At 71.2% G+C, this 53,768-nt stretch carries 58 protein-coding genes and 2 pseudogenes; 37 read left to right on the top strand and 23 right to left on the bottom strand.

Annotated features, from left to right (window positions below; genetic code table 11):
- Nucleotides 1–134 precede the first annotated feature (134 nt).
- The 3 genes from ACIRD8_RS31200 (at nt 135) to ACIRD8_RS31190 (ending at nt 3,485) form a co-directional block, all read left to right on the top strand.
- Nucleotides 135–794 carry a class II aldolase/adducin family protein gene (locus ACIRD8_RS31200; protein WP_403998933.1) on the top strand — a complete coding sequence of 220 codons (660 nt, stop codon included), beginning with the start codon at nt 135–137 and terminating at the stop codon, nt 792–794.
- A gap of 67 nt (nt 795–861) precedes the next feature.
- Nucleotides 862–2,001 carry an alpha/beta hydrolase gene (locus ACIRD8_RS31195; protein ID WP_403998930.1) on the top strand — a complete coding sequence of 380 codons (1,140 nt, stop codon included), beginning with the start codon at nt 862–864 and terminating at the stop codon, nt 1,999–2,001.
- 185 nt (nt 2,002–2,186) lie between these two features.
- On the top strand, nt 2,187–3,485 hold the full coding sequence (locus ACIRD8_RS31190; RefSeq protein ID WP_403999138.1) for a hypothetical protein: 1,299 nt from the start codon (nt 2,187–2,189) through the stop codon (nt 3,483–3,485).
- Between the two features lie 43 nt (nt 3,486–3,528).
- On the opposite strand, the gene ACIRD8_RS31185 is transcribed toward ACIRD8_RS31190, so the two are convergent.
- Nucleotides 3,529–3,936: a VOC family protein gene (locus ACIRD8_RS31185; protein WP_403998927.1), complete on the bottom strand. Its 408-nt coding sequence runs from the start codon at nt 3,934–3,936 to the stop codon at nt 3,529–3,531.
- Between the two features lie 99 nt (nt 3,937–4,035).
- Nucleotides 4,036–4,923, bottom strand: coding sequence for a neutral zinc metallopeptidase (locus ACIRD8_RS31180; RefSeq protein ID WP_403998924.1), 888 nt, complete (start codon nt 4,921–4,923; stop codon nt 4,036–4,038).
- A 251-nt stretch (nt 4,924–5,174) separates the two neighbouring features.
- On the opposite strand from ACIRD8_RS31180, the gene abc-f reads away from it, so the two are divergent.
- The 3 genes from abc-f to ACIRD8_RS31165 all read left to right on the top strand — a co-directional run bounded on the left by abc-f (nt 5,175) and on the right by ACIRD8_RS31165 (nt 8,301).
- Complete coding sequence (abc-f, locus tag ACIRD8_RS31175; protein ID WP_403998921.1) at nt 5,175–6,773, top strand: ribosomal protection-like ABC-F family protein; 1,599 nt, start codon at nt 5,175–5,177, stop codon at nt 6,771–6,773.
- A gap of 358 nt (nt 6,774–7,131) precedes the next feature.
- Nucleotides 7,132–7,353 (top strand): helix-turn-helix domain-containing protein, encoded by a 222-nt coding sequence (locus ACIRD8_RS31170; RefSeq protein ID WP_006123601.1) that lies wholly within the window; start codon nt 7,132–7,134, stop codon nt 7,351–7,353.
- Nucleotides 7,354–7,509: 156 nt separating this feature from the next.
- A complete protein-coding gene (locus ACIRD8_RS31165) occupies nt 7,510–8,301 on the top strand; it encodes an enoyl-CoA hydratase/isomerase family protein (RefSeq protein WP_403998918.1) in 792 nt (263 codons plus the stop codon).
- 55 nt (nt 8,302–8,356) lie between these two features.
- Here ACIRD8_RS31165 and ACIRD8_RS31160 read toward each other — a convergent pair whose 3' ends face one another.
- The gene (locus tag ACIRD8_RS31160; RefSeq protein ID WP_403998915.1) at nt 8,357–9,061 is read right to left on the bottom strand and encodes a hypothetical protein; all 705 of its coding nucleotides are present in this window, start codon (nt 9,059–9,061) and stop codon (nt 8,357–8,359) included.
- A 93-nt stretch (nt 9,062–9,154) separates the two neighbouring features.
- On the opposite strand from ACIRD8_RS31160, the gene ACIRD8_RS31155 reads away from it, so the two are divergent.
- The 5 genes from ACIRD8_RS31155 to amaP are packed head-to-tail and all read left to right on the top strand — an operon-like array spanning nt 9,155 to nt 11,495.
- Complete coding sequence (locus tag ACIRD8_RS31155) at nt 9,155–9,649, top strand: Asp23/Gls24 family envelope stress response protein (protein WP_403998912.1); 495 nt, start codon at nt 9,155–9,157, stop codon at nt 9,647–9,649.
- 32 nt (nt 9,650–9,681) lie between these two features.
- Nucleotides 9,682–9,873 (top strand): hypothetical protein, encoded by a 192-nt coding sequence (locus tag ACIRD8_RS31150; RefSeq protein ID WP_030920082.1) that lies wholly within the window; start codon nt 9,682–9,684, stop codon nt 9,871–9,873.
- Nucleotides 9,870–10,226: a hypothetical protein gene (locus tag ACIRD8_RS31145; protein WP_403998908.1), complete on the top strand. Its 357-nt coding sequence runs from the start codon at nt 9,870–9,872 to the stop codon at nt 10,224–10,226. The genes ACIRD8_RS31150 and ACIRD8_RS31145 overlap by 4 nt, the downstream gene beginning before the upstream one ends.
- Nucleotides 10,223–10,912, top strand: coding sequence for a DUF6286 domain-containing protein (locus ACIRD8_RS31140; RefSeq protein ID WP_403998905.1), 690 nt, complete (start codon nt 10,223–10,225; stop codon nt 10,910–10,912). Before ACIRD8_RS31145 ends, ACIRD8_RS31140 begins: the two co-directional genes overlap by 4 nt.
- A gap of 4 nt (nt 10,913–10,916) precedes the next feature.
- Entirely contained in the window at nt 10,917–11,495 is a 579-nt protein-coding gene (amaP, locus tag ACIRD8_RS31135; protein WP_403998902.1) for an alkaline shock response membrane anchor protein AmaP, read from the top strand.
- A gap of 30 nt (nt 11,496–11,525) precedes the next feature.
- On the opposite strand, the gene ACIRD8_RS31130 is transcribed toward amaP, so the two are convergent.
- The 5 genes from ACIRD8_RS31130 to ACIRD8_RS31110 all read right to left on the bottom strand — a co-directional run bounded on the left by ACIRD8_RS31130 (nt 11,526) and on the right by ACIRD8_RS31110 (nt 16,339).
- Complete coding sequence (locus tag ACIRD8_RS31130) at nt 11,526–12,281, bottom strand: SDR family oxidoreductase (protein ID WP_403998899.1); 756 nt, start codon at nt 12,279–12,281, stop codon at nt 11,526–11,528.
- Between the two features lie 5 nt (nt 12,282–12,286).
- Nucleotides 12,287–14,080, bottom strand: coding sequence for a glycoside hydrolase family 15 protein (locus tag ACIRD8_RS31125; protein ID WP_403998896.1), 1,794 nt, complete (start codon nt 14,078–14,080; stop codon nt 12,287–12,289).
- A gap of 73 nt (nt 14,081–14,153) precedes the next feature.
- Nucleotides 14,154–14,966 (bottom strand): SURF1 family protein, encoded by an 813-nt coding sequence (locus tag ACIRD8_RS31120; RefSeq protein ID WP_403998893.1) that lies wholly within the window; start codon nt 14,964–14,966, stop codon nt 14,154–14,156.
- Between the two features lie 68 nt (nt 14,967–15,034).
- Nucleotides 15,035–15,268: a hypothetical protein gene (locus tag ACIRD8_RS31115; protein WP_078492597.1), complete on the bottom strand. Its 234-nt coding sequence runs from the start codon at nt 15,266–15,268 to the stop codon at nt 15,035–15,037.
- A gap of 63 nt (nt 15,269–15,331) precedes the next feature.
- On the bottom strand, nt 15,332–16,339 hold the full coding sequence (locus tag ACIRD8_RS31110; RefSeq protein ID WP_403998890.1) for a DEDDh family exonuclease: 1,008 nt from the start codon (nt 16,337–16,339) through the stop codon (nt 15,332–15,334).
- A gap of 141 nt (nt 16,340–16,480) precedes the next feature.
- Here ACIRD8_RS31110 and ACIRD8_RS31105 point away from each other — a divergent pair, with 141 nt between their 5' ends.
- The 4 genes from ACIRD8_RS31105 (at nt 16,481) to ACIRD8_RS31090 (ending at nt 20,026) form a co-directional block, all read left to right on the top strand.
- Nucleotides 16,481–17,200, top strand: coding sequence for a VIT family protein (locus tag ACIRD8_RS31105; protein WP_403998887.1), 720 nt, complete (start codon nt 16,481–16,483; stop codon nt 17,198–17,200).
- Nucleotides 17,201–17,387: 187 nt separating this feature from the next.
- Nucleotides 17,388–18,284: a sterol desaturase family protein gene (locus tag ACIRD8_RS31100; protein WP_403998884.1), complete on the top strand. Its 897-nt coding sequence runs from the start codon at nt 17,388–17,390 to the stop codon at nt 18,282–18,284.
- Nucleotides 18,281–18,961, top strand: a complete 681-nt coding sequence (locus ACIRD8_RS31095; protein ID WP_403998881.1) for a lysoplasmalogenase — start codon at nt 18,281–18,283, stop codon at nt 18,959–18,961. Before ACIRD8_RS31100 ends, ACIRD8_RS31095 begins: the two co-directional genes overlap by 4 nt.
- A 21-nt stretch (nt 18,962–18,982) precedes the next feature.
- The gene (locus ACIRD8_RS31090; RefSeq protein WP_403998878.1) at nt 18,983–20,026 is read left to right on the top strand and encodes a zinc-dependent alcohol dehydrogenase family protein; all 1,044 of its coding nucleotides are present in this window, start codon (nt 18,983–18,985) and stop codon (nt 20,024–20,026) included.
- Nucleotides 20,027–20,095: 69 nt separating this feature from the next.
- On the opposite strand, the gene ACIRD8_RS31085 is transcribed toward ACIRD8_RS31090, so the two are convergent.
- The gene (locus tag ACIRD8_RS31085) at nt 20,096–21,628 is read right to left on the bottom strand and encodes a S8 family peptidase (protein ID WP_403998875.1); all 1,533 of its coding nucleotides are present in this window, start codon (nt 21,626–21,628) and stop codon (nt 20,096–20,098) included.
- Between the two features lie 311 nt (nt 21,629–21,939).
- Here ACIRD8_RS31085 and ACIRD8_RS31080 point away from each other — a divergent pair, with 311 nt between their 5' ends.
- The 3 genes from ACIRD8_RS31080 (at nt 21,940) to moaA (ending at nt 25,096) form a co-directional block, all read left to right on the top strand.
- Nucleotides 21,940–22,305: a DUF485 domain-containing protein gene (locus ACIRD8_RS31080; RefSeq protein WP_403998872.1), complete on the top strand. Its 366-nt coding sequence runs from the start codon at nt 21,940–21,942 to the stop codon at nt 22,303–22,305.
- On the top strand, nt 22,302–23,945 hold the full coding sequence (locus ACIRD8_RS31075; protein ID WP_403998869.1) for a cation acetate symporter: 1,644 nt from the start codon (nt 22,302–22,304) through the stop codon (nt 23,943–23,945). Before ACIRD8_RS31080 ends, ACIRD8_RS31075 begins: the two co-directional genes overlap by 4 nt.
- 161 nt (nt 23,946–24,106) lie before the next feature.
- The gene (gene moaA, locus ACIRD8_RS31070) at nt 24,107–25,096 is read left to right on the top strand and encodes a GTP 3',8-cyclase MoaA (protein WP_403998866.1); all 990 of its coding nucleotides are present in this window, start codon (nt 24,107–24,109) and stop codon (nt 25,094–25,096) included.
- On the opposite strand, the gene ACIRD8_RS31065 is transcribed toward moaA, so the two are convergent.
- Entirely contained in the window at nt 25,079–25,327 is a 249-nt protein-coding gene (locus ACIRD8_RS31065; RefSeq protein WP_203185408.1) for a hypothetical protein, read from the bottom strand. The two genes, moaA and ACIRD8_RS31065, sit on opposite strands and share 18 nt — an antisense overlap.
- 219 nt (nt 25,328–25,546) lie before the next feature.
- On the bottom strand, nt 25,547–25,933 hold the full coding sequence (locus ACIRD8_RS31060) for a DUF3099 domain-containing protein (protein WP_403998862.1): 387 nt from the start codon (nt 25,931–25,933) through the stop codon (nt 25,547–25,549).
- A gap of 214 nt (nt 25,934–26,147) precedes the next feature.
- Between ACIRD8_RS31060 and ACIRD8_RS31055 the strand changes: the two genes are divergently transcribed.
- Nucleotides 26,148–26,432, top strand: coding sequence for a GlsB/YeaQ/YmgE family stress response membrane protein (locus ACIRD8_RS31055; protein ID WP_403998859.1), 285 nt, complete (start codon nt 26,148–26,150; stop codon nt 26,430–26,432).
- A 70-nt stretch (nt 26,433–26,502) separates the two neighbouring features.
- Here ACIRD8_RS31055 and tyrS read toward each other — a convergent pair whose 3' ends face one another.
- The 3 genes from tyrS to ACIRD8_RS31040 are packed head-to-tail and all read right to left on the bottom strand — an operon-like array spanning nt 26,503 to nt 30,738.
- The gene (tyrS, locus tag ACIRD8_RS31050; protein WP_403998856.1) at nt 26,503–27,771 is read right to left on the bottom strand and encodes a tyrosine--tRNA ligase; all 1,269 of its coding nucleotides are present in this window, start codon (nt 27,769–27,771) and stop codon (nt 26,503–26,505) included.
- Between the two features lie 52 nt (nt 27,772–27,823).
- Nucleotides 27,824–29,218: a metallopeptidase TldD-related protein gene (locus tag ACIRD8_RS31045; protein WP_403998853.1), complete on the bottom strand. Its 1,395-nt coding sequence runs from the start codon at nt 29,216–29,218 to the stop codon at nt 27,824–27,826.
- Nucleotides 29,215–30,738, bottom strand: a complete 1,524-nt coding sequence (locus ACIRD8_RS31040) for a TldD/PmbA family protein (protein ID WP_403998851.1) — start codon at nt 30,736–30,738, stop codon at nt 29,215–29,217. Before ACIRD8_RS31040 ends, ACIRD8_RS31045 begins: the two co-directional genes overlap by 4 nt.
- Nucleotides 30,739–30,959: 221 nt before the next feature.
- On the opposite strand from ACIRD8_RS31040, the gene fabG reads away from it, so the two are divergent.
- The 3 genes from fabG to ACIRD8_RS31025 all read left to right on the top strand — a co-directional run bounded on the left by fabG (nt 30,960) and on the right by ACIRD8_RS31025 (nt 32,982).
- On the top strand, nt 30,960–31,679 hold the full coding sequence (gene fabG, locus ACIRD8_RS31035; protein WP_403998848.1) for a 3-oxoacyl-[acyl-carrier-protein] reductase: 720 nt from the start codon (nt 30,960–30,962) through the stop codon (nt 31,677–31,679).
- Between the two features lie 5 nt (nt 31,680–31,684).
- The gene (gene fabI, locus ACIRD8_RS31030; RefSeq protein WP_403998845.1) at nt 31,685–32,452 is read left to right on the top strand and encodes an enoyl-ACP reductase FabI; all 768 of its coding nucleotides are present in this window, start codon (nt 31,685–31,687) and stop codon (nt 32,450–32,452) included.
- Nucleotides 32,453–32,613: 161 nt separating this feature from the next.
- Nucleotides 32,614–32,982: a hypothetical protein gene (locus tag ACIRD8_RS31025; RefSeq protein ID WP_403998842.1), complete on the top strand. Its 369-nt coding sequence runs from the start codon at nt 32,614–32,616 to the stop codon at nt 32,980–32,982.
- A 34-nt stretch (nt 32,983–33,016) separates the two neighbouring features.
- Here the strand turns inward: ACIRD8_RS31025 and ACIRD8_RS31020 are convergent, their stop codons facing one another.
- The gene (locus ACIRD8_RS31020) at nt 33,017–33,691 is read right to left on the bottom strand and encodes a FadR/GntR family transcriptional regulator (protein ID WP_403998839.1); all 675 of its coding nucleotides are present in this window, start codon (nt 33,689–33,691) and stop codon (nt 33,017–33,019) included.
- 126 nt (nt 33,692–33,817) lie between these two features.
- Here ACIRD8_RS31020 and ACIRD8_RS31015 point away from each other — a divergent pair, with 126 nt between their 5' ends.
- The 4 genes from ACIRD8_RS31015 (at nt 33,818) to ACIRD8_RS31000 (ending at nt 36,194) form a co-directional block, all read left to right on the top strand.
- Nucleotides 33,818–35,071 carry a CynX/NimT family MFS transporter gene (locus ACIRD8_RS31015; RefSeq protein ID WP_403998836.1) on the top strand — a complete coding sequence of 418 codons (1,254 nt, stop codon included), beginning with the start codon at nt 33,818–33,820 and terminating at the stop codon, nt 35,069–35,071.
- Nucleotides 35,072–35,088: 17 nt separating this feature from the next.
- Complete coding sequence (locus ACIRD8_RS31010; protein ID WP_403998833.1) at nt 35,089–35,205, top strand: SGM_5486 family transporter-associated protein; 117 nt, start codon at nt 35,089–35,091, stop codon at nt 35,203–35,205.
- Between the two features lie 164 nt (nt 35,206–35,369).
- Nucleotides 35,370–35,576: a hypothetical protein gene (locus tag ACIRD8_RS31005; protein ID WP_403998830.1), complete on the top strand. Its 207-nt coding sequence runs from the start codon at nt 35,370–35,372 to the stop codon at nt 35,574–35,576.
- A 99-nt stretch (nt 35,577–35,675) separates the two neighbouring features.
- The gene (locus ACIRD8_RS31000; RefSeq protein WP_403998827.1) at nt 35,676–36,194 is read left to right on the top strand and encodes a SixA phosphatase family protein; all 519 of its coding nucleotides are present in this window, start codon (nt 35,676–35,678) and stop codon (nt 36,192–36,194) included.
- A 149-nt stretch (nt 36,195–36,343) separates the two neighbouring features.
- On the opposite strand, the gene serB is transcribed toward ACIRD8_RS31000, so the two are convergent.
- Nucleotides 36,344–37,603 (bottom strand): phosphoserine phosphatase SerB, encoded by a 1,260-nt coding sequence (gene serB / locus ACIRD8_RS30995; protein WP_403998824.1) that lies wholly within the window; start codon nt 37,601–37,603, stop codon nt 36,344–36,346.
- Between the two features lie 279 nt (nt 37,604–37,882).
- Here serB and ACIRD8_RS30990 point away from each other — a divergent pair, with 279 nt between their 5' ends.
- Complete coding sequence (locus ACIRD8_RS30990) at nt 37,883–40,483, top strand: FHA domain-containing protein (RefSeq protein WP_403998821.1); 2,601 nt, start codon at nt 37,883–37,885, stop codon at nt 40,481–40,483.
- A 139-nt stretch (nt 40,484–40,622) separates the two neighbouring features.
- Here ACIRD8_RS30990 and ACIRD8_RS30985 read toward each other — a convergent pair whose 3' ends face one another.
- The 3 genes from ACIRD8_RS30985 to ACIRD8_RS30975 all read right to left on the bottom strand — a co-directional run bounded on the left by ACIRD8_RS30985 (nt 40,623) and on the right by ACIRD8_RS30975 (nt 43,450).
- Nucleotides 40,623–41,378 (bottom strand): transglycosylase SLT domain-containing protein, encoded by a 756-nt coding sequence (locus ACIRD8_RS30985; protein WP_403998819.1) that lies wholly within the window; start codon nt 41,376–41,378, stop codon nt 40,623–40,625.
- Nucleotides 41,379–41,687: 309 nt separating this feature from the next.
- Complete coding sequence (locus tag ACIRD8_RS30980; protein ID WP_403998816.1) at nt 41,688–42,740, bottom strand: S-adenosylmethionine:tRNA ribosyltransferase-isomerase; 1,053 nt, start codon at nt 42,738–42,740, stop codon at nt 41,688–41,690.
- Nucleotides 42,737–43,450 (bottom strand): SDR family NAD(P)-dependent oxidoreductase, encoded by a 714-nt coding sequence (locus ACIRD8_RS30975; RefSeq protein WP_403998813.1) that lies wholly within the window; start codon nt 43,448–43,450, stop codon nt 42,737–42,739. Before ACIRD8_RS30975 ends, ACIRD8_RS30980 begins: the two co-directional genes overlap by 4 nt.
- A gap of 180 nt (nt 43,451–43,630) precedes the next feature.
- Between ACIRD8_RS30975 and ACIRD8_RS30970 the strand changes: the two genes are divergently transcribed.
- From ACIRD8_RS30970 to ACIRD8_RS30960, 3 genes are all read left to right on the top strand, one after another.
- Nucleotides 43,631–44,776 (top strand): GAF domain-containing protein, encoded by a 1,146-nt coding sequence (locus tag ACIRD8_RS30970; protein ID WP_403998810.1) that lies wholly within the window; start codon nt 43,631–43,633, stop codon nt 44,774–44,776.
- Entirely contained in the window at nt 44,769–45,413 is a 645-nt protein-coding gene (locus ACIRD8_RS30965) for a response regulator transcription factor (RefSeq protein WP_099175983.1), read from the top strand. Before ACIRD8_RS30970 ends, ACIRD8_RS30965 begins: the two co-directional genes overlap by 8 nt.
- A 195-nt stretch (nt 45,414–45,608) precedes the next feature.
- A complete protein-coding gene (locus tag ACIRD8_RS30960; RefSeq protein WP_403998807.1) occupies nt 45,609–45,860 on the top strand; it encodes a chaplin family protein in 252 nt (83 codons plus the stop codon).
- A 79-nt stretch (nt 45,861–45,939) separates the two neighbouring features.
- Here the strand turns inward: ACIRD8_RS30960 and ACIRD8_RS30955 are convergent, their stop codons facing one another.
- Nucleotides 45,940–46,719, bottom strand: coding sequence for a hypothetical protein (locus ACIRD8_RS30955; protein ID WP_403998804.1), 780 nt, complete (start codon nt 46,717–46,719; stop codon nt 45,940–45,942).
- 120 nt (nt 46,720–46,839) lie between these two features.
- On the opposite strand from ACIRD8_RS30955, the gene ACIRD8_RS30950 reads away from it, so the two are divergent.
- The 4 genes from ACIRD8_RS30950 to ACIRD8_RS30935 all read left to right on the top strand — a co-directional run bounded on the left by ACIRD8_RS30950 (nt 46,840) and on the right by ACIRD8_RS30935 (nt 50,053).
- Nucleotides 46,840–47,640: an ABC transporter ATP-binding protein gene (locus tag ACIRD8_RS30950; protein ID WP_099175980.1), complete on the top strand. Its 801-nt coding sequence runs from the start codon at nt 46,840–46,842 to the stop codon at nt 47,638–47,640.
- Nucleotides 47,641–47,705: 65 nt separating this feature from the next.
- A complete protein-coding gene (locus tag ACIRD8_RS30945; RefSeq protein WP_099175979.1) occupies nt 47,706–48,134 on the top strand; it encodes an NfeD family protein in 429 nt (142 codons plus the stop codon).
- A 137-nt stretch (nt 48,135–48,271) separates the two neighbouring features.
- Nucleotides 48,272–49,201: an SPFH domain-containing protein gene (locus ACIRD8_RS30940; RefSeq protein WP_014157029.1), complete on the top strand. Its 930-nt coding sequence runs from the start codon at nt 48,272–48,274 to the stop codon at nt 49,199–49,201.
- A gap of 84 nt (nt 49,202–49,285) precedes the next feature.
- The gene (locus ACIRD8_RS30935; protein ID WP_403998801.1) at nt 49,286–50,053 is read left to right on the top strand and encodes a sulfite exporter TauE/SafE family protein; all 768 of its coding nucleotides are present in this window, start codon (nt 49,286–49,288) and stop codon (nt 50,051–50,053) included.
- A 70-nt stretch (nt 50,054–50,123) separates the two neighbouring features.
- Here ACIRD8_RS30935 and ACIRD8_RS30930 read toward each other — a convergent pair whose 3' ends face one another.
- The 3 genes from ACIRD8_RS30930 to ACIRD8_RS30920 form a co-directional block, all read right to left on the bottom strand.
- Nucleotides 50,124–50,630, bottom strand: coding sequence for an HNH endonuclease (locus tag ACIRD8_RS30930; RefSeq protein ID WP_099176396.1), 507 nt, complete (start codon nt 50,628–50,630; stop codon nt 50,124–50,126).
- Between the two features lie 141 nt (nt 50,631–50,771).
- Nucleotides 50,772–51,305: a YbhB/YbcL family Raf kinase inhibitor-like protein gene (locus ACIRD8_RS30925; RefSeq protein ID WP_403998798.1), complete on the bottom strand. Its 534-nt coding sequence runs from the start codon at nt 51,303–51,305 to the stop codon at nt 50,772–50,774.
- A 53-nt stretch (nt 51,306–51,358) separates the two neighbouring features.
- A complete protein-coding gene (locus ACIRD8_RS30920) occupies nt 51,359–52,141 on the bottom strand; it encodes a sporulation protein (RefSeq protein WP_403998795.1) in 783 nt (260 codons plus the stop codon).
- Between the two features lie 88 nt (nt 52,142–52,229).
- Here ACIRD8_RS30920 and ACIRD8_RS30915 point away from each other — a divergent pair.
- From ACIRD8_RS30915 to ACIRD8_RS30905, 3 genes and pseudogenes are all read left to right on the top strand, one after another.
- A pseudogene (locus ACIRD8_RS30915) lies at nt 52,230–52,331 on the top strand (3-methyladenine DNA glycosylase); the annotation flags it as partial.
- A 95-nt stretch (nt 52,332–52,426) separates the two neighbouring features.
- Nucleotides 52,427–53,038, top strand: a complete 612-nt coding sequence (locus ACIRD8_RS30910; RefSeq protein ID WP_403998792.1) for a DNA-3-methyladenine glycosylase — start codon at nt 52,427–52,429, stop codon at nt 53,036–53,038.
- Between the two features lie 30 nt (nt 53,039–53,068).
- Nucleotides 53,069–53,407, top strand: a pseudogene (locus tag ACIRD8_RS30905) (DNA-3-methyladenine glycosylase); the annotation flags it as partial.
- Between the last annotated feature and the right edge of the window lie 361 nt (nt 53,408–53,768).

The raw sequence follows: 53,768 nt of genomic DNA, 5'->3' as shown, positions 1-53,768 counted from the left end.
GCGTGGCCGGGCGTCCCCCGCGCCGGGCTGGGCCCGGCCCCCGCCCCGCGACGCCCCTCGAACTCGTGCCCGGCGCACCCTCCGAGGAGACATCGGTCACCCGGCCCGTCGGTCCCTGACCCTAGGATCCCCGCATGAGTGACGTGCGTACGGACGCGATCGAACGGGCCTGGGGCGGTGTCGTCGCGACCGCCCGGCGGACGGCGGCGGACGGCCTGGTCGTCGGCACCTCGGGCAACGTCTCGGCCCGGGTCGGAGGGACCGTCCTGGTCACCCCCAGCGGGGTGCCCTACGACCGGCTGGGCCCCGGGGACGCGGTCGGCGTCGACCTCGAAGGCCGACAGGTCCTCGGCGACCTGGTCCCCACCAGCGAACTCCCGCTCCACCTGGCCGTCTACCGGGGCAGCGACGCCGGGGCCGTCGTCCACACCCACGCCGTGCACGCCACGGCCGTCTCCACCCTCGTCGACGAGGTCCCGCTCGTCCACTACGCCGCCGCCCTGCTCGGCGGCCCCGTCCGCACCGCCGCCTACGCCCGCTACGGGACGCAGGAGCTCGCCGACACCATGCTGGACGCCCTGCGCGACCGCACCGGCTGCCTGCTGAGGAACCACGGCACCGTCACCTACGGGGACACCCTCGACGAGGCCTACGACCGCACCGCCCAGCTCGAATGGATGTGCAGACTCTGGCTCACCGCGAGCTCCGTACCCGGCCTCCGGCCGAGCCTCCTCACCCCCGCCCAGCTCGATGACGTGCAGGACGCCCTGAAGGGGTACGGCCAGCCCGGCTGAGCCGGGCGCCGCATCGTACGGCCGCTGCCCACTGGCATCCGGAGCCCCCGCCCAGGACACTGGAGCCGTGCGCCCGGCAACAGCGGCGGCAGTGGCCGCCACATCGATCCTCGGCGTCGGCGCGGCAGCGGTCGCCGCCGGCCGCTACGCCAGCGATGCCGCCCTCGGGGCGCCCTCGCCACGGCCCTTCCCGGCCGACCGCCGTCTCACCGTGCACGCCACCGCGGCCGGACAGATCACCCTGACCCGCTCCTTCTCCGCGCTGCGCCCCGGCACGTACGGACTGGCCGGCCGGGGCGTCCACGCGGTGGCCGGCCCGGTGATCGAACAGGTGCCCGGCCATTCCGTGATCTCCCCCGACACCGTCGTACGCCGGCTGGAGCGCGTGACCCTCGGAAGCCTGAAGCCGGGCACCCGGGTCCGCCTCACCCCGGAGCTCCACCGCGGCGACCCGCTCGCCGCCCTGGGCCTCGCGTACAAGGAGGTCGGGGTCCCCGGGGAACTCGGCATCCTGCCGGCCTGGTTCGTGCCCGCCGCCCGGGACACCTGGGTGATCACGGTGCACGGCCTCGGCACCACCCGGGACCACCCCCTGAACGTGATGGGATTTCTCCACGCCCAGCAGTTCCCCGTGCTCGACCTGGCCTACCGCGGCGACCCGGGCGCCCCGCGCTCCCCGGACGGACTCGCCCACCTCGGCGAGTCCGAATGGCGCGACCTCGACGCGGCCATCCGCTACGCCGTGCGCTACGGCGCCGAGAACGTCATCCTGTACGGCTGGTCGTCCGGCGCCTCGATGGCCCTGCACGCGGCCGTCAACTCAGCCCTCCGCGACCGCATCAGCGGTCTCGTCCTCGACTCCCCGGTCCTGGACTGGAAGACCACCCTGCGCGCCCTCGCCTCCGCCCGCGGCGTCCCCTCCGCGCTGCTGCCCCTCACCGTCCGGGCCGCCCAGGGCCAGACCGGGCTGCACGGCGCCCCGCTCCTGGACACCTCGGTGCCGACCGCCCTGCACGCCCCCACGCTCGTCGTCCACGGCCCCGACGACACCCTGGCCCCCTGGCAGCCGTCCCAGGAGCTTGCCGCCCGCCGTCCCGACCTGGTGACACTGCACCCGGTACCGGAGGCTCCGCATGCGGCGATGTGGAATGCCGACCCGGCGGGTTACGAGGAAGTGCTCAGGCGCTTCCTCACGCCCCTGATGTGAGCTGATGGCCCGGAACCACCCGGTTGGTGCCCCGGTCCGAAAGCCCCGCGAACCCCGGTGACACGGCTTCCGTTTGGGCTTTCGGCCCGTCAGAGGCAAGACTGCTCCTCGTGACGTCCCGTACCCCGCGCGACTCCAGGCTGCGACTTGTCCGCCCTCGACCCCAGGCGACCGCCCGCAAGGCCGTGACGACCCGGCGCACCAGGCCGGCCCCCCGCCCACCCGAGGGCACACCACCCCCGGCGGAACTGGCACGCCAGGCCAGGGCCGTACTGGCCGACGCCGTACGGATCGCCCACTGGGCCGCGGACGGCACCCGCACGGGCTCCGCCCCGCTCGCAGCCCAGGCCCTGGAACGGGCCGCCGCCGCGCTGGAGCTGTCCCCGGCCCAGGTCCGCACCGGCTGGGACCGGGCCAGGCTGGCCGGGCTCATCGAGCTGCACGGGGACACCGCCCGCCCCGGCTGGCGGCTGCGGGCCTGGGACCGCGACGACTCCGCCGTGCTCCGCGGCTGGGTGGCGCTCTTCGACGCCTGGTCGCTGGTCCACGCCTCACCCGAAGGCATCGAGGCCACCGCCGTGGCCGAAGCCGTCGAGGCCGTGCCCCAGGTGCTCTCCCTCCTCCAGCTCTCCGCGGGCGCCGTCACCGTGCCCGCCCTCCTCGACCTCCTGGGCCAGCGCGTCGCGGAACTCCACGAGGAGCGGTGCGAGGTGCCGTACGGGCCGCAGGAGCAGCCCGTGCCCGCGGGCAAAGGGTCCGCCGAGCTGAACGCGCTGCTGCTCGACTGGGCCCTGGAGGGCCTCGCCTCCGTCGGCGCCCTCACCCTTGGCGCCGGTCACGCCACCCTCACCCCCCTGGGCAACTGGGCGGTCTGGGTCAAGCTGGAGCAGATCTGCGTCGCCGCCCAGAGCCCGGCCGGCAACATCGAGCAGTCCGCTGCCGACATGCTGCTCGGCTGCGCCCGGCTCACCCCGGGGCCGGCCCGCGCCGAATACCGGGCCTGGCTCGCCGCCCGGCCCGTCGGCAGCGCCGTCGCCGAACTCCTGGCCGTCGCCCGGGGCGAGGACGCCCTGCTGCGCGGTCTCGCCTTCGAGGCGCTGCGCGTCGTCGGCGCCCCCGCCGAGCCCGTCGTCCGCTCCGTCGTCACCGAGGCGCCGCTGCGCCCCTACGCACTGCTCTGGCTCGCCGAGTACGAGGGCACCGACCCTGACGACGCCCAGGACGTCCTCAGCCGTGAGGAAGCCACCTGGCTCTGGGTCGACACGGCCGCGGCCGTCGCCGACCACGGAGAGACCGGGCTGCTGGTCCGCCATCTCGACTCCGCCGTCCAGGGCACGGTCCCCGCGCTCCTGGACGAGGTGCGGGCCGTCGGACACCCCAGGACCGTCCAGGTGCTGGTCGCCCTGGCCGCCGCACACCCCGACCCGGCCCTCGCCAAAGCCGTACGCCGCGCCGCCTTCCAGGTGCACACCGGCGGGCTGTGACCGCGGCGGGCGCGTGCGTCCCCCGGGGGAGCCGGTCCGTGGATCAGGAGGCCCCCGGGGCGTACGTCCCGAAGCTCCAGACGTTGCCCTCCGCGTCCCGCGCCATGTAGTCGCGCGAGCCGTAGTCCTGGTCGGTCGGCGGCATCAGGATCTCCACTCCCTGCTCCACGGCCCGCGCGTGGTGGGCGTCCACGTCGTCCACGACCACGTACACCCCGGCGGGCCCGGCGCCGGCCATCGCCTTGGCGAAGACGCCCCCGCCCCCCTTGGAGCCGAGCATCACCCGGCCGTTGCCGCAGGACAGCTCGGCATGGAGCACACTGCCGTCCTCGCCCTCGTACACCGCCTCCTGCGTGAACCCCAGGGCCTGGGTCAGCACTCCGATCGCGGCCTTCGCGTCGTCGTACAGAAGCGTCGGGAAGATCGTGGGAACACCGGCCGTGCCTGCCATCAAGCTCACCTCTCCAGCTCTCCGATGTGATCTGTGTCTCAGTCTCGCACCGGCCACTGACAACGCCACCGACGACGCCACAGGCCGCCACCGACGACGTCAGCCGAAGGTGTTGCAGCGGCTCGGGTCCCCGGTGCGGAATCCCGTGGTGAACCACTGGCGGCGCTGTGCGGAGGAGCCGTGCGTCCAGGACTCCGGATTCACGCTCCCCTGGAACTTCTCCTGGATCCGGTCGTCGCCCACCGCGGCCGCCGCGTCGAGGCCGTCCTGGATGTCCGCCTCGGTCAGCTCCGTGATCAGGGGGCGCCCCGACTCGGCCGGAGTGGTCGTCGCGTGGTTCGCCCAGACCCCGGCGAAGCAGTCCGCCTGCAGCTCGACCTTCACCGAATTGCTGTCCGCGCCCTGCCGGCCGTCCTGCGCCCTGCTCAGGGTGCCCAGCTGGTTCTGCACATGGTGGCCGTACTCGTGCGCCACCACGTACGCCTCGGCGAACGGTCCGCCGCTCGACCCGTACGTCGTCCGCAGCTCGTCGAAGAACCCCAGGTCCAGATAGACCTGCTGGTCACCGGGGCAGTAGAAGGGGCCCACCGCCGAGGTGGCCGTGCCGCAGGCGGTGCCGATCCGGTCGCTGAACAGGACCGTCCGCGCCGGTGTGTACGTCTGACCGCCGCGCGCGAACTCCTGGCCCCAGTAGTCCTGCACGCTGTTGACCACCGCCACCGTGCGGCAGTCGTCCTTCGTGTTCGCGTCGTCGCCGGTACGGCAGCTCTGCTCGACCTGGGCGGCCGACGACGCCGTGGCCGCGGGCTCCGGATCGCCCGAGGAGAGGCCGAGCTGCTCCGGACCCACACCGAAGAAGAGGCCGAGGACCAGCGCGATGAGACCGACGATGCCGCCGCCCATGGTGGCCCGGCCGCCGGGGATCCGGCTGCCACGCACGTCCTGGACCTCGGACGTGTCCAGACCGGCGTCGTCGTCGAACTGCATGCGCCACCACCCTCTGCTCCGGCCGCCTCACGGCCCGTGTGCCGTCCTGCGCCGAGTATCGGACAGTTCGGTGCGGTACGCCCGCGTATGTGACGTACCGCAGTGACCCGGTGACGGGCCGGGAGCATGCGGAAAAGCAGGTGGACACCGCCAGTAGACTGAGTCCCATGGCAATTCTCCTTGTGCATTAGACGGCGTCGAGTCGTGAGCCCGCTGTCCCTCCGCCGTCCATACCGCCCTGGAGTATTTCCGTGATCACCGCCTCCGGCATCGAGCTGCGCGCCGGCGCCCGCATCCTCATCGAGTCCGCCTCCTTCCGCATCGCCAAGGGCGACCGCATCGGCCTGGTCGGCCGCAACGGCGCGGGCAAGACCACCCTCACCAAGTGCCTGGCGGGTGAGGGGACGCCGGCCGGCGGCACCATCACCAACAGCGGCGAGGTCGGCTACCTCCCGCAGGACCCGCGCACCGGCGACCTCGACGTCCTGGCCCGCGACCGCATCCTCTCGGCCCGCGGGCTCGACGAGATCCTGCGCAAGATGCGGGAGAACGAGCAGCGGATGGCGACCGGCCAGGGCGCCACCCGCGAGAAGGCGATGAAGAAGTACGAGCGCCTGGAGACGGAGTTCCTCACCAAGGGCGGATACGCCGCCGAGGCCGAGGCCGCCACCATCGCCGCCGCGCTCAGCCTGCCCGACCGGGTGCTCGGCCAGCCCCTGCACACCCTCTCCGGCGGTCAGCGCCGCCGTGTCGAGCTCGCCCGCATCCTGTTCTCGGACGCCGACACCCTGCTGCTCGACGAGCCCACCAACCACCTCGACGCGGACTCGATCGTCTGGCTGCGCGACTACCTCAAGACCTACCGCGGCGGCTTCATCGTGATCTCCCACGATGTCGAGCTCGTCGAGACGGTGGTCAACAAGGTCTTCTACCTCGACGCCAACCGTGCGCAGATCGACATCTACAACATGGGCTGGAAGCTCTACCAGCAGCAGCGCGAGGCCGACGAGAAGCGCCGCAAGCGCGAGCGTCAGAACGCCGAGAAGAAGGCCGCGTCCCTGAACTCCCAGGCCGACAAGATGCGTGCCAAGGCGACCAAGACCGTCGCCGCGCAGAACATGGCCAAGCGCGCCGAGCGCCTGCTCTCGGGGCTGGAGGCGGTGCGGGTCTCCGACAAGGTGGCGAAGCTGCGCTTCCCCGAGCCGTCCCCGTGCGGCAAGACCCCGCTGATGGCCGAGGGCCTCTCCAAGTCCTACGGGTCGCTGGAGATCTTCACCGACGTGGACCTCGCGATCGACAAGGGCTCACGCGTCGTCATCCTCGGCCTCAACGGCGCGGGCAAGACCACGCTGCTGCGGCTCCTCGGCGGCGCGGAGAAGGCCGACACCGGTCAGATCATCGAGGGCCACGGCCTCAAGCTCGGCTACTACGCCCAGGAGCACGAGACCCTGGACCCCGAGCGCACCGTCCTGGAGAACATGCGCTCCGCGGCGCCCGACCTCGATCTCGTCGAGGTCCGCAAGACGCTCGGTTCCTTCCTCTTCTCCGGTGACGACGTGGACAAGCCCGCCGGAGTTCTCTCCGGCGGGGAGAAGACCCGGCTCGCCCTGGCGACGCTCGTCGTCTCCTCCGCCAACGTGCTGCTGCTCGACGAGCCCACGAACAACCTCGACCCGGCCAGCCGCGAGGAGATCCTCGGGGCCCTGCGCACCTACAAGGGCGCCGTCGTCCTCGTCACCCACGACGAGGGCGCCGTCGAGGCGCTCCAGCCGGAGCGGATCATCCTGCTGCCCGACGGGGTCGAGGACCTCTGGGGCGCGGACTACCGCGACCTGGTCGCCCTCGCCTGACCCCTTCGGGGCTCCCGGAACCGGTGCGGGGCCCGGTGATCCAACGCGTCTGGATCATTCGGCCCATCGGTGATCCATCATCTGGGTGAGCAGGTCTCGTACCCCGGCGCGGCGCCCGGCAGATAGCTGCCGGGCGCACTCATTTCCAGCCACTCCACCTCGTACGGCCCTGACCTGGCCGTTTTTTCCGGAGCCCGCCCCGCAAGGCCCCGAGACCCCCAGGAATGCCTGATTCCGCTTGTGTTCGGCCGCTTCCGGACGCGGAATCCTGTCGTACGGACCTTGCCGAATGGGTGGCCAGGAAGCCCAGGAGGGGTGATCATGAGAGTCCAGAGCGCACTTCCTTGAGGAGGCACGGGTGGCCGAGACTCTGAAGAAGGGCAGCCGGGTTACCGGCGCCGCGCGCGACAAGCTCGCGGCAGACCTGAAGAAGAAGTACGACTCCGGTGCGAGCATCCGGGCGCTGGCCGAGGAAACGGGCCGCTCCTACGGATTCGTCCACCGGATGCTCAGCGAGTCCGGAGTCACGCTGCGGGGACGCGGCGGAGCGACTCGAGGCAAGAAGGCCGCTTCGGCCTGACGGCGGGCGGCGGTCGGGGACCGGCCGAGGCCGGCTCCCGGGGCTCACCGGAACACTGGGTGGCCACCCGGCCGACCATAGGGTCGTCCGGGTGGTTACTGTTCAGTACAGTTACTTGCCAGTAAGTGCTGACTGCACCCGATCCGGAGGCGCTTCATGACCTCGCTCGACTCTGTGCTCGACAAGGACGGCGTACGGCTCACCGTCGATGACGCGGTTGCCACGGTGACGCTCACCAACCCGGCCAAGCGCAACGCTCAGTCTCCCGCTCTGTGGCGGGCGTTGACAGAGGCCGGACGGTTGCTCCCCGGCAGCGTGCGGGTCGTCGTGCTGCGTGGCGAAGGCAAGTCCTTCTCCGCCGGCCTCGACCGGCAGGCGTTCGCACCCGAGGGATTCGACGGCGAGCCGTCCTTCCTCGACATGGCGCGCGGCCCGGAGGCCGAGCTCGACGCGACCATCGCCGAGTACCAGGAGGCCTTCACCTGGTGGCGCCGCAACGACATCGTGTCGATCGCGGCCGTCCAGGGGCACGCGATCGGTGCCGGCTTCCAGCTCGCCCTCGCCTGCGATCTGCGGATCGTCGCCGAGGACGTGCAGTTCGCCATGCGCGAGACCAGCCTCGGTCTCGTCCCCGACCTCACGGGCACCCACCCCCTGGTGAACCTCGTGGGGTACGCCCGCGCGCTCGAGATCTGCGCCACCGGCCGCTTCGTGCACGCCGAGGAGGCCGAGCGCACCGGCCTCGCCAACCTCGTGGTCCCCGCCGACCAGCTCGACGCGGCAGGACTCGACCTGGCAGCGGCCCTGCTCGCGGCCCCGCGCGACGCCGTCGTCGAGACCAAGGCGCTGCTCAGCGGCGCCGTCTCGCGTACGTACGAGGAGCAGCGCACCGCCGAGCGGGCCGCCCAGGGCCGCCGACTGCGCGACCTCGCGGGCCTCGCCGACTGAACCACCGCACGTCCGGCACACCCCACCGCCCCTCGCCGCACCGCGAGGGGCGGTGTCAGTTCCGGTCCACGACCGCGGTGACCAGCACGGCGACCGTCGGGCGGCCCTCCACCGCGTCGGCCACCGCGCCGCGCACCGCCCGCGCCACATCCAGCGCCCGGTGGTCCCCGGCCGTCGCGAGCTCCACCCGGACATGCCCTTCCGTGTGCTGCACGGCGCTGCCCAGCACCCGGGTCAGCGCGACGACGCCCGGAACCCCGGCCGCCGCGGTCCCGGCCGGATCGGCGGTCCCGGCGGGATCGGCCGCGAGGACGTCGGCGGGCGGCTCCGGGGCGGGGCGGGGCTCCTCCTCCAGCAGCTCCGTCACCCGGAGGTCCACCTCGTCGACCACCAGACCGAGCCGCTGGGCCGCCGCGGCCAGCAGGGCCGCGCGCAAGGCGTCCGCCGTGGTGGGCAGGGGCCGCCGCGCCGTCGCCGCGAAGCCGGCCTCGATCCGCAGCGGTCCGGGCCGCAGCGCGCTGGGAGGCCCCGGCACCACCGGCTCCGGGGCGCCGTCCTCGTCGGCCGGGGCGATCCTGAGCTTCCCCAGTGCCGCGCCCGTTCCCGCCGTGGCGTCGCGCAGTACCGCTGCGGCTGCTCGTTCCGCGATCCAGGAACCGTCGGCGGGGCCGCCCAGAGGGAGCAATCTGCCCAGGCCGAGCCGTTGGCGTACCGCAGACGTCCATCCCTCGGCCCGGTGCGGGCTGTCAGCCGTTGTCATTGCTCCACCCTGCCCCATCCACGGCGCGGGACGGGGCAAGCGCACTTACTGTGGGCCACGGAAGTTCAACCCGCCCCGAAGGGAAGAGCGGCGATGACCGAGAGCCCACAGCGGAACCGGCCCGACAGCCCCGGCAGTGTGACCGGCGGGGACGACGGCAGGCAGAGCCAGTTCAGCAAGCGCGGCGGGGGAGCCCCCGCGACGCGCGGCCGTACCACCATCGCCGACGGCGTGGTCGAGAAGATCGCCGGGATGGCGGCACGCGACGTCGTCGGCGTCCACGCCATGGGCAGCGGCATCTCCCGGACGTTCGGCGCCGTGCGCGACCGGGTCCCCGGCGGCAGCAAGTCCGTGTCCCGCGGCGTCAAGGCGGAGGTCGGTGAATCGCAGGCGGCCCTCGACCTGGAGATCGTCGTCGACTACGGCGTGGCGATCTCCGAGGTGGCCCGCGATGTGCGCGAGAACGTCATCGCGGCGGTCGAGCGGATGACCGGACTGGAAGTCGTCGAGGTCAACATCGCCGTGAGCGACGTCAAGCTGCCCGACGAGGAGGACGACGAGGACGAGTCCGAGTCACGCGTCCAGTAGGCCTTCCCCGCGCGGCAGTTGAGGAGCACACGATGAGCATGGCTGTGGTCGGCCTGGTGGCCGGCATGGCGCTCGGTTTCGCCGGTTACTTCGGCGGCTTCGGGGCCTTTCTGCTGGTGGCCGCGCTGGGCGCGGTCGGCTTCATCGCCGGCCGCTTCCTGGACGGCGACCTTGAACCCGGCGACTTCTTCCGGAGTCGCGAGCGCGGCGACCGGCGACGGTGACGGGGGTGACAGACCGGGTCGGCGCCGCCGAGCGCGGACAGACCCGGATCGCCGACCGGGTCGTCGCGAAGATCGCCGCGCAGGCGGCCAAGGAGGCCGTGGACGAGCGGCCGCCCAAGGACGCCGACGCGCCGCGTGCCACCGTCACCGTGCACCGCGACACCGCGCGGGTGCGGGTCATCCTCGACCTCGCCTACCCCTGCGACATCGGCCGTCAGTGCGGCGCGGTGCGTCGCCGCGTCGGTGAGCGGGTAAGAGCCCTGGCGGGCATGGAAGTGCCCGAAGTGGCGGTGCAGGTCGAACGGCTGCACCGGTCGGCAGCGGGCACCGCACCGGAGGGGAGCATCCGATGACCGAGCCCCAGGACCCGGAGAACGCCACGCGGCGCCTGCCCACCGTCGAGTCGGCACAGCCCGGCGGCGGCGTGCTGGAGATGGACCAGTCCGCGTCGGGCTCCAGCTACGAACCTGCCGCCGCGCCGGAGCAGCCGGGCGGCAGGGCGGGCCGCTTCTGGTCCGGGCGCAGGATCCCCGCGGCGCTGGTCGCCCTGATCGTGCTCGGCGGCGCCGGCCTCCTGCTGTACGACGTCGCCGCCGTGCGGGCCGACCACCCGGCCATGCAGTGGCGGCGCACCACCGCCGACGACCTGGCGAGCCGTCACCTCGACGACGTATGGGTCCTCGCGGGATCGGCGCTGGCGGCCGCACTGGGCCTCTGGCTCCTCGTCCTGGCCCTCACCCCCGGGCTGCGCGCCCTGCTGCCCATGAGCCGCCGTCACTCCGGTGTACGGGCCGGGCTCGACCGGACCGCCGCCGCACTCGTCCTGCGCGACCGGGCCGTGGAGGTGGCCGGTGTGCAGTCCGTGCGGGTGAAGATGAGCCGGCGCAAGGCGACCGTGCGCGCCCTCTCGCACTTCCGTGAACTCGACGACGTCAGGGCCGACCTGGACACCGTCCTGTCCCAGGCCATCAGCGAACTGGGCCTGGCACGGCCGCCGGGCCTCTCCGTGCACGTGCGCCGGCCGGCGAAGAAGGGGTGACCCCGTGATCAGAACCGTCAACCGGGTCCTGCTCGGCCTGGCAGGACTCGTCCTCCTCGTCCTCGGCGGTGCCGTCCTGGCGACCGGGCTCGGCTGGTCCGCCCCCTCCTGGTGGCCCTTCGACTCCAGGAACGACGTGCTGCTGAGCAAGGCCGACCGGACCAGGTGGCGGGACGAGGGCTGGTGGTGGCCCACCGTCATCGCGGTCCTCGCCGTCCTGGTGGTCCTCGCGCTGTGGTGGCTCCTCGCCCAGCTGCGCCGCGGGCGCCTGGCCGAGGTGCTGGTCGACAGCGGGGACGGCGAGGGTGCGCTGCTGCGCGGCAAGGCCCTGGAGGGTGTGATCGGTGACGAGGCCGGGGCCCTGGACGGGGTGTCCGACGCCAGCGCCACGCTGACCGGCCGGCGTACCGCCCCGCGGGCCCGGATCCGGATGCTGATGGAGCCCCACGCGGCCCCGGGACTGGTGCTGCGCGGCGTCTCCGAGGGGGCGCTGACCCACGCGCGGACCTCGGCCGGGCTGGACGAACTGCCCGCCGAGGTCCGGCTGAGGGCGGTCAAGCACCGCGCGGAGCGGGTGACCTGAAAGGCCCCGCGGCGGGCCGCCGGACCGCCGTCAGAAACCGTGCCGGGCGCCGCCGTCGACCGGCACCATGATGCCCGTCAGATAGGAGGCGGCCGGGGAGAGCAGGAAGGCCGCGGTCTTCCCGAACTCCTCCGGGGTGCCGTAGCGGCGCAGCGGGATGCGCGCCTCGTTGGCCGTACGGGACGCCTCCGCGTCGCCGGACAGCGCGTCCAGCTCGCGCACCCGGTCCGTGTCGATCCGGGCCGGCAGCACCCCGACGACGCGGATGCCGCGCGGGCCCAGCTCGTCGGCCAGGGACTTGGCGAAGCCGGCCAGGCCGGGGCGCAGCCCGTTGGAGATGGTCAGGCCGGGGATCGGCTCGTGCACCGATCCGGACAGGACGAAGCCGATGACACCGCCCTCGCCGAGCGATTCGGCCGCCGTACGGGCCAGGCGTACGGCGCCGAGGAAGACCGACTCGAAGGCCGACTGCCACTGGTCGTCCGTGTTGTCGGCGACGAAGCCCGGGGCCGGGCCGCCGACGCTGATGAGAATGCCGTCCAGCCGGCCGAAGTGCTCCTTCGCGGCGTCCACCAGCCGCCGGGCGGCCAGCGGGTCGGCGTTGTCCGAGCCGATCCCGACCGCGTCGGGGCCCAGCTCCGCCGCGGCCTCGGCGGCCGTCTTCTCGTCACGGCCGGAGACGATCACCTTCGCACCGTCGGCGGCGAGGGCACGCGCGGTGGCGTTGCCCAGCCCGCGGGTGGCCCCGGTGACGATGTACACACGGTCCTTCAGTCCAAGATCCATGGGTCCTATCCTGCCAAGTCCTCACCGGCGAGGTCGACCGCGCTGTTCACCAGGCCGATGTGGCTGAACGCCTGCGGGTAGTTGCCGAGCTGGCGCCGGGCCACCGGGTCGTACTCCTCGGCCAGCAGGCCCACGTCGTTGCGCAGCTCCAGCAGCCGTTCGAAGAGCTCCTCCGCCTCGTCCCTGCGGCCCGTCCGGGTCAGGGCGTCGACCAGCCAGAACGAGCAGGCGATGAAGGCCCCCTCGTCGCCGGGGAGACCGTCGACCGACCCGCCCTCGGTGCTGTAGCGGCGGATCAGACCGTCGTGGGCGAGCTCGCGGCGCACCGCGTCGACGGTCCCCGTCACCCGGGGGTCGCTGGGCGGCAGGAAGCCGGTGCGCACGATGAGCAGCGTCGAGGCGTCCAGCTCCTCGGAGCCGTAGTACTGGGTGAAGGTGTTGCGCACGGGGTCGTAGCCCTTCTCGCAGACCTCCGCGTGCACGGCGTCCCGCATCGCCCGCCACCGGTCGGCGTCGCCCGGCAGCCCGGGGTTCTCCTCCAGGGTGCGCACCGCGCGGTCGGCGGCGACCCAGGCCATCACCTTGGAGTGCACGAAGTGGCGGCGCTGCCCGCGGACCTCCCACAGGCCCTCGTCCGCCTCGCGCCAGGTGGACTCCAGGAAGCCGAGCAGGCTCAGCTGGAGGTTCCAGGCGTGCGGTTTGTCGTGGAGCCCGGCGTCACGGGCCAGTCTGAGCGAGTCGATGACCTCGCCGTACACGTCGAGCTGCTGCTGCCGCACCGCCGCGTTGCCGGTCCGGACGGGCAGGGAGTTCTCGTAGCCCCGCAGCCACGACAGCTCGGTCTCGGGGAGTCTTCGCTCGCCGGCCAGCCCGTACATGATCTGGAGGTCGGCGGGGTCACCGGCCACGGCCCGCAGCAGCCAGTCCCGCCAGGCGGCGGCCTCCTCCATGTAGCCGACCGAGATCATGGCGGCCAGGGTGAGGGTGGAGTCCCGCAGCCAGCAGTAGCGGTAGTCCCAGTTCCGTACGCCGCCGATCTCCTCGGGGAGCGAGGTCGTCAGGGCCGCCACGATCCCGCCGGTGGGGGCGTAGGTGAGCGCCTTCAGGGTGATCAGGGAGCGGAGCACCGCCTGCCGGTGCTTGCCGTGGTAGGTGCAGCGGGCCGCCCACTTCGCCCAGTCGGTGAGGGTGTGCTTCAGCGACTTGTGAGGGTCGATCAGCTTCGGGCGGGGGGAGTGCGAGGGGTGCCAGGTGAGGACGAACGCCACGCTCTCGCCCTCGGCGACCGTGAAGGAGGAGCAGGTGCTGAACTGCTGGCCCCACGTCTTCACCGCCGGCTCGCTGCGCAGCCAGACGGAGTCGGGGCCCGCGACCGCCACCCGGTGGCCGTGCGAGCGGCGCATCCACGGGACCACGGAGCCGAAGTCGAACCGCAGCCGCAGGACGGAGCTCATGTCGACGCTGCCGCTGACGCCCTCGACGATCCGCATGACGTCGGGGGCCTTGTCGCGCTGCGGCATGAAGTCGATGACCTTGACCGTCCCGGTCCTGGTCTCCCAGAAGGTCTCCAGGACCAGGGAGTCCTCCACGTAGGCGCGCCGGGTGCAGGTGTCCGTGCTGTCCGTGCCCTGGGGGGCGATGCGCCAGTGGCCGTTGTCCTCGTCGCCGAGCAGCGCCGCGAAGCAGGCGCCCGAGTCGAAGCGGGGCAGACAGAGCCAGTCGACAGAACCGTTCCTGCCGACCAGAGCGGCGGTCTGGAGATCGCCGATGATGGCGTAGTCCTCGATGCGTGGGGTCACGCTCTGGCGTCTTCCCGAACCTGAGCCCCGCTAAGCAGCCGAAGCCGTACGAACAGACGGGCGCGGCCCGGGGCTACGCGGTCGCCGGCTCCGGCTGCGCCGCCGTGTCCCCGTCCTTGTCCCCGTCGTCGTCCGCGGCGGCCTCCTCGCGGTCACGCTTCTCACGGCGTACGAGAATCACCCAGCCGACGGGGACGCCGGCGGCGAAGAGCCACCACTGGACGGCGTACGCCATGTGGGGGCCGATGGAGCTGTCGTCGGGGGCGGCGATCGTCTCGGGGCTGTTGTCGGCCGGTTCGGGGGCGGTCAGCTCGACGTACCCGCCGAGGACGGGGCGGCCGAGCAGATGCGACTGCTGGGAGCTGTTGATCAGCATCACCTGGCGGTCGGGCAGCCCTTCGAGGTCCTTGATGCCACTGGCGCTCGTCGTCTCGTCCGCCTTGAGCCGGCCCGTGACCGTGACCTCGCCGCGCGGCGGGGCGGGGACCTCGGGGAAGGCCTGCTGGTCCTCCGCGGCCGGGACCCAGCCGCGGTTCACCAGGACGGTGCCGCCGCCCTTGAGGTTCAGCGGGGTGAGGACCAGGACGCCGATGCGCTCGTCCTGCGAGGTACGGCGGCGTACGACGACCTCGTGCTCGGTGTCGAACGTCCCGGTGGCCTTCACGGCACGCCAGTAGTCGGAGCGCGGGACCGTGTGCCCGGGAGAGGTGAGACGGGTGACGGGGACCGGCGCCGCCTCGAGGTTCCGGGTGATCAGCGCGTTCTGCTCGACGCGGTGTTCATGCCGGTGCAGCTGCCAGAAACCCAGCTCCACCATCGTGGGAATCATCGCGAGGACGAGGAGGGTGAGGATCACCCACTGCCGGGTCAACAGGAAGCGGTACACCCCATGACCGTACAACCGGGGTCATGGGGTGCGGCACGGAGGGGTCCCCGTGCGGACGGGCGGGCCCGTCATACTTTGTCCACGATGCCCGTCCTTCCCTCGGCGCGGGCGCAGTGGCCGCCGCAGTACCAGTGGCCGTCGACCTCGACGCCCTGGCCGATGACCTGGACCCGGCAGTGCTCACAGATGGGCGCCATGCGGTGAATGGCGCAGGAGAAGCAGTCGAAGACGTGCACCGCGCCCTGCGCGTGCACCTCGAAGGACATCCCGTAGTCGTTTCCGCAAACCTCACAACGTGCCATGCGCCACAGGGTGGGACGCCGGGCGGCGGCGGGCGAGCCGGCGCGGGGCGAGTCGCCCCCGGTTCACTCCGATGACGGTGACGGCCTCGGCACGGCGACCGTCCCGGCCGGTGCCACGTCCCTCAGCAGATGGGTGAAGGCGCTCTCCTCCAGGATCGGGGTGCCGAACGACTTGGCCTTCACCGTCTTGGACGTGGCCGAGTCCGGGTCGTTGGTGACGAGCAGACTCGTCAGCCGCGACACGCTGGTCGCCACGTGCAGACCGGCCTCCACGGCACGGTCCTCCAGGAGCTCCCGGTCGACCGAGGTGTCCCCGGAGAAGGCCACCCGCATGCCCTGCATGAGCGGTTTGTCCGACTCGTAGCGTCCGGGGTTCGGATACGGGCACGCCGGGCGCTTGCGCGAAGGCCGCCAGCTGCCCTGGCCCTGCGCGGGCCGGTAGCCGGCGCGCGGGGTGACCGGGGAGTCGTACCACTCCGTCAGCGGGCGGCACTCCAGGAGCGGCAGCCGCACCCCGTCCCTCGCCGCCGCGTGCAGGCTGGGCCGGAACGCCTCCGCCAGCACCCGCGCGTCGTCCAGCGCGTGGTGCGCGCGCTGCTGCACCACGCCGAAGTGCGCGGCGAGCGACTCCAGCTTGTGGTTCGGCAGGGGGAGCCGGAGCTCCTTGGCGAGCGCGATCGTGCACAGACGCTGCTCGACGGGCGCGGTCACCGCCGCCCGTGCGTACTCCCGGGCGATCATCGACCAGTCGAAGGCGGCGTTGTGGGCGACGAGCACCCGCCCGGCGAGCCGCTCGGACAACTCCGCGGCGACCTCCGGGAAGAGCGGCGCGCCCTCCAGGACATCGCTGGTCAGCCCGTGGATCCAGACGGGGCCGGGATCCCGCTCGGGGTTCACCAGCGTGTACCAGTGGTCCTCGACGGTGCCTCTGGCGTCCAGGCGGTACACCGCAGCGGACACTATCCGGTCGTCGCGGGCGAGTCCGGTGGTCTCCACGTCGACGACCGCGTACCCCTGGGGATACGCGGCCGGCCACGGCGCTGCGGTCTGACGGTCGTCGAGCATGGTCACAGAGAATACGGGCCGGGACCGACAGTGACCTATCCGGGCGCCTTCCGCGGCGAACCCGGGGACCGCGCGGAGCAGTTGACGGCGGGGTCCCGCAGGCGGGTCGGAGTGCGCCCGGGGAGGGTGCGGTGAGACGCTCCCCGGGTGACGGACACACAGGCGCAGACACACGACGAACCGCACCGGGGCGGGCTCGGCACCCGGCTCAACTGGCTCCGGGCGGCCGTGCTCGGCGCCAACGACGGGGTGGTCTCCACCGCCGGCCTCGTCGTCGGCGTGGCCGGGGCCACCGGGGAGCGTTCCACCCTGCTGACGGCGGGCCTGGCCGGGCTGCTCGCGGGATCCATGTCGATGGCGGCGGGCGAGTACGTGTCGGTGTCGACCCAGCGCGATTCGGAGAAGGCCGCACTGGCGACGGAGAAACGGGAGCTCGAGGAGACCCCGGAGGCCGAGCTCGCCGAGCTGACCGGGCTGCTGGAGGAGAAGGGGCTGAGCAGCCGGCTCGCCCGGGAGGCCGCCGTCCAGCTCACGCAGCGCGACGCGCTGCGCGCCCACGCGGAGGTCGAGCTCGGCATCGACCCGGACGAACTGACCAACCCGTGGCACGCCGCGGGGGCGAGCTTCCTGGCCTTCACGGTGGGCGCGCTGCTGCCGCTCCTGGCGATCGTGCTGCCGCCGTCCTCGGCGCGGCTTCCGGTCACCGTGCTGTCCGTGCTCGCGGCCCTGGCCCTCACGGGGTGGTGGAGCGCCCGGCTCGGCGAGGCTGCGGCAGGGCGCGCGGTGCTGCGGAACATGGCCGGGGGAGCGGTGGCCATGGCGGTGACCTACGCGGCGGGGGCGCTGCTGGGGGCGGCGGGGGTCTGAGCCCGGGTGGAGCGGGGCAACTTCCCTGCCCGGCCGATGTGTTCCGGTTTCCCGTGGGCCGGGGGCGCCGGGCCGCCGGGGCGCCCCCTCTTGGCAGAACCCGCCAAATACCGATGACACCCCATCTCACATACTTGTCGGTAACAACATCTATACCCGGCCCCTCGTGCGCCTCTACGGTGCTCGCATGGAGCCGAACCTGCCCGATGTCGTGCTGTGGTCGATCCCGGCCTTCGTCCTGCTCACCGTCCTCGAAATGGTGTCCTACCGGCTTCACCCGGACGAGGACGCCGCCGGGTACGACGCCAAGGACGCCGCCACCAGCGTCACCATGGGACTCGGCAGCCTGGTCTTCGACCTGCTGTGGAAGATCCCCATCGTCGCGATCTACGCGGCCGTCTACGAGCTGACCCCGCTGCGCGTCCCCGTCCTGTGGTGGACGGTCCTGCTGATGCTGCTCGCCCAGGACTTCTTCTACTACTGGTCCCACCGCGGCCACCACGTCATCCGGATCCTCTGGGCCTGTCACGTCGTCCACCACTCCAGCCGGAAGTTCAACCTCACGACGGCGCTGCGCCAGCCCTGGACCTCGCTCACCTCCTGGCCGTTCTACCTCCCGCTCATCGCCCTGGGGGTCCACCCGGCCGCGCTCGCCTTCTGCTCCTCGGCGAACCTCGTCTACCAGTTCGGGGTGCACACCGAACGGATCGACAAACTGCCCCGGCCCTTCGAGTTCGTCCTCAACACCCCCTCCCACCACCGGGTCCACCACGCCTCGCAGGGCGGGTACCTCGACCGGAACTTCGGCGGGATCCTGATCGTCTGGGACCGGCTCTTCGGCTCCTTCGCCGCCGAGACCGAGCGTCCCGTCTTCGGGCTCACCAAGAACATCGCCACCCACAACCCCTTCCGCGTCGCCACCCACGAGTACGCCGCCATCGCCCGCGACGTACGGGCGGCCGCCACCTGGGGCGAGCGGGCCGGGCGGATCTTCCGCGGACCGGGCTGGCAGCCCTCGCGCCCCGGGGGCGCCCCCGCGGCCGCCCCCGTGCAGCCGCGCGCGGCCACCGAGCACACCGGATGACGCCCCGCGCGGGGGCGCCCCGGCTCGTACGCCCGCTGCTCGTCGCCTTCCTTGCCGTGGCCGTCGTCGATCTCGCCGGACTGCTGGCCGGGGTGCAGACCGCGCACCTCGTCGCCAAGCCGCTCCTGATGCCCCTGCTCGCCGCCTGCGCGGCCGCGCGCGGCGGCCCCCGGCTGCTCGTCGCCGCCCTGCTGTGCGGCTGGGGCGGGGACGTCCTGCTGATGCCCGACTCGGATGCGGCCTTCCTCGCCGGGATGGCCTGCTTCGCGGCGGGGCACGTCTGCTATCTCCTGCTCTTCGGCCGCGCCCGGCTCCGGCCGGCCGCGGGACTCGCGTACGGGGCCCTCCTCGTGGCCTTCCTCGTGTACCTGTGGCCCGGACTGCCCGCCGAGCTGCGGATCCCGCTGACCGGGTACAGCCTGCTGCTCGCGGCCATGGCCTGGCGGGCCGGCGCCCTCGGGCGGTACTCCGCGCTCGGCGGCGCGCTCTTCCTGCTCTCCGACGCGCTCATCGCCACCGGCATCGCCGGCCGGCCGCAGCTCCCCGCCCACGATTTCTGGATCATGCTGACCTATCTGGCAGCGCAGTACCTGCTCACGCGGGGGGCGCTCGGCGGAACAGCGGATTCCACCGGCGCCGCCCCCGGGGCGTACCGTGAGGGGAGTATCAGAATCTGAGACGAGCGAGGAACCCCACGCATGCGCGCCACCGTGATCCATGCCCCCCACGACATCCGTGTGGAGGAGGTGCCCGACGCCATGGTCCAGCAGCCCACCGACGTGGTCCTGCGGGTCCTGCGGGCCTGCATCTGCGGCAGTGACCTGTGGGCCTACCGCGGCGAATCGGCCCGGCAGCCGGGCCAGCGCATCGGCCACGAATTCCTCGGCGTCGTCGAGGAGGCGGGCCCCGGGGTCAAGGGCTTCGCCGTCGGCGACCTCGTCGTCGCCCCCTTCGTCTGGTCCGACGGCACCTGCACGTACTGCGCCGAAGGGCTCACCACCTCCTGCCCCCAGGGCGGCTTCTGGGGATCGGTCGGCTCCGACGGCGGTCAGGGCGAGGCCGTCCGGGTCCCGTTCGCCGACGGCACCCTGGTCAGGCTCCCGGCGGCGGCCGCGTCCGACGACCGGCTGCTCACCGCGCTCCTGGCCCTCTCCGACGTCCTGGGCACCGGCCACCACGCCGCGCTCGGCGCGGGCGTGAAGCCCGGCAGCACCGTCGCCGTCGTCGGTGACGGCGCGGTCGGCCTGTGCGGCGTCATGGCGGCCAAGCGGCTCGGCGCCGAACGGATCATCGCCCTGGGCCGGCACCGGGCCCGTACCGACATCGCCCGTGCCTTCGGCGCCACCGACGTCGTCGCCGAGCGGGGCGAGGCGGCCCTCGCGGCCGTACGGGAGCTGACCAGGGGAGAGGGCGCCCACGGGGTGATCGAGGCGGTCGGCACCGAGCAGTCGATGCGCACCGCCATCGGCATCGTCCGCGACGGCGGCTCCATCGGATACGTCGGGGTCCCGCACGGCAGCGGCACCGGGATAGACCTCGGCGACATGTTCGACCGGAACATCGCGCTGCGGGGCGGCGTCGCCCCCGTGCGTACGTACATCCCGGAGCTGCTCCCCGACGTGCTGGACGGCACGATCGACCCGTCGCCGGTCTTCGACCTGTCGGTCGGGCTCGACGGGGTGCCGGGCGGCTACAAGGCGATGGACGAGCGCACGGCCCTCAAGGTCCTCATCACGCCGTAGCGGCAGCCGCACGCGGGAGGGGCCGGGGACAGTGCGTCCCCGGCCCCTCCGTCATGCCTGGCTGGTCACCTACCGGCGGACGGCGTCCAGCGCGTCCACGACACCGGCTCCGTAGAAGCCGTTGTACTGCTTGCCGCCCTGGCAGACCGCGTCGACGGTGCCGTCACCGTCGATGTCGTACGGCGCACCGCACGCGGTGGCGTCGGCCTGGAGGGTCAGCAGCGCCTTCACCACGGCCGCCGAGGCGTGCGGGTGGGTCGACTTGATCAGGGCCGCGACTCCCGCGACGTGCGGGGACGCCATCGACGTACCGGCCTTGTAGCCGAATCCGCCGCCGGGCAGGGTGGACAGGATCAGACCGTTGTCCGCCGGCGCGTCGGGTGCCTGGTAGCGCGTCGAGTCACCGCCGGGGGCGGCCACGTCGATGACCCCGAGACCGTAGTTCGAGTAGGACGACTTGAGGTTCTTCGCACCGGTGGCGGAGACCGTCACGACACCCGGGAGCATGGTCGGGATGTCGGGGCAGGCACTCGGGTCGACCGTACGGGTGACCGTCGTCGAGTCGTTGGGGCTCGTGGTGTCCTCGATGGCGTCGAGGGCCAGGTCGTGGTCGGAGTTGCCGGCCGCGGCGACGTTGACGACGCCCTTGCCCTCGGCGTAGCGGGTGGCACGGGTGACGGCCTCGACCAGGGCGCCCTGGTCGGGGTCGTTCTTGCAGTTGAACAGCCACGGGTCGGTGTAGTAGCTGCTGTTCGTCACGTCGACGCCGTGCTCGGCGGCCCAGACGAAGCCGCAGACGACGGCCTCGGTGTAGAAGTAGCCGGCCGGCGTGGACACCTTGATGCCGGAGACCTTCACGCCGGGCGCGACGCCGGTGACCCCGGTGCCGTTCTTCGCCGCGGCGATGGTGCCCGCGACGTGTGTGCCGTGGTCGCTCTCACCGGCCGCGGGCCGCCAGGCGCCGTCCGTGGTGTCCGGGGCGCCGGAGACGCAGTTCACCGAGGCCTTGCGGTCGAAGTTCGGGGCCAGGTCCGGGTGCGTGTCGTCCACACCGGTGTCGATGACGCCGACGGTGACCTTGCTGCTGCCGAGCGACTTCTTGTGCGCCTTGTCCGCCTTGATGGCGGGCAGGTCCCACTGCAGGGGCTCCAGCGGGTCCTGGCCCGCCACCGCGTCCTTCGACGCCGCCCGCGCCTCGGCGGCGGTGAGGGGCTGCTCGACCCCGATGTCCTTCGTCGCCTGCGGGACGATCGGGCTGGTGCGCGTGGCGCCCGCCGACTGGACGCCCTTGGCCTTGCGGATCGTCGCGCCGAAGTCCGGGTTCTGCGAGTGGACGACGACGACGCCTATCTTGTCGTACGACGTCACGACGGTTCCGCCTGCCGCGGATATCGCCTTCCGTACCTGCTTGACGGTGTCGTGACCCGTCCGGGTGTTCACGACGTACGACAGCTTGGGGCCGTCCGCGGAGACCGCCGCCGCCGGTGCGTCCGTGGGTGCCGCGGCCGCGGTCCCCGTCGGGAGGAAGCCGAGCGAGGCCGTGAGCGCGAGTCCGACGGGCAGCGTGAGTACGCGAGTCCGTCTGGATGCCAGATGAGCCATGGGTTCTCCACATCATCCGTGCCGGTGGGGCCGGACACCTGTGTGTCCGGTCCGGTACATGACCAGTGAAGTTATCGCTGATCTTCCCGGCGCATCAACGAATACGGGCAAGTGAGTTCGAGGTGTGACCTCTGGGAGTCGCGTCCACGGGCGCCCGTGCGAGAAGACCCAACCTGCGGTGAACCGCTTCGCCGCGCTCTCCGTGCCGTTGCACAGGGAGTCGTGCGTCGAGCCCCGCAACCCCACAACGCAGAGGACTCCCCTTGAAATCCACCGTTCCCACCACCGCACCCGCGTCGCGAGGAGAATCCGTGGCCACCGAAGCACCGCCGCCCCAGAGCCCTGAGGACGGCAGCCCCGTCCAGCCCACGACCGAAGCGTTCCTCGAGGCGCAGAACAGCCCGGAGTTCACCGAACTGCGCCGCTCCCACCGCTCCTTCGCGTTTCCGCTGACCGTCGGCTTCATTGCCTGGTATCTGCTGTACGTGCTGCTGTCCAGCTATGCCGACGACTTCATGAGCAAGATCGTCTTCGCGAACTTCAACGTCGCCTTCGTCTTCGGCCTCGCCCAGTTCGCCACCACGTTCCTCATCGCCTGGTTCTACTCACGCCACGCCACGAACAAGCTCGACCCGCAGGCGGCGGCCATCAAGTCCCGTCTGGAGGCCGACGCATGAGCGCCGCGCACAGCTCGCACGCCGTGATCCAGCTCGCCGCGTCGACGTCGTCGACGAGCGAGCACCGGCCGCTGATCATCACCCTCTTCGCGGTCTTCGTCGCGGCGACCCTGGGCATCACCGTCTGGGCCGGCCGGCAGACCAAGAGCGCGTCCGACTTCTACGCGGGCGGGCGGCAGTTCACCGCCTTCCAGAACGGCCTCGCCGTCTCCGGCGACTACATGTCGGCGGCGTCCTTCCTCGGCATCGCCGGTGCCATCGCGCTCTTCGGCTACGACGGCTTCCTCTACTCCATCGGCTTCCTCGTCGCCTGGCTCGTCGCCCTGCTGCTGGTCGCCGAACCACTGCGGAACTCGGGCCGCTACACCATGGGCGACGTCCTCGCCTACCGGATGCGGCAGCGACCGGTGCGCACCGCCGCCGGCGTCTCCACCATCATCGTGTCGATCTTCTACCTGCTGGCCCAGATGGCGGGCGCCGGCGTCCTCGTCGCCCTGCTGCTCGGCATCACCAGCGACGCGGGCAAGATCCTCATCGTGGCGCTGGTCGGCGTGCTCATGATCCTCTACGTCACCATCGGCGGCATGAAGGGCACCACCTGGGTGCAGATGGTCAAGGCCGTGCTGCTCATCGCGGGCGCGCTGCTGATGACCCTGATGGTCCTGTGGAAGTTCGACTTCAACATCTCCGACCTGCTCGGCACCGCCGCGGAGAAGAGCGGCCACGGCGCCGCGTTCCTGGAGCCCGGCCTCAAGTACGGCGCCACCGGCACCTCGAAGCTCGACTTCATCTCGCTCGGCATCGCTCTGGTGCTCGGCACCGCGGGCCTGCCGCACATCCTGATCCGCTTCTACACCGTGCCGACCGCCAAGGCCGCCCGTAAGTCCGTCAACTGGGCCATCGGCATCATCGGCGCCTTCTACCTGATGACCATCGCCCTCGGCTTCGGCGCCGCGGCACTCATCGGACCCGAGGAGATCAAGGCGAAGAACCCGGCGGGCAACGCGGCGGCGCCTCAGCTCGCCGAATACCTCGGCGGACTCGGCACCACCGGCGGCGCCGTCATGCTCGCCGTCATCTCCGCCGTCGCCTTCGCGACGATCCTCGCCGTCGTCGCGGGCCTCACCCTCGCCTCCTCGTCCTCCTTCGCGCACGACATCTACGCCAACGTCATCCGTAAGGGGAAGGCCACCGAGAAGGAGGAGATGAGCGCGGCCCGCTGGGCCACCGTCGCGATCGGCGTCGTCTCCATCGGCCTCGGCGCCATGGCCCGCGACCTCAACGTCGCGGGACTCGTCGCCCTGGCCTTCGCCGTCGCCGCCTCGGCCAACCTGCCGACCATCCTCTACAGCCTCTTCTGGAAGCGCTTCACCACCCAGGGCGCCCTCTGGTCCATCTACGGCGGTCTCGCCTCGTCCGTGCTCCTCGTGCTGTTCTCCCCGGTCGTCTCCGGGAAGGCCAGCTCGATGTTCCCGGACGTGGACTTCGCCTGGTTCCCCCTGGAGAACCCCGGCCTGATCTCCATCCCGCTGGGCTTCCTGCTCGGCTGGGTCGGCTCGGTCCTCTCCAAGGAAGAGCCGGACAAGGGCAAGTACGCCGAACTCGAGGTCAAGTCCCTCACCGGCACCGGAGCCCACTGACGGCCCTGCCCGCCGCGCCCGACGGGGCCCCGTCGTAGAGATCTACGACGGGGCCCGCCGCACCTCGTGGCAACCGAGCCCCCTCGATGTCAGAAGCCTCGCGTAGTCTCGGAAGTACCGGAACCGCAAACCGCCGACATCACCGGGGGAGGGGGCCCACAGTGCTCATCGACACCTACGGCCGGGTCGCCACCGACCTGCGTGTCTCGCTGACCGACAAGTGCAATCTCCGCTGCACCTACTGCATGCCCGAAGAAGGCCTGCAGTGGCTCTCCAAGACGGACCTGCTCAGCGACGACGAGATCGTCCGCCTCGTCCGGATCGCCGTCACCGAGCTCGGCATCACGGAGGTCCGCTTCACCGGCGGCGAGCCATTGCTGCGCCCCGGGCTGGTCTCCATCGTCGAGCGGTGTGCCGCCCTGGAGCCCCGCCCCAGGATGTCGCTCACCACCAACGGCATCGGGCTCAAGCGCACGGCCGCCGCACTGAAGTCGGCAGGCCTCGACCGGGTCAACGTATCCCTGGACACCCTGCGGCCCGACGTCTTCAAGACACTCACCCGCCGCGACCGGCACAAGGACGTCCTGGAAGGACTCCAGGCCGCACGCGAAGCGGGACTCACCCCCGTCAAGGTCAACTCCGTCCTCATGCCCGGGCTCAACGAGGACGAGGCCCCCGACCTGCTCGCCTGGGCCGTGGAAAACGCCTACGAGCTCCGCTTCATCGAGCAGATGCCGCTCGACGCCCAGCACGGCTGGAAGCGCGACGGAATGATCACCGCCGGGGACATACTCACCTCGCTGCGCACCCGCTTCACCCTCACCGCGGAAGGCGACGAGGAGCGCGGATCCGCCCCCGCCGAGCGCTGGACCGTGGACGGCGGCCCGCACCGCGTCGGCGTCATCGCCTCCGTGACCCGGCCCTTCTGCAGGGCCTGCGACCGCACCCGGCTCACCGCCGACGGACAGGTCCGCACCTGCCTCTTCGCCCGCGAGGAGACCGACCTGCGCGGCGCCCTGCGCTCCGACACGCCGGACGAGGAGATCGCCAGGATCTGGAAGCTCGCCATGTGGGGCAAGAAGGCCGGCTCCGGCCTCGACGACCCCACCTTCCTGCAGCCCGACCGCCCGATGTCAGCGATCGGCGGCTGAGGACTCCCACTCCGCGAGCGTCACGACGTCCTTGAGGAAGCCGCGCACACCGAGGAACGAGGAGAGATGCTCCCGGTGCTCGTCGCAGGCCAGCCAGGTCTTGCGGCGCTCCGGAGTGTGCAGCTTCGGGTTGTTCCAGGCCAGCACCCATACGGCATCGGCACGGCAGCCCTTGGCGGAACAGACCGGTGCGCCGGTGGCGCTCTCGGCGGAAGTGTCGGGGAAGTTCACAACCTCAACCCTAGGCGCTCCCGCACACGGTCCGTGCGGCGCATCCCCGCCGGAGAATGGCGACGCCGAGCAGCCACGGGGGGAGCTGCCCGGCGTCGGTCCGTCGCTCCGACGGGGGATGCGGAGCGCTCACGAAGTATGCCACGGGGGCCGGGGTCAGGTGCACCGGAACGTCATGATTGATCTGAGCTTTTCTTGAGCTTCGGAGAGTGCTCCCGGTCAGCCCGCAGAGCGCGGATCGCCCGCCCGCCCCGCCGGGCCGGGCTCCGTGACGGGTTCCGGACCGGGTTCCGCCGACCCCGCCACCGTCGCCGCGCCGAGAGCGGGCCGCACCGGTGCGGGCACGAACGTCGAAGGGAGCGAAGGGGCGTTCTCGCGACCGGCGTTGGCGATGACCACCGAGACATAAGGGAGCAGAACACCCAGGGCGAGCGCCACCACGGCCACATGCCTCTCGACGTTCCACAGGGTCGCGGCCAGCACCACGGAAACGGTGCGCACGGACATCGAGATGATGTAGCGCCGCTGCCTGCCGCGCACGTCATCGGCGAGACCCTGGCGGGCACCCGTGATCCGGAAGACCTCCGTACCGCTCTGCTTCCGCATCGTGACTCCACCACCAGATCTCTGTGCCGGACTTCCCCGGACGGCGCGGCTCCTACGGTACGCCCGGAGTCAGCCGCATTCGAGACCGGGGCGAGTCCCGTGCACGCGGGTCCGGGCCGCGGTCCCACGTACGGCCGTGTCCGGCATGCGGCGTACGTCCGGCGGGCCGAGACTGGGCGGACGTGCGCACTTCTGCGCCGCACGAGGAGGCGATATGAGCTGGTTGTGGGCAATCATCGTGGGTCTGGTGCTGGGTGTGATCGCCCGGGCGATCCTCCCGGGGAAGCAGAACATCCCCCTCTGGCTGACGGTGGTGTTCGGCATCCTCGGCAGCATCCTCGGCAACGCCGTGGCGACCTGGATCGGGGTCAACGACACCAAGGGCATCGACTGGATCCGCCATGTGCTGCAGCTGATCGGCGCCGTGGCCGTGGTCGGTGTCGGGGACATGCTCTGGCAGTCCATCAAGGGCAACCGGGCCAAGCGGGAGAGAACCTGACCCCGGCGACGCAGCACCGCGGTCGGCCACGCGTCACGCGTGACCGGCCGCAGTGCTGCGCCCGTGGGTGTCAGCCGGCGACGACCTCGACGGCCGCCAGGTTCTTCTTGCCGCGGCGCAGGACCAGCCAGCGCCCGTGCAGCAGCTCCTCGTGCGCCGGAGCGCTCTCGCCGTCGGTGACCTTCGCGTTGTTCACGTAGGCCCCGCCCTCCTTGACCGTGCGGCGGGCGGCCGACTTGCTGGCGGAGAGCCCGACCTCGACCAGGAGGTCCACCACCGGGCCCAGCTCGGTGACCCGGGCGTGCGGCACCTCGGACAGGGCGGCGCCCAGCGTCGCCTCGTCCAGCTCACCGAGCTCACCCTGGCCGAACAGCGCCTTCGACGCCGCGATCACCGCGGCACACTGCTCACCGCCGTGCACCAGCGTCGTCAGCTCCTCGGCCAGCGACCGCTGGGCCGAACGCGCCTGCGGACGCTCCTCGGTGAGCTTCTCCAGCTCGTCGAGCTCCTCACGGCTCTTGAAGCTGAGGATGCGCATGTACGTCGAGATGTCCCGGTCGTCCACGTTCAGCCAGAACTGGTAGAACGCGTACGGCGTCGTCATCTCCGGGTCGAGCCAGACGGCACCGCTCTCGGACTTGCCGAACTTGGTGCCGTCGGCCTTCACCATCAGCGGCGTCGCCAGCGCGTGGACCTGGGCGCCCGGCTCCAGGCGGTGGATCAGGTCGATCCCCGCCGTGAGGTTGCCCCACTGGTCGCTGCCGCCCTGCTGGAGGGTGCAGCCGTGGCGCCGGTACAGCTCCAGGAAGTCCATGCCCTGGAGGAGCTGGTAGCTGAACTCCGTGTAGCTGATGCCCTCCTGCGACTCCAGCCGGCGGGCCACCGAGTCCTTGGTGAGCATCTTGTTGACCCGGAAGTGCTTGCCGATGTCCCGGAGGAACTCGATCGCGGACAGGCCCGCGGTCCAGTCCAGGTTGTTCACCATCGTCGCGGCGTTCGGGCCCTCGAAGGTGAGGAAGGGCTCGATCTGCCCGCGCAGCCGCTGGACCCACGCGGCGATGGTCTCCGGGTCGTTCAGCGTGCGCTCCGCGGTCGGCCGCGGGTCACCGATCTGACCGGTCGCCCCGCCGACCAGGGCGAGCGGCTTCAGCCCGGCGAGCTGGAGCCGCCGCATCGTGAGCACCTGCACCAGATGGCCCACGTGCAGGCTCGCCGCGGTCGGATCGAAGCCGCAATAGAACGTGACCGGGCCGTCCGCGAGAGCCTTGCGCAATGCGTCCTCGTCGGTGGACTGGGCGAACAGCCCGCGCCACTTCAGCTCGTCGACGATGTCCGTCACGGTCGTTTTCTCCTTGCGGGGTTCGATTGGTTGTCCGGTCAGTCTATGGGGGTCATACGCCCCGGCTGACCGAGCTCATGTGGAAGTCGGGGATGCGCAGCGCGGGCATCGCGGCCCGGGTGAAGTAGTCGCCCCACTCGCGCGGCAGCGTCTTCTCCGTACGGCCCGCCTCCGACGCCCGGGACAGCAGCCCGACCGGCGACTCGTTGAACCGGAAGTTGTTCACCTCGCCGAGGACCTCACCGTCCTCCACCAGATAGACCCCGTCCCGGGTCAGGCCCGTCAGCAGCAGGGTGGCCGGGTCCACCTCCCGGATGTACCAGAGGCAGGTCAGCAGCAGGGCCCGGCCCGTCGTCGCGGCCACCATCTCCTCCAGCGACCGCTCGCCGCCGCCGTCCAGGACGAGGTTGTCCATCGAGGGCGCCACCGGCAGACCCGTCAGCCCCGCGGAGTGCCGGGTCGTGGTCAGCCGCTCCAGCCTGCCGTCCTTGATCCAGTCCGTCGGGGCCAGCGGCAGCCCGTTGTCGAAGACCGACGAGCCGTCCCCCGAGGAGTGAGCGATCACGAACGGGGCCGACTCCAGCCCCGGCGCGTGCGGATCGCTGCGCAGGGTCAGCGGCAGCTCGGAGAGCGTCTCGCCGATCCTCGTACCGCCACCGGGCCGGGAGAAGACCGTCCGGCCCTCCGCGGCGTCCCGGGCGCCCGCCGACCAGTACTGGTAGATCAGCAGGTCGGCGACCGCGGTCGGCGGCAGCAGCGTCTCGTAGCGCCCGGCCGGCAGCTCGATCCTGCGCTCCGCCCAGCCGAGGCGCTGCGCCAGCTCCGCGTCCAGGGCCGCCGGGTCGACGTCCTTGAAGTCACGGGTGGCCCTGCCCGCCCAGGCGGAACGGGTCCGGTCGGGGGACTTGGCGTTCAGCTCCAGCGTGCCGTTCGGCTGGTCGTGGCGCAGCCGCAGCCCCGTCGACGTACCCAGGTACGTCGAGTTCAGCTGGTGGTGGGCGAAGCCGTACAGCTCACGGCCGCCCGAGCGGGCCCGGGCGAAGGCGTCGCCGAGCGCCGGGGCGAAGTCGGCGAAGACATCGGAGCCGGTCTCGGCCGGCGGCTCCGTGAAGTCGGCGGAGGCCGGGACCCCGGAGACCAGCGGCTGAGCGTCCTCAGCCGGACCCGCGCCGCGCGCGGCGGCCTCGGCGGCCCGCACCAGCGGTTCCAGGTCGTCGGCGGTGACGGCCGAGCGGGACACCACCCCGGAGGCCGTTCCCTCGGCGCCGTCCACGGTCGCGATCACGGTCAGGGTCCGCCCCCGCGTCACCCCGTTCGTGGTGAGCGCGTTACCGGCCCAGCGCAGGTTGGCGGAGGAGCTCTCGTCCGCGATGACCACGCAGCCGTCGGCGGTGGACAGCTCCAGGGCGCGCTCGACGATCTCGTACGGCTTGCTGACGCGGCTCATCGTCCGGCCTCCTGCGTCGTGTTGAGGATGTTCACGCCTCGGAAGAGGGCGGAGGGGCAGCCGTGCGAGACGGCCGCGACCTGGCCCGGCTGGGCCTTGCCGCAGTTGAACGCGCCGCCCAGCACATAGGTCTGCGGGCCGCCGACCTTCTCCATCGAGCCCCAGAAGTCCGTCGTCGTCGCCTGGTAGGCGACATCACGCAGCTGTCCGGCCAGCTTGCCGTTCTCGATCCGGAAGAACCGCTGCCCGGTGAACTGAAAGTTGTACCTCTGCATGTCGATGGACCACGACCGGTCGCCGACCACGTAGATCCCGCGCTCCACCCCGCCGATCAGGTCCTCCGTGGAGAGCCCTCCCGGATCCGGCTGCAGCGAGACGTTCGCCATGCGCTGCACCGGGACGTGCTCCGGGGAGTCGGCGTACGCGCACCCGTTGGACCGGCCCAGGCCCGTCAGCTTCGCGATCCGGCGGTCCGTCTGGTAGCCGACCAGGGTGCCGTCCTTCACCAGGTCCCAGGACTGCGCCTCGACGCCCTCGTCGTCGTAACCGATCGTCGCGAGCCCGTGCTCGGCGGTGCGGTCACCGGTCACGTTCATCACGGGGGAGCCGTACGCCAGCTTCCCCAGCTGGTCGAAGGTCGCGAACGAGGTCCCCGCGTACGCCGCCTCGTAGCCCAGCGCCCGGTCCAGCTCGGTGGCGTGGCCGATCGACTCATGGATGGTCAGCCAGAGGTTGGACGGGTCGACCACCAGGTCGTACGTCCCCGCCTCGACGCTCGGCGCCCGCATCTTCTCGGCCAGCAGCCCCGGGATGCGCTCCAGTTCGGCGTCCCAGTCCCAGCCGGTGCCCGTGAGGTACTCCCAGCCCCGGCCCACCGGCGGAGCGATCGTCCGCATCGAGTCGAACTCACCTGTCGTGGAGTCCACGGCCACCGCGGTCACCTGAGGATGCACCCGCACCCGCTGCTGCGTGGTGACAGTGCCGGCGGTGTCCGCGTAGAACTTGTTCTCGTGGACGGTCATCAGCGAGGCGTCCACATGCGCCACCCCGTCGGCCGCCAGCAGCCGCGCGCTCCACTCCGAGAGCAGCGCGGCCTTCTCCTCGTCCGGTACGGAGAACGGGTCGACGTCGTACGCCGACACCCAGGTCCGCTCGCCGTGCACCGGCTCGTCAGCCAGTTCCACACGCTCATCGGAACCGGCCGCCGCGATGACCTTCGCGGACAGCTTGGCCATGGCGACGGCCTGCGAGGCGACCTTCGCCGCCGCGTCCATCGTCAGGTCCACCCCGGACGCGAACCCCCAGGCCCCGCCGTGCACCACCCGGACCGCGTACCCGGTGTCGGTGGTGTCCGACGTCCCGGACGGCCGGGCGTCCCGCAGCCGCCAGGAGGCGCCGCGCACCCGCTCGAACCGGAAATCCGCGTGTACGGCGCCGAGCGCACGGGCGCGGGCGAGGGCCGCGTCGGCGAGGGCACGCAGCGGCAGGGCCAGGAACGACTGATCTACCTCGTGGGCCACGCGGGCCTCCCCTTCTCCACCTCTGAAAATGTCTCCGCAGTGAATCATGGGGGGTCGCCGCGCCCTCGTGCTCCGGTTTTACGTTGCCGTGTCCCGGCCGGACCGTTCTGTAGGAACCCAACAGTGCCGCGATGGAGCCACTGTCAGAGGCCGATTCCTTGGATGAGGGGTGGTACCGATAGGTTTTCGATGTACCAGACCGTCAAGGAAAGGGTGATCCGTTGAGCCGCTCGGTTCTCGTCACCGGAGGAAACCGGGGCATCGGCCTCGCCATCGCCCGCGTCTTCGCCGACAACGGCGACAAGGTCGCCATCACCTACCGCTCGGGGGAGCCGCCGCAGGCGCTCACCGAGGCGGGCGTCCTCGCGGTCCGGTGCGACATCACCGACACCGAGCAGGTGGAGCAGGCCTACAAGGAGATCGAGGAGAAGCACGGTCCCGTGGAGGTGCTGGTCGCCAACGCCGGTATCACCAAGGACCAGTTGCTGATGCGGATGACCGAGGACGACTTCACGTCCGTGGTCGACACCAACCTCACCGGCACCTTCCGCGTCGTCAAGCGGGCCAACCGCGCGATGCTGCGCGCCAAGAAGGGCCGTGTCGTCCTGATCTCCTCGGTCGTCGGCCTCCTCGGCTCGGCGGGACAGGCCAACTACGCCGCGTCCAAGGCGGGCCTGGTCGGCTTCGCCCGGTCGCTGGCCCGTGAGCTGGGCTCGCGGAACATCACGTTCAACGTCGTCGCACCCGGGTTCGTCGACACCGACATGACCCAGGCGCTCACCGACGAGCAGCGCAAGGGCATCGTGTCGCAGGTGCCGCTCGGCCGCTACGCGCAGCCCGCCGAGATCGCCGCCGCGGTGCGCTTCCTCGCGTCCGACGACGCGTCGTACATCACTGGAGCCGTCATTCCCGTTGACGGCGGATTGGGCATGGGTCACTGATCACCATGAGCGGAATTCTCGACGGCAAGCGCATCCTCATCACGGGTGTGCTGATGGAGTCGTCCATCGCTTTCCACGCAGCCAAGGTGGCCCAGGAGCAGGGCGCCGAGGTCATCCTGACGGCCTTTCCCCGGCCGACGCTGACCGAACGGATCGCCAGGAAGCTTCCCATGCCCGCCAAGGTCATCGAGCTGGACGTGACCAACCAGGAGCACCTGGACCGGCTCGCAGGCCTGGTGCGCGAGGAGCTCGGCTCGCTGGACGGCGTCGTCCACTCCATCGGCTTCGCGCCGCAGGACGCGCTCGGCGGCAACTTCCTCAACACCCCGTTCGAGTCCGTCGCCACCGCGATGCACGTCTCGGCGTTCTCCCTGAAGTCGCTGGCCATGGCCTGCAAGCCTCTGATGAGCGAGGGCGGCTCGATCGTCGGACTCACCTTCGACGCCCAGTACGCCTGGCCGCAGTACGACTGGATGGGCCCGGCCAAGGCCGCGCTGGAGGCCACCTCCCGCTACCTCGCCCGTGACCTGGGCAAGGACGGGCTGCGCTGCAACCTGATCTCCGCCGGACCGCTCCGCTCCATGGCCGCCAAGTCCATCCCGGGCTTCGAGGAGCTGGCAGACGTCTGGAACACCCGCGCTCCGCTGGCCTGGGACATGAACGACCCGGAGCCGGCCGGCCGCAGTATCGTCGCGCTGCTCTCCGACTTCTTCCCGCGTACCACGGGCGAGATCATCCACGTCGACAGTGGCGTGCACATGATGGGCGCCTGACCCGCCACCGGCTCACCGACGGCCGCGTACCCCCGGCGAGGGGTACGCGGCCGTCGCGCGTGTCCACCGGCTCTCCCGGCGCTCAAGTCGAAAAGATGGCGGTTCCACCGCAGAATGTGGTGGAACCGGACTTTTGGTCAGGCTGTGGGGAGGAGATCGCTGTGCGCTCCACACGTCGCCGAACCTGGGCCCTGCTCGCAGCGGCGGCCGTCGTCGCCGGGCTGCTGGCCCCGGTGGCCGTGAGTGCGGCCAACCGGGCAGGAGGCGCAGCGGCAGCGCCCCTCGCGCCGGAACCGGAGCCCTCGGGTGCCGAATGCCGTATGTCGGTCGAGGGGTCCCGGGTGGTCGCCTACTGCCACAACCCGTACCCCAGCACCGATCTCGTCCGGCTCCACACCGAGTGCGCGCGCTGGTGGGACGTCGACGCCGACGGCAGTGCGGTCGCGGTGCAGCCGGGCAGGACGGTCAAGCTCGAGGACCGCTGCTGGAAAGAGGTCGGCTCGGCCTGGATCAGCCACTCGGTGTCCTAGGGAACCTCCGCTCAGACCCGTTGGGAACCTCCGCTCAGACCCGTTCCCTCAGGCAGTCCAGCGCATGGGCCGCCGCCTCGGCGGCGGCCGTCTCCGCGTCGCCCGCACGGATCGCCTCGACGAGCCGCGCGTGGTCCATGAGCTCCTGCGGCCCGAGCCGCGTGCCCACGTCGTCGCGCAGGTAGTCGCGGAGCAGGTCGTTCAGGTCGGCGTAGAGCTCGGTCAGCACGTCGTTGTGCGAGGCCGCGACCACGGCGAGGTGCAGGGTCGCGTCGGCGGCCACGAAGGCCTCCGCGTCCCCGGACGCCCAGGTCTCCTCGCGCCGCGCCATCAGCGTGTCCAGCTGCCGTAGGTCCCGGTCCGTGCGCCGCAGCGCGGCAAGCCGGGCCGCCGAGGACTCCAGTGTGGAGCGCAGCTCGGCGACGTGCCGGGGGTCGGCGTCCGCGAACCTGCGGTGCATCACCCCGGCCAGCTCACTGGTCGCCACCACATACGTGCCGGAGCCCTGGCGGATGTCCAGCAGGCCGTTGTGGGCCAGGGCGCGCACCGCCTCGCGCACCGTGTTGCGGGCCACCCCGAGCTGCTCGACCAGCTCGGGCTCGGTCGGGATCCGTGAGCCCACGGGCCACTCACCCGTGGTGATCTGGTTCCTCAGTTGGGCAATCACCTGGTCGGCGAGAGCCGAACGCCGCGTGGACGTCAGCGCCATGGTGCTCCTTGCTCGTGTTCCGGAAGGGGTCGTCCGGGAGGTGCGGGCCCGTCGGATCGCCTCAATCGTCTCAGGGGGAGAACGAAAGTGGACAGTCAATCATCCCATGATTCTATGATGGGTCTCATGCGTCACGACGAGACCCCGACCCTGAGCCCTCCCGCCGCCCCCAGCACCACGGTGCCCAAGAGCCCCGGGCCCTCTCCCTGGATGCTGCGGATCGTCACCATCGGCCTGGTCCTCGCCGCGCTCAACCTCCGGCCCGCCATCACCAGCCTCGGCCCCCTCCTCGAAGAGGTCCGGGACTCCCTGCACATGAGCGGCAGCGTCGCGGGTCTCCTCACCTCCGTGCCGCCGCTCTGCTTCGCGGTCTTCGGCTTCATGGCGCCACGGCTGGCCCGCCGGTTCGGCCCCGGCGCCATCGTCTGCGCGGGCATGGCGGCCATCACCGCCGGACTGCTGCTGCGCCCCTTCGTGGGCGGTACGGCGGGGTTCCTCGCAGCCAGTGCCCTCGCCCTGATGGGCATCGCGGTCAGCAACGTCCTGATGCCCGTCATCGTCAAGCGCTGGTTCCCCGACCGGGTCGGCACCGTGACCGGCCTCTACTCGATGGCCCTGGCGCTCGGCACCGCACTCGCGGCCGCCCTCACCGTGCCCGTGACGGACGCGCTGGGCGGCAGCTGGAGGACCGGGCTGGCCGTCTGGGCGGGGCTCGCGGCGGTCGCGATCCTGCCCTGGATCCCGCTCGTACGGGACCGCGGCGGTGCCTCCGGGCCGGCCGCCGGAGCCCCGGCCCCCGCACTGCGCATCACCCGCAGCCGTACGTCCTGGGCGCTCGCCTGCTTCTTCGGGCTCCAGGCGACGGCCGCGTACATCACGATGGGCTGGATGCCGCAGATCTTCCGTGACGCGGGGATCCCGGCGGGCACCGCGGGCGTCCTGCTCGCCGTGACCATGGCCATGGGCGTGCCCCTCGCCTTCGTCATCCCCCGGGTCGCCTCCCGGCTGCGGACCCAGGGGCCGATCGTCCTCGTCCTCAGCGGCTGCGGTCTTCTCGGCTACGCGGGCCTCTACCTGGCCCCCGCCGGCGGCGCCTGGCTCTGGGCCCTGCTGCTGGGCATCGCCAACTGCGCGTTCCCGCTCGCCCTCACCATGATCGGGATGCGGTCGCGCAGCGGCGCGGGCGTGGTCAGGCTCTCCGCCTTCGCGCAGTCCACCGGCTACCTGCTCTCCATCCCCGGCCCGCTGCTGGTCGGCGTGCTCTACCAGCACAGCGGCGGCTGGGGCCTGCCGCTCGCCCTCATGGCGGCCCTCCTCGTGCCCCAGACGGTGGCGGGAATGCTCGCGGGGCGGGACCGGACGATCGAGGACGAATGCTGAGGTGCGAGACTGTGCGCATGCCAGTGCTCGATCCAAATCCCCAGAACGGCCAGAAGAAGCTCCTCCTCGTCTTCGGGACGATGCTTCTCATCTCCGTGATCATCGGCGTGGTCGCCACCATCGCCTCCCCCTGACCCCCGGGGGTGGGGCAGGCCCCCCTGACCCCCGGGGGTGGGGCAGGCCCCCCTGTCCCCTAGGGGGCCAGGTTCAGGGTCGAGTGGGTGGGTCACCGGATGGGACCGCCGGCGGCCGGCCCGTAGGTTCTGGGTGACACAGCCGAGGACCCACGGAGGCGGACATGCCGGCCCGTACGCACACCCGGACCCACCGCCCCGCCACGGACACCGTCGACATCCGGCTGCCGTGGTGGGCCGTCGCGCTGCCCGCCGTCGCCTTCGCCGCGCTCCTCCTGCTGATCGTGGAACCCGGCCAGGCGCACGCCGCGGCCGCCGACCCCGCCGTCGGGCGGCTGCTCGGGCACATTCTGGGACTGCTGCCCGCCTGACCGGCTCCGTACACACCCCGCCGCCCGTCGTTCACCCCGGGCGGGCGAGCACGTCAACACCCTGCGCCCAGCGGCACAATTCGTGCGAAGCTGAGGTGTATGAGCGCCGATACACCTCGCAGGATCGTCCTTCTCAGGCATGCAAAGGCGGAATGGTCGCAGGAGTCCGACCATGAGCGGCCACTGGCGGAACGGGGCAGGAAGGACGCCCCCGTCGCCGGCCGCCGGCTGGCCGATTCAGGAACCGTCTTCGACCTGGCTCTGTGCTCGACCGCCACCAGGACCCGCGAGACCTGGAAGCTGGCGGTCCACGAGTTCGGGCAGCGCCCCAGGACCGTGTACGAGGAGAGGCTGTACGAGGCCTCCCTCGGCGAACTGATCGCCCTGTTCGAAGAGACCCCGGACGATGTGCAGAACCTCCTGGTCATCGGCCACAACCCCGGCATGCACGGTGCCGCGGACGCGCTCTCCGGCGGGTCCGAGGGTGATGCGCTCGCCCGTATGACCAGGGACGGCTTCCCGACGGCCGCCTACGCCGTCGTCGAATTCACCGGCCCCTGGAAGAGCCTGGAACACGGGGTGGGCAAGCTCGTCGAGTACTGGACGCCGAACGACTGAGCACGACGTACGACGGAGCACGACGTACGACTGAGTACGACGTACGACTGAGTACGACGTACGACTGAGTACGACGTACGAAGGGGCGCCGGCACCTGTGTGCCGGCGCCCCTTCGGCGTACCGCTTGCTCCGTACGGATTCCGGCCGGTCAGTCCACCACGACGCCGTCGGCGGTCTCGACCTCTTCGCGGGTGATCCCGAGCAGATACAGCACGGTGTCCAGGAAGGGGACGTTCACCGCCGTGTGGGCGGCCTGGCGCACGACCGGCTTGGCGTTGAAGGCGACACCCAGACCCGCCGTGTTCAGCATGTCCAGATCGTTCGCACCGTCGCCGATCGCCACCGTCTGCGCCAGCGGCACCCCCGCCTGCTCCGCGAAGCTCCGCAGTAGCCGGGCCTTGCCCGCCCGGTCCACGATGTCGCCCACGACCCGGCCGGTGAGCCTGCCGTCGACGACCTCCAGCGTGTTGGCGGAGGCGAAGTCGAGCCCGAGCCGCTCCTTGAGGTCGTCCGTGACCTGGGTGAAGCCCCCCGAGACCACGCCCACTTGGTAGCCGAGCCGCTTCAGCGTCCGGATCAGGGTGCGGGCGCCGGGAGTCAGCCGGACCTCCGCCCGCACCTTCTCCACCACCGACACGTCGAGCCCGGCCAGCAGCCGCACCCGCGCGTGCAGGGACTGCTCGAAGTCGAGTTCGCCGCGCATCGCCTGCTCGGTCACCGCGGCGACCTCGGCCTCACAGCCGGCATGTGCGGCGAAGAGCTCGATGACCTCGTCCTGGATGAGCGTCGAGTCCACGTCCATGACGACCAGCCGCTGCGCCCGCCGGCTCAGCCCCGCCGACATGACGGCGATGTCGACGCCGATGTCGGCGGCCTCCGTCGCCAGCGCGGTCCGCAGTTCCTCGGTCCCGGTGCCGGACACCGCGAACTCGACCGCCGTGACGGGGTACTTCGCCAGACGGAAGATGCGGTCGATGTTGCCGCCGGTGGAGGTGATCCTGGCCGCTATGGCTGCCGTGGACTCCGCCGTCAGCGGGTGCCCCAGCACGGTCACATGGGAACGGCCGTAGCCGCGGGGCCGGTTGTCGCCCGTGCCCGAGATGATCTCGGCCTGCAGCTTCAGCGACTCCGCCCAGCTGTGCACGGTCGCCCGGAGGTCGCCCTCCGTCGTGCCACCGGGTTCCGGGGAGGTCACCAGGGCGCACAGGACGATGCGGCCACGGGTGACGACCTGCTCGATGTCCACGACGTCGACGGCGTAGGCGGCCAGGGTGTCGAAAAGTCCGGCGGTGATGCCCGGCCGGTCCTTCCCGAAGATCTTGACGAGGAGTGTGGGGGCGTCCGTGTCCCGAGGGGACTGCGGGGGCTCAGGAGACCGGGGTGACCGAGGTGGCTGAGATGCGCTCATGGTGCTCCCACCGTATAGGGCCCGGGGGCGAGCTCCGAAGCCGTCCCGAGTGGCGGACAGCCGGGAAGCGATCCCCCGAGGGGCCGCCGGCCCGGGGAAGGGGCGCCTCGGATGGGATGCTCCGGACCCATTTCTCCCGAGACGCGGGCGGAGATGCCGAGCCTCCGCGCCCTCTTCACGCCGCCCGGCTTTCCGTTACGGGACCGCTCCTGGAATAGTTCCCCACGATGTTCAGCATCCCTAGGCTCCCTGCGACGGGGGCGACACGGGGGACGACTAGTGGGGCGCGGAGTGCCGGAACTCGTACTGGAATTGAATGGAAGGACCTGGGCGCTCGATCCGTCCAGGTCGTACACCCTCGGACGTGATCCGCAGGGCGACCTGATGATCGACGACGCCAGAGTGTCGTGGCGGCATGCCACGATCAGCTGGAACGGCCGCGGCTGGTCCATCGAGGACCACGGCAGCACGAACGGCACCTACGTGCAGGGCCGGCGTATCCAGCAGATGGAGATCGCCCCGGGGACCGCGGTCCACCTGGGCAACGCCACCGACGGCCCGCGCCTGAACCTCACCGCGGCGGCGGGCGCCGGAGTCCACGGCGGGCAGGCGGCGGGAGCGCAGCAGCAGGCGCCCGTACCTCCCGCGCAGGCGCAGCAGGCCCCGGTGCAGCAGCCGCAACCGCAGCATCAGCCGCAGCAGCAGGGCGCCGCCGGCTGGCCCGGTGGCCCGGCGCAACCGCAGCAGGCCTGGCAGCAGCAGGCACCGCAGATGCAGCAGAACCCTCCGGTCCCGCACCAGCAGGGCCACGCCGGCCCGCCCGGAGCGGGCGCGCACGGTGGCGCCGCCGGAGCGCCGCCGGTCTACGGCGACCGCAGTCCCACCACGTTCCACCAGCTGGACCTCGGCCGGGTCATGCGCATCGGCCGTGCGCTGGAGAACGAGCTGGTCGTCTCCGACCTCCAGGTCTCGCGTCTGCACGCCGAATTCCGGGCGACGCCCGACGGCCGCTTCGAGATCCGTGACCTCGGATCCCACAACGGCACCTACGTCAACGGCCAGCCGCTCAGCAAGTCCGGCTCCGCGCTCATCGGCCCGAACGACATCGTCGGCGTCGGGCACTCGACCTTCCGGCTGGTCGGGGACCGGCTGGAAGAGTTCGTCGACACCGGTGAGGTCTCCTTCTCGGCCCGCCACCTCACGGTCACGGTCGACGGCGGCAAGGACATCCTCAAGGACGTCTCGTTCGGCGTCCCCGAGAAGTCCCTCATCGCCGTCATCGGCCCGTCGGGCTCCGGCAAGTCCACCCTGCTCAAGGCGCTCACCGGCTACCGGCCCGCCAACCAGGGCGACGTCCTCTACGACAACCGGAACCTGTACAAGCAGTTCGCCGAGCTGAGGCAGCGCATCGGCCTGGTCCCGCAGGACGACATCCTGCACAAGGAACTCACGGTCACCAGGGCGCTGCGGTACGCCGCCAAGCTCCGCTTCCCCGCGGACACCACCGAGGCCGAGCGCACCGCCCGGATCCACGAGGTCCTCGCCGAGCTCAAGCTCGACATCCACAAGGACAAGAAGATCACCTCGCTCTCCGGCGGCCAGCGCAAGCGCGTGTCGGTCGCCCTGGAGCTGCTGACCAAGCCGTCGCTGATCTTCCTGGACGAGCCGACCTCCGGTCTCGACCCGGGCATGGACCGCGACGTCATGCAGCTGCTGCGCGGCCTGGCCGACGACGGGCGTACGGTCCTGGTGGTCACGCACTCCGTGGCCGAGCTGGCCATCTGCGACAAGCTCCTGGTGATGGCGCCCGGCGGCTCCGTCGCCTACTTCGGCCCTCCCGAGGAGGCGCTGAACTTCTTCGGCTACACCAGCTGGGCCGACGTCTTCTCCGCGTTCGAGAACTACCGCGACTACGACTGGGCGGGACGCTGGCGCGGCTCGCAGCACTACCAGATGTACGCCGCGGACATCGACGCCGTCGCCGCGCAGCCCGTCCACATGCCGCCGCCGCAGCAGATCCGCCCGCCGAAGCCGTCCGGCTGGGCGGCCCAGCTGTGGACGCTGATGCGCCGCTACATCTCGGTGATCGCGTCCGACAAGGGCTTCCTGCTCCTCATGGTGCTGCTGCCGGCCGTGCTCGGTGTGGTCAGCGTGGTCATCCCCGCCGAGTTCGGCCTGGCGGAGCCCGATCCGCCGTCCCGCTTCAACGGCAAGGCCGGGACCATCATGCTGATCCTCGCGGTCGGCATGTGCTTCGCGGCCGCGGCCAACTCCGTACGAGAACTGATCAAGGAACGGGTGATCTACGAGCGGGAACGGGCCACCGGCCTCTCCCGGTCCGCGTATCTGCTGTCCAAGGTGATCGTCCTCGGCGTGATCACCGCCTTCCAGGGCGTGATCATCTGCGGGATCGGCTTCTCCACCCGTGATCTGCCGGAGGAGGGGCTGTTCATGTCCCCGGCCGTGGAGATCTGCCTGTCGATCATCGTGCTCGGCTTCGTCTCGATGATGTTCGGCCTGATGATCTCCGCGCTGGTGAAGACCGCCGAGAAGACGATGCCGCTGCTCGTCATGTTCGCCATCGTCCAGGTCGTCTTCACCGGTGTGCTCTTCCAGGTCTACGGATCGCCGGGCCTGGAGCAGTTCGCCTGGCTGATGCCGTCGCGCTGGGCGGTGGCCGCGGCCGGTACCACGCTCGACCTCGCCCACCTGATGCCGCCGTGGGACCCGAAGAACCCGACCGACCTGGACCCGCTCTGGGAGCACTCGGCCGGTCAGTGGGGCGTCAACATCACGGTGATGCTGGTCATGAGCGCGGTGCTCTTCGTCGCGGTCTCGCGGATGCTGCGGCGCCACGAGCCCGAGGTGATGCGCAAGTAACGCCGCCGGGGTCCGCTCCGGACCCGGAAACGCCCGAGGGCGGCACCCCGCGGGGTGCCGCCCTTCGGCATGTGCCGGCCGGTCACGCGACGCTGCGGACCGGCAGGTCTGCTATGCCAGGCCTTGCTCGGTGCGTGGCTCAGTACGCGCTGTCGACGTTGTCGATCGAGCCGTACTTGTCCGCGGCGTAGTTGGCGGCCGCGGTGATGTTGGCGACCGGGTCGTACTGGTCGTGCTTGGTGCCCTTGACGTGGTAGAAGTCGAAGGTCGGCTTGATGACCTGCAGCAGACCCTTCGAGGGGATGCCGTTGATCGCGTTGATGTCCCAGTTGTTGATGGCACGCGGGTTACCGCTGGACTCACGGATGATGTTGCGGTGCAGGCCCTCGTACGTACCGGGGATCTTCTTCTCGTGCATGATCGACAGGGCCTCGCGGATCCAGCCGTCGAGGTTGTTGGCGTAGACCGGCTTGCGGTCGGCCGCACGGCTGGCCTTCTTGGCGGCACGCTTCTTCGCGTCGGCCTTGGCCTTCGCGGCGGCCTTGCTCTTGGCCTCGGCGACGGCCTTGGCCTTCGCCTCCGCCTTGGCGGCGGCCTTCTTCTTCTCGGCGGCGTCCTTGGCCTTGGCCGCGTCGGCGGCCTTCACCAGCTGCTCGGCCGTCGAGTTCTTCTCGATGGTGCCGATGGAGCCGGCCTGGACGTTCTTCGTCTGCGAGCCGGTGTAGGCGACGGGCGCGGCGGCCGCGGCGGCCTGCGGCTCGGTCGTGGCCGAAGCGTCGTCGGGGACGAGCGAGAAGGCGACAGCGGCGGCGGCCAGGGTCGAGACCCCCGCGACGGAGAGCTTCTGCGCCTTGTTCAGACGACGGCTACGGCTGGAGATGCGGGACACGGACATACAGTCGTACCTCTTCGAATTGCAGGGGGTCCTCGGCGAGGACGCGGACGGAAGAGCCGGAGCATCTCCGTCGGGGACAGATGCAATTCTTAGCGCCAGCAAAATGGCCTGGCAAAGGTGTGACGTACGAAGCTGGGTAGTGGACGGGGGTCTCGTTCATACCTCCTTGTCCGGTTTGAACCCCGGCAACTTGCCCGTTTTGCTCTAACTATCCTTCTTCGTAAGTGACGTGCGCCCTATGCCTGGGCTCACATGGGGTCCCCTTCGCGCTCACGAGAAGTTGCTGCTGTGATGCGGAGCGTAAGCGACTTATCGGGCAGGAGGCAGGAGGAGGTGCGTGTCCCCGAACTCATGCCACAGATAGCGGTGGGCCAGCGCCTCCGCGTACCCGCGCCGCAGCGTCTCCCGCCCCGCGACCGCCTCCAGCATCAGCAGGTGGGAGGCCTCCGGTTCGTGCAGCCCGGTCAGCAGCCCGTCCACCACCCGCACACCCCGCTGCGGCGTCACCACCAGATCCGTCCAGCCGGCCGAGGCCCGCACCACCGCGTCCTCGCCCGCCGCGGACTCCAGGGCCCGCACCGCCGTCGTCCCCACGGCGATCACCCGGCCCCGGGAGGCCCGAGCCGCGTTGACCAGCCACGCCGTCGAAGGCGGCACCTCGAACCGCTCCGGATAGGGCGGCTCGTGCACCTCGGCCGAGGCCACCCCCGTATGCAGCGTCAGCGGTGCGAACTGCACCCCACGGCTCACCAGCGCCGCCACCAGCCCCGCGGTGAAGGGCCGCGCCGCACTCGGCATCTCCGCCGAACCGCTCCCGTCGGGCGACGGCACGGCGAAGACCGTCCGGTACGCCGACAGCGGCTGGTCCCGCTCCGTGTACGCGTACCGGATCGGCCGCCCGTACCGGCCCAGCAGGCCCGGCACGTCCCGCGGCACCCGCGCCCACCAGAGCCTGGCCCCCTCCCGCGGCCCGAGCGGCTCCTCCAGTACCAGCGCGCCGCCGCCCGGGAGCCGCACCACCGCCCCCGCCGGGCCGCCGGGCCGCGGCCGGGTCGTCCCGCCACCGTCCGGCCGGCGCAGCTCGACCGCCCACCGCCCGTCCTCACCCCGGGTCGAGAAGTGCACGACGACCCGCTCGCCGCCCAGCCGCCCGTTCATCGCGGCCGCCAGCGTCATCGACGTATTGACCACCAGGACGTCCCCGGCCCGCAGCTCCCCGGGCAGCTCACCGAACCTCCGGTGCGTGACCTCGCTGCCCCGCGACACCAGCAGCCGTACGTCGCCACGCCCCGCGCCCCGCTGCTCGGCCGGCACCCGCGCCGAGAGCTCCGGCGGCACCCGCAGCGCGTCCAGCGCCGTCACCGCTCCGCCCTCCGGTCCGCGTCCAGCAGCGCGGAGGCCGTGTACCTGCCACTGGCGGGACGCAGCTCCAGCAGCCGGACGAAGGCGGGCGCCACGCTCTCCGGGCTCGGCCGGGACCCCGGGTCGTCCGGCACCGCCGCCGTATAGAGGTCCGTCCCCATGTCACCGGGGTCCACCGCCCACACCCGCAGCCCCGGCTCCTCCTCGCCGAGCACCGCGGTCAGCTGGTCGAGCGCCGCCTTGGACGCCCCGTAGCCGCCCCATGTCCCGTACGGCTCGATGGCCGCGTCCGAGCTCACCGCCACCACCGCCCCGGCCGCCGAGGCCCGCAGCAGCGGCAGCGCCTCCTGCACGAGGCCGAGCGCCGCCACCACATTCGTCTCCAGCACCCGCCGCAGCCCCTCCAGCGGCAGGTCATCCAGCCGCACGAGCGGCTCGGCACCCAGCGCGCTCGCGTTGTTCACCAGTACGTCGAGACCGCCCAGCTCCCCGGCCGCGGCCACCAGGGCCCCGCGGTGCGCCGGGTCCGTGACGTCCCCGGCCACCGCCACCACCCGTGTCCCGTACCGGCCGCGCAGCTCCGCCGCCGTCCTCCCGAGCACCTCCGCCGACCTGGCGTCCAGCACCAGATCCCAGCCCCGCCGCGCCAGAGCCGCGCCGAGTGCGCGCCCCAGACCCTTCGAACCACCCGTGATCATCGCGATCGGCATGACAGCCATCCCCTTGGACCTGTGGAGTTCCGACGTCCTCAACGTAGGAACCCGGCCGGTCCCGCCGCCTCGCCCGTCGGACGCAGCCGTGGACGGCACTTCGCCCTAGGACCGGAGCCCCGTCCGAGGGGGGCCCACAGCCCGATACGGCCTCGGTGCCCCCGCCGGTACGGTGAGCACATGAGTCATCGCCCACCGTCGGGCCTCGCCGCGGTCAGCGCCGCGCTGCTCGCCATGAGCCGGCACCTGGAGATGCGCGACGTCCTCAAGACGATCGTCGCCTCGGCCCGCGAACTGCTGGACGCCGAGTACGCCGCCCTCGGCGTGCCCGACGACCACGGCGGCTTCGCCCAGTTCGTGGTCGACGGGGTGAGCGACGAACAGTGGAAGGCCATCGGGCCGCTGCCCCGCCAGCACGGCATCCTCGCGGCGATGCTCCAGGAGGCCAAGCCGCAGCGGCTCGCCGACGTCCGTGAGGACCCCCGCTTCGAGGGATGGCCCGACGCCCACCCCGACATGTCCGACTTCCTCGGCCTGCCCATCCAGGACGGCGACGAGACCATCGGCGCGCTCTTCCTCGCCAACAAGCGCTGCCCCCGGCCGACGGGCGGCTGCAACTTCACCGAGGAGGACGAGGAGCTCCTCGGGATCCTCGCCCAGCACGCGGCGATCGCCCTCACCAACGCCCGGCTCTACGAACGCAGCCGTGAGCTCACGATCGCCGAGGAACGCTCACGGCTCGCCCATGAGCTGCACGACGCCGTCAGCCAGAAGCTCTTCTCGCTCCGGCTCACCGCCCAGGCCGCGGCGGCCCTCGTCGACCGCGACCCGGCGCGCGCCAAGGGGGAGCTCCAGCAGGTCGCCACCCTGGCCGGGGAAGCCGTGGACGAGCTGCGCGCGGCCGTCGTCGAGCTGCGCCCCGCCGCCCTGGACGAGGACGGCCTGGTCGCCACGCTCCGTACCCAGATCCAGGTCCTGGACCGCGCCCACACCGCCCGGGTCACCTTCGAGAGCTCCGGGGTGCGCGCCCTGCCCTCCGGCCAGGAGGAGGCGATGCTCCGGGTCGCCCAGGAGGCCCTGCACAACGCCCTGCGCCACTCGGGCGCCGGGCGGGTCGCCGTCACCCTCGGCCGCGACGCCTCGGCCACGGTGCTGCGGATCACTGACGACGGCCGGGGCTTCGACACCCACATCGTCCGGCGCGCAGGACGTCATCTGGGCCTCGTCTCGATGCGGCACCGGGCCGGCAGCGTCGGCGGCCGGCTCACCGTCGACTCGGAGCCCGGCAAGGGCACCACGATCCAGATGGAGGTCCCCTGTGGCTGACAAGATCATCAAGGTGCTGCTGGTCGACGACCACCAGGTGGTCCGCCGGGGACTGCGTACGTTCCTGGAGATCCAGGACGACATAGAGGTCGTCGGGGAGGCGTCGGACGGGGCCGAGGGCGTCGCCAGGACCGAGGAGCTGCGGCCCGACGTGGTCCTGATGGACATCAAGATGCCCGGCACGGACGGCATAGAGGCGCTCCGCAGGCTCAGGGAGCTGGAGAACCCCGCCAAGGTGCTGATCGTCACCAGCTTCACCGAGCAGCGCACAGTCGTGCCCGCCCTGCGGGCGGGGGCATCGGGTTACGTGTACAAGGACGTCGACCCGGACGCCCTGGCCGGTGCCATCCGCTCGGTCCACGCGGGCCATGTCCTGCTCCAGCCCGAGGTCGCCGGCGCGCTGCTGGCCCAGGACGACACGGGCAACGGCACGGGGCGGGGGAGCACCCTGACCGAGCGGGAGCGGGAGGTGCTAGGGCTGATCGCCGACGGCCGCTCCAACCGGGAGATCGCCCGTGCGCTGGTCCTGTCGGAGAAGACCGTGAAGACCCACGTCTCGAACATCCTGATGAAGCTCGATCTGTCGGACAGGACCCAGGCCGCGCTGTGGGCGGTCCGGCACGGGGCGGCCGGCTGACGCAGGACCCGGGCGCCGGGCTGTCCGCGGAGCAGTTCCGCCAGGCCGTTCCGCCGGCAAGCGGACGGTTCCCCTCCGGTGCGAGATTCATACTGTCGGGTGTATGTCAGTCGTACGACGCACCCTTCGCGGCGTGACGGCGTTCTCCCTGTGTGCTGCGGCGGTCGGCCGCAGCGACGCGAGGAGGATCCTGAAGTGAAGAACCTGAAGAAGGCCGCAGCCGTCACCATGATCGCCGGCGGAATCATCGCCGCCGGTGCCGGAGCCGCCTCCGCCACGGGCCACGGCGGCGCCGGTGCCCACGGCGCGGCTGTCGGCTCCCCGGGCGTCATCTCGGGCAATGTCGTCCAGGTCCCGGTGCACGTCCCGGTGAACGTGGTCGGCAACACGGTCAACGTGGTGGGTCTGCTCAACCCGGCCTTCGGCAACTTCGGCCTGAACGGCTGACCGACGCCTCGCACCCTGCCGCCGGGAGAGCTCGACCGAGCCCTCCCGGCGGCCGGGGGACGGCCCGCCGCCCCCGCTCCTACCGCCCCCGCTCCTCCACGTACGCGTTGTACGCCGCGACCTGCGCCCGCCGGGCCACCCGCTCCACCGGCCGCAGCGCCTCGCCCCGCGCCGCGATCTCGGAAGCGCTCACCGCCCCGCCGTGCCCGTTCTCATGGGCCACCGCCACCAGCAGCCCCACGCGCTGAGCCAGCTCCAGCACCCGTACCGCCCGCGGCGGATAGCCCGGAGCCAGCACCTCACGTCCCCGCTCCGCCCGCGCCCGGTAGGCATCCACCGCGGCCTCCGCGACCGGACCCGACCCGGCGACGTCCAGTCGCGACAGCACCGCCGTCGCGTCCCGCAACGCCTCGGCGAGCTCCCGCTCCGCCTCACCCAGCGACGGCACATCGGCGGGCGGCGCCTCCCGTACGGCCAGACAGCGCCACACCACCTCGACGTGCAGATCCCCGGCGGGCCCCGCCTCACTCACCTCGGGCACGAGCCCGTACGGCGCCCCGGATGTGACCACCGCCTCCTCCGCCTCCAGCGCGCGGGCGTTGAAGTCCGGCGGCCCGCTGAGACCCAGCGGATGCCCGGGCACCGGCAGCGCGACCCGGAAACCGGCCGCACCGAGACCCCTCAGCCGGCCGAGCGCCAGCGTCAGCCCGACGGGCCCCGCCTCACCCGGCAATCCCTCGACCCGGTGCACCGCGTCCTCGCCGACGATCGCGAGCGCCGCGTCGTCCGGTGACACAAGTCCGGCCAAAAGCGCGTTTCCCCATGCGGCAAGCCGCCCTGAGCGTGGTTCCGAAAGCATGGGAACAGCCTAGGGAACGGCCCCAGGGCCTGAGCACTCTTCGGGTGGCGTAGGTTTTCCCTGGGAGCTGTGCCCACAGGCACGCGACGATCTCGACACTGTATGGGGAGACAACGCGCCATGAGCGATGTACTGGAGCTGGTGGACGTATCCGTGGTCCGCGACGGACGCGCTCTGGTGGACGACGTCTCCTGGTCGGTCAAGGAGGGGGAGCGCTGGGTCATCCTCGGACCGAACGGCGCCGGCAAGACCACCCTCCTCAACATCGCCTCCAGCTACCTCTTCCCCAGCACCGGCACGGCCAAGATCCTCGGTGAGCGGCTCGGCGGCGTCGGCACCGACGTCTTCGAGCTCCGCCCCCGCATCGGCATCGCCGGTGTGGCCATGGCCGAAAAGCTCCCCAAGCGCCAGACCGTGCTGCAGACGGTGCTCACCGCCGCGTACGGCATGACCGCCACCTGGCACGAGGACTACGAAGCCGTCGACGAGGAGCGCGCCCGCGCCTTCCTCGACCGCCTCGGCATGACCGAGTTCCTCGACCGCAAGTTCGGCACGCTCTCCGAGGGCGAGCGCAAGCGCACCCTCATCGCCCGCGCCATGATGACCGACCCCGAGCTGCTCCTCCTCGACGAGCCGGCCGCCGGACTCGACCTCGGCGGGCGCGAGGACCTGGTCCGCAGGCTCGGCAGGCTGGCCCGTGACCCGTACGCCCCCTCCATGGTCATGGTCACCCACCATGTCGAGGAGATCGCGCCCGGCTTCACCCACGTCCTGATGATCCGCCAGGGCAAGGTGCTCGCCGCCGGCCCCATGGAGACCGAGCTCAGCTCCCGGAACCTCTCCCTCTGCTTCGGACTGCCGCTCGTCGTCGAGCACCGCGGCGACCGCTACACCGCCCACGGGCTGCCCCTCGGCCAGTAGTCGCACCACAGCCAACCTCCCCTGCGCCCTGTCGGGGAGGGCACTCACGGTCCTACGATGACCATGTGGACATCGACGCGTGGGTGTGGTGGCTGATCGGCGCGGTGGGACTGGGCATTCCCCTCGTCCTGACCGCGATGCCCGAATTCGGGATGTTCGCCGTCGGAGCGGTGGCCGCGGCCGTCGTGGCGGCTCTCGGCGGCGGAGTCGTCGCCCAAGTCCTGGTCTTCGTCGTGGTGTCGGTGGCCCTCATCGCCGTCGTCCGCCCGATCGCGGCCAGACACCGCGCGAGCCAGTCCACGCACGCCACCGGCATCGACGCGCTGAAAGGCCGTCAAGCCGTCGTCCTGGAACGGGTGGACGGCAGCAGCGGGCGCATCAAGCTCGCCGGCGAGGTCTGGTCCGCGCGCTCCCTCGACGGCGACCAGACCTTCGAACCCGGCCGCCAGGTGGACGTCGTGGACATCGACGGTGCAACAGCCGTCGTCATGTGAGCGAACCGGTCACACGGCAGGCCGCAGTCTGCCAAACTCGAAGTCGATCATCATGACAATGCGACCGTCATGAACGTCACGACTGTTCGACCTCGATCACCGCGATCCGTCGGCAACCGAAGGGCACGAGGCACACGATGCAACCGATCATCATCGTCCTGATCATTCTGGTGGTGCTCGTCTTCATCGCCCTGATCAAGACGATCCAGGTCATCCCGCAGGCCAGTGCCGCCATCGTGGAGCGCTTCGGCCGCTACACCCGCACACTCAACGCCGGGCTGAACATCGTCGTCCCGTTCATCGACTCGATCCGCAACCGGATCGACCTCCGCGAACAGGTCGTCCCCTTCCCGCCCCAGCCGGTGATCACGCAGGACAACCTCGTCGTCAACATCGACACCGTCATCTACTACCAGGTGACCGACGCCCGCGCCGCGACCTACGAAGTCGCCAGCTACATCCAGGCGATCGAGCAGCTGACCGTCACCACACTGCGCAACATCATCGGTGGCATGGACCTGGAGCGGACCCTGACCTCCCGCGAGGAGATCAACGCGGCGCTCCGCGGAGTCCTCGACGAAGCCACCGGCAAGTGGGGCATCCGCGTCAACCGCGTCGAGCTCAAGGCCATCGAGCCGCCCACCTCCATCCAGGACTCGATGGAGAAGCAGATGCGCGCCGACCGTGACAAGCGCGCCGCCATCCTCACCGCCGAAGGCATCAGGCAGTCCGCGATCCTCACCGCGGAGGGCGAGAAGCAGTCCGCGATCCTGCGCGCCGAAGGTGAGGCCAAGGCCTCCGCGCTGCGCGCCGAGGGCGAGGCCCAGGCCATCCGTACGGTCTTCGAGTCCATCCACGCCGGAGACCCGGACCAGAAGCTCCTCTCCTACCAGTACCTCCAGATGCTCCCCAAGATCGCCGAGGGCGACGCCAACAAGCTCTGGATCGTGCCCAGCGAGATCGGCGACGCCCTCAAGGGCCTCAGCGGCGCGTTCGGCAACCTCGGCAGCGGCGCCCCCGGCTTCAACACCGGTACGGAACGCCGGGAGCAGCCCCCGGTCGAATGACCGGAGAACACCTTCGTGCATGATCGGTGAGGCCCCTCGACCTTGATGGCGGGGAGGCATCACTGACCATCGAAGGAGATGGCCTTGTCCATCTGGGAAATGCTCGCGGTCCTCGCGGCCGGGGTCGGCGCCGGCACGATCAACACCATCGTCGGATCGGGAACGCTGATCACGTTCCCGGTCCTGCTCGCCACCGGACTGCCCCCGGTCACCGCGACCGTGTCCAACGCGCTCGGCCTGATCCCAGGATCCATCAGCGGAGCCATCGGCTACCGCAAGGAACTCACCGGCCAGCGCCGCCGCATACTGAAGCTGAGCGCCGGCGCACTGGTCGGCGGCCTCACCGGCGCCACCCTCCTGCTCGCCCTGCCCTCCACGGCGTTCGAGACGATCGTCCCCGTCCTGGTGACCCTCGCGCTGGTGCTGGTCATCCTGCAGCCCCGCATCAGCAGAGCGGTCCAGCGCCGCCGCGACCGCACAGGCACCGCCGCCCGCCTCGACGGCGGACCCCTCCTGTTCACCGGGATCATGCTCGCCAGCGTCTACGGCGGCTACTTCACGGCGGCCCAGGGCATCATCTACCTCTCCCTGATGGGCATGCTGCTCGACGACACCATGCAGCGCCTCAACGCGGTCAAGAACGTCCTCGCCGCCGTCGTCAACAGCGTCGCCGCGCTCTTCTTCCTCTTCGTCGCGGACTTCGACTGGACGGCCGTCGTGCTCATCGCGGTGGGCTCCGCGATAGGCGGCCAGATAGGCGCCAGGGTCGGCCGCCGGCTCAGCCCGGGCTTCCTGCGCGCCCTGATCGTCGTCGTGGGCACGGCGGCGATCGTCCAACTGCTGCTGCGCTGACGGACGGAGCCCGTCCCCCCGGTACGAGGGGACGGGCTCCGCATTCGTTCGTCGGGGGCGGCCGAGGTGCTCACGCCGCGGACTGTGCCAGCCACTCCGGCAGCGCCGACCGGTCACCGGCGCCCAGCGCGAGAAGCATCGCGTCCGCCGGCGAAGGCACGAACGGCTGACGCAGCAGCGGCATGCCCGCCTGCTCCGGCGTCCGGGCCGCCTTGCGGTGGTTGTCCTCCGCGCACGAGGCCACGGTGTTCAGCCAGGTGTCCTGGCCGCCCTGGGCACGCGGGACCACGTGGTCCACGGTGCTCGCCCGCCGCCCGCAGTACGCGCACCGGTGCTGGTCCCGTATGAGTACACCCCTTCTGGACCACGGGGCGTGTCTTCGGAACGGCACCCGTACGTACCGGCAGAGCCTGATCACCCTGGGCACCGGAAGGTCCACGGCGGCACCACGCATACGGAGCCCGGGATGCGACTGTTCGACGACGGCCTTGTCCTGCAGGATCAGAACCACCGCACGGTTGAGTGTCACCGTCGACAGTGGCTCGAAGCTCGCGTTGAGTACAAGTGTGTCCCGCATCCCGCCCACCTCCCGTGTGCCGCCCGTCTGCCGGCGGGCCCGGATCAACTCTGTCCGGGTGAGCCGTGATGGACAACGCAATAAAAAGTGCCCTGCCCTGATCTCTCCAAGACCAGGGCAGGGCAAACAGCAGGCGAACCCTCAGCTTTCGGGGGCGGTGTACTCCCCGATCAGCTGGGCGCGGCCCAGCGTGTGGAACCGCAGGTTGAAACCGACCACGGCGGGCGAGGCGTCACTGTCCGGCCCGAGCTTCTCCGTATCCACCGCGTACACGGTGAAGACGTAGCGGTGGTTCTCACCGGCGGGCGGCGCGGCACCGCCGAACTCCTTCGCCCCGTAGTCGTTGCGGACCTGGACGGCACCCTCGGGCAGCCCGTCGAACGCCCCGCTCCCCGCGCCGGCCGGGAGCTCGGTGACCGACGTGGGGATGTCGAACACCACCCAGTGCCAGAACCCGCTGCCCGTCGGGGCGTCCGGGTCGAAGCACGTCACGGCGAAGCTCTTCGTCTCCGCGGGGAAGCCCTCCCACCGCAGCTGCGGCGAGGTGTTCCCCGCGGCGAACACCTGCGCGTCCGCGAGTACGGCTCCCGGCGCGAGGTCCTCGCTCACCACGGTGAACGAGGGGACCTCGGGATGGAAGTCGTGCGGCAGCGGCGCCCTCTTCGGCTCGGTCACGTCAGCACCTCTCCTGATCGGCTGTGCGTTCTCCCCACCGACCCTAGGGGGTCTCAGAGCCAGTTGCGCTGGCCGCCGACCTGCGCGAGCCACTGATTCAGGTAAGCGGCCCAGTCCGTGCCCTGGAAGTCGTTGAGACCCACCTTGAAGGCACGGTAGGAGTCGCTGCCCTCGCTGAAGAGCCCCGGCTTCTTGTCCATCTCCAGGATGACGTCCATCTCGCGGTCGTCCGCGACGAACGTCAGCTCCACCTGGTTCAGCCCCCGGTACTGCGACGGCGGGAAGAACTCGATCTCCTGGTAGAACGGCAGCCGCTGGCGCGTACCGCGGATGTGGCCGCGCTCCATGTCGGCGCTGCGGAAGCCGAAGCCCAGCTGCCCGAAGGCGTCCAGGATGGCCTGCTGCGCCGGCAGCGGGTGCACGTTGATCGGATCCAGGTCACCGGAGTCCAGCGCGCGGGCGATCTCCAGCTCCGTGGTCACCCCGATGTTCATGCCGCGCAGGTGCTGCCCGGCGAACATGGTGATGGGAGTCTCCCAGGGGATCTCCAGCCCGAACGGCACGACGTGCACCGCGCCCGCCTGCACCTCGAAGGCACCGCCCAGACGAAGCTTGGTGAATTCGATGTCCTGCTTGGTCTCCTGGTCCCCGCCCTCGACCTCGACCCGTGCCTGCAAACCGACGGAGAGACCCTCGATCTGCTGGTCCACGGACCCACCCTGGATCCGCACCTCACCCTGGACCACCCCACCAGGGACGACATTGAGTTCGGTCAGCTCGGTCTCGACCGAAGCACCGCCGGCACCCATGCTCGCGAGCAGCCGCTTGAAGCCCATGTTTCTCCTCCTTGGTCCTGACACCCCTACATACGCGCCATGACGTTAGCCGGTTCCCGACGCGCCGACCCCAGTACCCTCGGACGCCATGAACGAGGGCATGGACCGTACGCCGCTGACGCGGGACTTCTTCGACAGGCCGGTCCAGGAGGTCGCGCCCGACCTGCTGGGCCGCGCCCTCGTCCGGAGTTCCTTCCGGGGCGGGACGGCCCGCGACAGTGTGATGTCCGGGCCACCGGGTCACTCGTACGTCCACTGCGCCTATGGCCTGTCAAGGCGGTCAGCATGAACGTCGGCCTCCTCGCCCATCCTGCTGAAGAGGTCGCCCCCAGGCTTCTCGGGAGCGTCCTCACCTGCAGGACCCCGGACGGAACCGTGAGCATCGCCATCACGGAGACCGAGGCGTACTCCGGTACGGCTGACCCGGCTTCCCATGCCTACCGAGGCCGGACACCCCGCAATGCCGCCATGTTCGGACCTGCGGGACACCTGTACGTCTACCGGTCCCACGGTCTCCACTGGTGCGCCAACGTCGTCACCGGGACCGACGGCATCGCCTCGGCCGTCCTCATCCGGGCAGGCAGGGTCATCGAGGGGGAAGACCTGGCACGCGAACGACGAGGGGAGAAGGTCGAGAGTCCACGGCTTGCCCGAGGCCCGGGGAACTTCTGCCAGGCACTCGGCATCACGGCGGAGCACAACGGCGCAGACCTCCTGAGAGGTACCTCGGTCGTGTTGTCCGAGGGCGAGCCGGTGCCTGCCGCGCGCATTCAGGTCGGTCCTCGGGTAGGTGTGAGCAAGGCCCACGACTGGCAGCACCGGTTCTACCTTGCCGCTGATCCGACGGTCTCGGCGTACCGACTGAGCCCGAGAGCCAAGCCGCCCGCCGGGGCCTGAGCCCCCGCGCGCCTCGCCCACGGCTCGCCGGGTGTCCTGCTCCGGGCGGGGGAGATCGGAGTGGGGGCGGAGATGGCTCGCAAACGTCGATTCTCGGCCCGGCATGACAGAGAACTGGCCAAAGGCCCGGCGCGCCTGGCGACCGCCCTCGACATCGACCGCGCATTGAACGGTGTCGACGTCGTGAAGGGCCGGCGGCGCCCTCTGTCCGTGCTGCACGGCGCACCGCCGCCGCCCGACCAGGTGCGGAGCGGTCCGCGCACGGGGGTGGGAGGCGACGGCTCCCACCAGCCCTGGCGCTTCCGGATCGACGGCGACCCCACGGTCAGCCCGTACCGGGCCTATGTGCCGCGCCGCCGCGCAACTTGACTCGCCCCTGACGTTTCCCTAATGTAGTCCGAGCCGCTTGAACGGATGCAGTTGTTCTTGGCACGGTCCATCGGACCGGGCCGAAGCATCGTGAGAGGGCCAACCACTACCTACGATTCACCCCTGGCGGGTGCAATTTCGGCATGCCGAAATTCGCCCAACGGCTCGATTATGAGTCACCGAGGAAATCGGCTAATGTAGTGACCACGCCGAAAGGGAAACGCGAAAGCGAAGAACTGGAAAGCGCGGTGGTAAATTAACCGTCGAGCAGGAACCCGCTTCGGCCGGGAATCGGACACGAAAGAGTCTGATAGAGTCGGAAACGCAAGAACGAAGGGAAGCGCCCGGAGGGGCCCGGTGA

It is taken from the genome of Streptomyces sp. NPDC102451 (assembly GCF_044765485.1).
Lineage (GTDB): Bacteria > Actinomycetota > Actinomycetes > Streptomycetales > Streptomycetaceae > Streptomyces.
This window is presented reverse-complemented; position numbering and strand designations above follow the sequence as displayed.

What these genes read in the sequence shown, in the direction of transcription:
- ACIRD8_RS31005 (WP_403998830.1), top strand. Translation starts at nt 35,370, where the DNA reads ATGCCGGCCCGTACGCACACCCGGACCCACCGCCCCGCCACGGACACC.
- ACIRD8_RS31085 (WP_403998875.1), bottom strand. Translation starts at nt 21,628, where the DNA reads ATGGCTCATCTGGCATCCAGACGGACTCGCGTACTCACGCTGCCCGTC.
- ACIRD8_RS30975 (WP_403998813.1), bottom strand. Translation starts at nt 43,450, where the DNA reads ATGCCGATCGCGATGATCACGGGTGGTTCGAAGGGTCTGGGGCGCGCA.
- ACIRD8_RS30950 (WP_099175980.1), top strand. Translation starts at nt 46,840, where the DNA reads ATGAGCGATGTACTGGAGCTGGTGGACGTATCCGTGGTCCGCGACGGA.
- ACIRD8_RS30970 (WP_403998810.1), top strand. Translation starts at nt 43,631, where the DNA reads ATGAGTCATCGCCCACCGTCGGGCCTCGCCGCGGTCAGCGCCGCGCTG.
- ACIRD8_RS31185 (WP_403998927.1), bottom strand. Translation starts at nt 3,936, where the DNA reads ATGGCAGGCACGGCCGGTGTTCCCACGATCTTCCCGACGCTTCTGTAC.
- ACIRD8_RS30940 (WP_014157029.1), top strand. Translation starts at nt 48,272, where the DNA reads ATGCAACCGATCATCATCGTCCTGATCATTCTGGTGGTGCTCGTCTTC.
- ACIRD8_RS31090 (WP_403998878.1), top strand. Translation starts at nt 18,983, where the DNA reads ATGCGCGCCACCGTGATCCATGCCCCCCACGACATCCGTGTGGAGGAG.
- ACIRD8_RS31075 (WP_403998869.1), top strand. Translation starts at nt 22,302, where the DNA reads ATGAGCGCCGCGCACAGCTCGCACGCCGTGATCCAGCTCGCCGCGTCG.
- fabI (WP_403998845.1), top strand. Translation starts at nt 31,685, where the DNA reads ATGAGCGGAATTCTCGACGGCAAGCGCATCCTCATCACGGGTGTGCTG.
- ACIRD8_RS31000 (WP_403998827.1), top strand. Translation starts at nt 35,676, where the DNA reads ATGAGCGCCGATACACCTCGCAGGATCGTCCTTCTCAGGCATGCAAAG.
- ACIRD8_RS30920 (WP_403998795.1), bottom strand. Translation starts at nt 52,141, where the DNA reads ATGGGCTTCAAGCGGCTGCTCGCGAGCATGGGTGCCGGCGGTGCTTCG.
- ACIRD8_RS31100 (WP_403998884.1), top strand. Translation starts at nt 17,388, where the DNA reads ATGGAGCCGAACCTGCCCGATGTCGTGCTGTGGTCGATCCCGGCCTTC.
- serB (WP_403998824.1), bottom strand. Translation starts at nt 37,603, where the DNA reads ATGAGCGCATCTCAGCCACCTCGGTCACCCCGGTCTCCTGAGCCCCCG.
- ACIRD8_RS31020 (WP_403998839.1), bottom strand. Translation starts at nt 33,691, where the DNA reads ATGGCGCTGACGTCCACGCGGCGTTCGGCTCTCGCCGACCAGGTGATT.
- ACIRD8_RS31165 (WP_403998918.1), top strand. Translation starts at nt 7,510, where the DNA reads ATGACCTCGCTCGACTCTGTGCTCGACAAGGACGGCGTACGGCTCACC.
- ACIRD8_RS31045 (WP_403998853.1), bottom strand. Translation starts at nt 29,218, where the DNA reads ATGAGCCGCGTCAGCAAGCCGTACGAGATCGTCGAGCGCGCCCTGGAG.
- ACIRD8_RS31055 (WP_403998859.1), top strand. Translation starts at nt 26,148, where the DNA reads ATGAGCTGGTTGTGGGCAATCATCGTGGGTCTGGTGCTGGGTGTGATC.
- ACIRD8_RS30930 (WP_099176396.1), bottom strand. Translation starts at nt 50,630, where the DNA reads ATGCGGGACACACTTGTACTCAACGCGAGCTTCGAGCCACTGTCGACG.
- ACIRD8_RS31095 (WP_403998881.1), top strand. Translation starts at nt 18,281, where the DNA reads ATGACGCCCCGCGCGGGGGCGCCCCGGCTCGTACGCCCGCTGCTCGTC.
- ACIRD8_RS31160 (WP_403998915.1), bottom strand. Translation starts at nt 9,061, where the DNA reads ATGACAACGGCTGACAGCCCGCACCGGGCCGAGGGATGGACGTCTGCG.
- ACIRD8_RS31180 (WP_403998924.1), bottom strand. Translation starts at nt 4,923, where the DNA reads ATGCAGTTCGACGACGACGCCGGTCTGGACACGTCCGAGGTCCAGGAC.
- ACIRD8_RS31140 (WP_403998905.1), top strand. Translation starts at nt 10,223, where the DNA reads ATGACCGAGCCCCAGGACCCGGAGAACGCCACGCGGCGCCTGCCCACC.
- ACIRD8_RS31150 (WP_030920082.1), top strand. Translation starts at nt 9,682, where the DNA reads ATGAGCATGGCTGTGGTCGGCCTGGTGGCCGGCATGGCGCTCGGTTTC.
- ACIRD8_RS31115 (WP_078492597.1), bottom strand. Translation starts at nt 15,268, where the DNA reads ATGGCACGTTGTGAGGTTTGCGGAAACGACTACGGGATGTCCTTCGAG.
- ACIRD8_RS31015 (WP_403998836.1), top strand. Translation starts at nt 33,818, where the DNA reads ATGCGTCACGACGAGACCCCGACCCTGAGCCCTCCCGCCGCCCCCAGC.
- ACIRD8_RS31010 (WP_403998833.1), top strand. Translation starts at nt 35,089, where the DNA reads ATGCCAGTGCTCGATCCAAATCCCCAGAACGGCCAGAAGAAGCTCCTC.
- ACIRD8_RS31060 (WP_403998862.1), bottom strand. Translation starts at nt 25,933, where the DNA reads ATGCGGAAGCAGAGCGGTACGGAGGTCTTCCGGATCACGGGTGCCCGC.
- ACIRD8_RS30985 (WP_403998819.1), bottom strand. Translation starts at nt 41,378, where the DNA reads ATGTCCGTGTCCCGCATCTCCAGCCGTAGCCGTCGTCTGAACAAGGCG.
- ACIRD8_RS30910 (WP_403998792.1), top strand. Translation starts at nt 52,427, where the DNA reads ATGAACGTCGGCCTCCTCGCCCATCCTGCTGAAGAGGTCGCCCCCAGG.
- ACIRD8_RS30955 (WP_403998804.1), bottom strand. Translation starts at nt 46,719, where the DNA reads ATGCTTTCGGAACCACGCTCAGGGCGGCTTGCCGCATGGGGAAACGCG.
- ACIRD8_RS31200 (WP_403998933.1), top strand. Translation starts at nt 135, where the DNA reads ATGAGTGACGTGCGTACGGACGCGATCGAACGGGCCTGGGGCGGTGTC.
- ACIRD8_RS31130 (WP_403998899.1), bottom strand. Translation starts at nt 12,281, where the DNA reads ATGGATCTTGGACTGAAGGACCGTGTGTACATCGTCACCGGGGCCACC.
- ACIRD8_RS31155 (WP_403998912.1), top strand. Translation starts at nt 9,155, where the DNA reads ATGACCGAGAGCCCACAGCGGAACCGGCCCGACAGCCCCGGCAGTGTG.